General features: G+C 63.6%; 53 protein-coding genes (2 of these 53 cut by a window edge). 21 read left to right on the top strand and 32 right to left on the bottom strand.

The features are described from left to right. A protein-coding gene (locus QD208_RS12125; RefSeq protein ID WP_279836949.1) for a tripartite tricarboxylate transporter substrate-binding protein crosses the window boundary here: on the top strand, positions 1-734 show its 3' portion. The gene continues 334 nt to the left of window position 1, outside the view; the window shows 734 of its 1,068 coding nt (coding positions 335-1,068); the start codon falls outside the window, past its left edge; the stop codon is at positions 732-734. A gap of 149 nt (positions 735-883) precedes the next feature. Here QD208_RS12125 and QD208_RS12120 read toward each other — a convergent pair whose 3' ends face one another. Further along, complete coding sequence (locus QD208_RS12120) at positions 884-2,542, bottom strand: MFS transporter (RefSeq protein ID WP_279836948.1); 1,659 nt, start codon at positions 2,540-2,542, stop codon at positions 884-886. A 637-nt stretch (positions 2,543-3,179) separates the two neighbouring features. Here QD208_RS12120 and QD208_RS12115 point away from each other — a divergent pair. The 3 genes from QD208_RS12115 to QD208_RS12105 are packed head-to-tail and all read left to right on the top strand — an operon-like array spanning position 3,180 to position 6,111. Then, positions 3,180-4,154, top strand: a complete 975-nt coding sequence (locus QD208_RS12115) for a tripartite tricarboxylate transporter substrate-binding protein (RefSeq protein WP_240548726.1) — start codon at positions 3,180-3,182, stop codon at positions 4,152-4,154. After that, complete coding sequence (locus tag QD208_RS12110) at positions 4,154-4,591, top strand: tripartite tricarboxylate transporter TctB family protein (RefSeq protein WP_043335453.1); 438 nt, start codon at positions 4,154-4,156, stop codon at positions 4,589-4,591. Before QD208_RS12115 ends, QD208_RS12110 begins: the two co-directional genes overlap by 1 nt. Continuing rightward, positions 4,591-6,111, top strand: a complete 1,521-nt coding sequence (locus QD208_RS12105; protein ID WP_043335451.1) for a tripartite tricarboxylate transporter permease — start codon at positions 4,591-4,593, stop codon at positions 6,109-6,111. Before QD208_RS12110 ends, QD208_RS12105 begins: the two co-directional genes overlap by 1 nt. Before the next feature lie 155 nt (positions 6,112-6,266). Here QD208_RS12105 and QD208_RS12100 read toward each other — a convergent pair whose 3' ends face one another. Then, the gene (locus QD208_RS12100) at positions 6,267-6,932 is read right to left on the bottom strand and encodes a helix-turn-helix domain-containing protein (protein ID WP_279836947.1); all 666 of its coding nucleotides are present in this window, start codon (positions 6,930-6,932) and stop codon (positions 6,267-6,269) included. A 200-nt stretch (positions 6,933-7,132) separates the two neighbouring features. Here QD208_RS12100 and QD208_RS12095 point away from each other — a divergent pair, with 200 nt between their 5' ends. The 4 genes from QD208_RS12095 to putP all read left to right on the top strand — a co-directional run bounded on the left by QD208_RS12095 (position 7,133) and on the right by putP (position 13,892). Continuing rightward, the gene (locus tag QD208_RS12095) at positions 7,133-7,498 is read left to right on the top strand and encodes a hypothetical protein (RefSeq protein ID WP_043335450.1); all 366 of its coding nucleotides are present in this window, start codon (positions 7,133-7,135) and stop codon (positions 7,496-7,498) included. Beyond that, a complete protein-coding gene (locus QD208_RS12090) occupies positions 7,498-8,256 on the top strand; it encodes an AraC family transcriptional regulator (RefSeq protein WP_054556785.1) in 759 nt (252 codons plus the stop codon). Before QD208_RS12095 ends, QD208_RS12090 begins: the two co-directional genes overlap by 1 nt. A gap of 506 nt (positions 8,257-8,762) precedes the next feature. Further along, positions 8,763-11,942 (top strand): bifunctional proline dehydrogenase/L-glutamate gamma-semialdehyde dehydrogenase PutA, encoded by a 3,180-nt coding sequence (gene putA / locus QD208_RS12085; RefSeq protein WP_225348112.1) that lies wholly within the window; start codon positions 8,763-8,765, stop codon positions 11,940-11,942. Positions 11,943-12,410: 468 nt separating this feature from the next. Then, positions 12,411-13,892, top strand: coding sequence for a sodium/proline symporter PutP (putP, locus tag QD208_RS12080; protein ID WP_192837900.1), 1,482 nt, complete (start codon positions 12,411-12,413; stop codon positions 13,890-13,892). A 143-nt stretch (positions 13,893-14,035) separates the two neighbouring features. Here the strand turns inward: putP and QD208_RS12075 are convergent, their stop codons facing one another. From QD208_RS12075 to QD208_RS12030, 10 genes are all read right to left on the bottom strand, one after another. Next, a complete protein-coding gene (locus QD208_RS12075; RefSeq protein ID WP_279836945.1) occupies positions 14,036-15,895 on the bottom strand; it encodes a glucosyltransferase domain-containing protein in 1,860 nt (619 codons plus the stop codon). Positions 15,896-16,039: 144 nt separating this feature from the next. Continuing rightward, positions 16,040-16,879 carry a mechanosensitive ion channel domain-containing protein gene (locus QD208_RS12070; protein WP_279836944.1) on the bottom strand — a complete coding sequence of 280 codons (840 nt, stop codon included), beginning with the start codon at positions 16,877-16,879 and terminating at the stop codon, positions 16,040-16,042. 276 nt (positions 16,880-17,155) lie between these two features. Continuing rightward, positions 17,156-17,851: a hypothetical protein gene (locus QD208_RS12065; protein ID WP_279836943.1), complete on the bottom strand. Its 696-nt coding sequence runs from the start codon at positions 17,849-17,851 to the stop codon at positions 17,156-17,158. After that, complete coding sequence (locus tag QD208_RS12060; protein ID WP_279836941.1) at positions 17,826-19,025, bottom strand: hypothetical protein; 1,200 nt, start codon at positions 19,023-19,025, stop codon at positions 17,826-17,828. The genes QD208_RS12065 and QD208_RS12060 overlap by 26 nt, the downstream gene beginning before the upstream one ends. Then, entirely contained in the window at positions 19,022-19,456 is a 435-nt protein-coding gene (locus tag QD208_RS12055; protein WP_159055771.1) for a GtrA family protein, read from the bottom strand. The genes QD208_RS12060 and QD208_RS12055 overlap by 4 nt, the downstream gene beginning before the upstream one ends. Continuing rightward, complete coding sequence (locus QD208_RS12050) at positions 19,446-20,588, bottom strand: glycosyltransferase family 2 protein (RefSeq protein ID WP_279836938.1); 1,143 nt, start codon at positions 20,586-20,588, stop codon at positions 19,446-19,448. The genes QD208_RS12055 and QD208_RS12050 overlap by 11 nt, the downstream gene beginning before the upstream one ends. Before the next feature lie 519 nt (positions 20,589-21,107). Continuing rightward, positions 21,108-21,413 (bottom strand): cyd operon YbgE family protein, encoded by a 306-nt coding sequence (locus QD208_RS12045; protein ID WP_082388798.1) that lies wholly within the window; start codon positions 21,411-21,413, stop codon positions 21,108-21,110. 59 nt (positions 21,414-21,472) lie between these two features. Next, the gene (cydX, locus tag QD208_RS12040) at positions 21,473-21,574 is read right to left on the bottom strand and encodes a cytochrome bd-I oxidase subunit CydX (protein WP_024951692.1); all 102 of its coding nucleotides are present in this window, start codon (positions 21,572-21,574) and stop codon (positions 21,473-21,475) included. 80 nt (positions 21,575-21,654) lie between these two features. Continuing rightward, positions 21,655-22,788, bottom strand: coding sequence for a cytochrome d ubiquinol oxidase subunit II (cydB, locus tag QD208_RS12035; protein ID WP_279836936.1), 1,134 nt, complete (start codon positions 22,786-22,788; stop codon positions 21,655-21,657). A gap of 6 nt (positions 22,789-22,794) precedes the next feature. Continuing rightward, positions 22,795-24,411 (bottom strand): cytochrome ubiquinol oxidase subunit I, encoded by a 1,617-nt coding sequence (locus QD208_RS12030; RefSeq protein WP_153635381.1) that lies wholly within the window; start codon positions 24,409-24,411, stop codon positions 22,795-22,797. Between the two features lie 572 nt (positions 24,412-24,983). On the opposite strand from QD208_RS12030, the gene QD208_RS12025 reads away from it, so the two are divergent. From QD208_RS12025 to QD208_RS12015, 3 genes are all read left to right on the top strand, one after another. Next, positions 24,984-25,847: a lipopolysaccharide kinase InaA family protein gene (locus QD208_RS12025; protein WP_063124274.1), complete on the top strand. Its 864-nt coding sequence runs from the start codon at positions 24,984-24,986 to the stop codon at positions 25,845-25,847. 361 nt (positions 25,848-26,208) lie between these two features. Further along, entirely contained in the window at positions 26,209-26,802 is a 594-nt protein-coding gene (locus QD208_RS12020) for an OmpW family outer membrane protein (protein ID WP_279836933.1), read from the top strand. A 481-nt stretch (positions 26,803-27,283) separates the two neighbouring features. Further along, entirely contained in the window at positions 27,284-27,904 is a 621-nt protein-coding gene (locus QD208_RS12015; RefSeq protein WP_347881999.1) for an OmpW family outer membrane protein, read from the top strand. 131 nt (positions 27,905-28,035) lie between these two features. Here the strand turns inward: QD208_RS12015 and QD208_RS12010 are convergent, their stop codons facing one another. After that, positions 28,036-29,046: a DMT family transporter gene (locus QD208_RS12010; protein WP_279836928.1), complete on the bottom strand. Its 1,011-nt coding sequence runs from the start codon at positions 29,044-29,046 to the stop codon at positions 28,036-28,038. A gap of 156 nt (positions 29,047-29,202) precedes the next feature. Here QD208_RS12010 and QD208_RS12005 point away from each other — a divergent pair, with 156 nt between their 5' ends. Further along, the gene (locus QD208_RS12005; protein WP_279836926.1) at positions 29,203-30,921 is read left to right on the top strand and encodes a PLP-dependent aminotransferase family protein; all 1,719 of its coding nucleotides are present in this window, start codon (positions 29,203-29,205) and stop codon (positions 30,919-30,921) included. Between the two features lie 39 nt (positions 30,922-30,960). Here the strand turns inward: QD208_RS12005 and QD208_RS12000 are convergent, their stop codons facing one another. Further along, a complete protein-coding gene (locus QD208_RS12000) occupies positions 30,961-31,836 on the bottom strand; it encodes a DMT family transporter (RefSeq protein ID WP_279836925.1) in 876 nt (291 codons plus the stop codon). Between QD208_RS12000 and QD208_RS11995 the strand changes: the two genes are divergently transcribed. Further along, complete coding sequence (locus QD208_RS11995; protein ID WP_279836924.1) at positions 31,835-32,401, top strand: DUF6314 family protein; 567 nt, start codon at positions 31,835-31,837, stop codon at positions 32,399-32,401. The two genes, QD208_RS12000 and QD208_RS11995, sit on opposite strands and share 2 nt — an antisense overlap. Positions 32,402-32,513: 112 nt before the next feature. Here the strand turns inward: QD208_RS11995 and QD208_RS11990 are convergent, their stop codons facing one another. From QD208_RS11990 to QD208_RS11960, 7 genes are all read right to left on the bottom strand, one after another. Then, positions 32,514-33,197, bottom strand: coding sequence for a carboxylesterase (locus tag QD208_RS11990; RefSeq protein WP_279836923.1), 684 nt, complete (start codon positions 33,195-33,197; stop codon positions 32,514-32,516). Between the two features lie 211 nt (positions 33,198-33,408). After that, a complete protein-coding gene (locus QD208_RS11985) occupies positions 33,409-34,170 on the bottom strand; it encodes a haloacid dehalogenase type II (protein WP_279836922.1) in 762 nt (253 codons plus the stop codon). Positions 34,171-34,243: 73 nt separating this feature from the next. Beyond that, positions 34,244-34,531, bottom strand: coding sequence for a hypothetical protein (locus QD208_RS11980; protein ID WP_279836921.1), 288 nt, complete (start codon positions 34,529-34,531; stop codon positions 34,244-34,246). A 240-nt stretch (positions 34,532-34,771) separates the two neighbouring features. Next, positions 34,772-35,023, bottom strand: a complete 252-nt coding sequence (locus QD208_RS11975) for a hypothetical protein (protein ID WP_279836920.1) — start codon at positions 35,021-35,023, stop codon at positions 34,772-34,774. A gap of 549 nt (positions 35,024-35,572) precedes the next feature. Continuing rightward, on the bottom strand, positions 35,573-35,905 hold the full coding sequence (locus QD208_RS11970) for a hypothetical protein (protein WP_279836919.1): 333 nt from the start codon (positions 35,903-35,905) through the stop codon (positions 35,573-35,575). A 115-nt stretch (positions 35,906-36,020) separates the two neighbouring features. After that, complete coding sequence (locus tag QD208_RS11965) at positions 36,021-36,353, bottom strand: hypothetical protein (RefSeq protein WP_279836918.1); 333 nt, start codon at positions 36,351-36,353, stop codon at positions 36,021-36,023. 86 nt (positions 36,354-36,439) lie between these two features. Further along, positions 36,440-36,787 (bottom strand): hypothetical protein, encoded by a 348-nt coding sequence (locus tag QD208_RS11960; protein WP_279836917.1) that lies wholly within the window; start codon positions 36,785-36,787, stop codon positions 36,440-36,442. Positions 36,788-38,063: 1,276 nt separating this feature from the next. Here QD208_RS11960 and QD208_RS11955 point away from each other — a divergent pair. Together QD208_RS11955 and brnQ are read left to right on the top strand one after the other, a co-directional pair. Continuing rightward, a complete protein-coding gene (locus QD208_RS11955; protein ID WP_279836916.1) occupies positions 38,064-39,347 on the top strand; it encodes a DUF1853 family protein in 1,284 nt (427 codons plus the stop codon). Positions 39,348-39,616: 269 nt separating this feature from the next. Continuing rightward, positions 39,617-40,957, top strand: a complete 1,341-nt coding sequence (gene brnQ, locus QD208_RS11950; RefSeq protein ID WP_279836915.1) for a branched-chain amino acid transport system II carrier protein — start codon at positions 39,617-39,619, stop codon at positions 40,955-40,957. Positions 40,958-41,092: 135 nt separating this feature from the next. Here the strand turns inward: brnQ and QD208_RS11945 are convergent, their stop codons facing one another. After that, positions 41,093-41,593 carry a gamma-glutamylcyclotransferase family protein gene (locus tag QD208_RS11945; protein WP_248379153.1) on the bottom strand — a complete coding sequence of 167 codons (501 nt, stop codon included), beginning with the start codon at positions 41,591-41,593 and terminating at the stop codon, positions 41,093-41,095. Positions 41,594-41,708: 115 nt separating this feature from the next. Next, positions 41,709-42,074 (bottom strand): YqcC family protein, encoded by a 366-nt coding sequence (locus QD208_RS11940; protein ID WP_279836914.1) that lies wholly within the window; start codon positions 42,072-42,074, stop codon positions 41,709-41,711. 75 nt (positions 42,075-42,149) lie between these two features. Here QD208_RS11940 and QD208_RS11935 point away from each other — a divergent pair, with 75 nt between their 5' ends. Both QD208_RS11935 and QD208_RS11930 read left to right on the top strand, forming a co-directional pair. Next, positions 42,150-44,138 carry a cation:proton antiporter gene (locus tag QD208_RS11935; RefSeq protein WP_082388800.1) on the top strand — a complete coding sequence of 663 codons (1,989 nt, stop codon included), beginning with the start codon at positions 42,150-42,152 and terminating at the stop codon, positions 44,136-44,138. 200 nt (positions 44,139-44,338) lie between these two features. Next, entirely contained in the window at positions 44,339-44,605 is a 267-nt protein-coding gene (locus tag QD208_RS11930) for a late competence development ComFB family protein (RefSeq protein WP_054556810.1), read from the top strand. Positions 44,606-44,796: 191 nt separating this feature from the next. Here the strand turns inward: QD208_RS11930 and QD208_RS11925 are convergent, their stop codons facing one another. From QD208_RS11925 to QD208_RS11915, 3 genes are all read right to left on the bottom strand, one after another. Continuing rightward, complete coding sequence (locus QD208_RS11925; RefSeq protein WP_131431600.1) at positions 44,797-45,561, bottom strand: amino acid ABC transporter ATP-binding protein; 765 nt, start codon at positions 45,559-45,561, stop codon at positions 44,797-44,799. Then, on the bottom strand, positions 45,558-46,232 hold the full coding sequence (locus QD208_RS11920; RefSeq protein ID WP_043335389.1) for an amino acid ABC transporter permease: 675 nt from the start codon (positions 46,230-46,232) through the stop codon (positions 45,558-45,560). Before QD208_RS11920 ends, QD208_RS11925 begins: the two co-directional genes overlap by 4 nt. Positions 46,233-46,379: 147 nt before the next feature. Then, positions 46,380-47,114, bottom strand: coding sequence for an amino acid ABC transporter substrate-binding protein (locus tag QD208_RS11915; RefSeq protein ID WP_279836953.1), 735 nt, complete (start codon positions 47,112-47,114; stop codon positions 46,380-46,382). A gap of 780 nt (positions 47,115-47,894) precedes the next feature. On the opposite strand from QD208_RS11915, the gene QD208_RS11910 reads away from it, so the two are divergent. From QD208_RS11910 to QD208_RS11895, 4 genes are all read left to right on the top strand, one after another. After that, positions 47,895-49,019, top strand: a complete 1,125-nt coding sequence (locus QD208_RS11910) for a DUF3549 family protein (protein WP_279836913.1) — start codon at positions 47,895-47,897, stop codon at positions 49,017-49,019. 500 nt (positions 49,020-49,519) lie between these two features. Next, positions 49,520-50,029, top strand: coding sequence for a RimK/LysX family protein (locus QD208_RS11905; protein WP_082388802.1), 510 nt, complete (start codon positions 49,520-49,522; stop codon positions 50,027-50,029). A gap of 197 nt (positions 50,030-50,226) precedes the next feature. After that, on the top strand, positions 50,227-51,135 hold the full coding sequence (gene rimK, locus QD208_RS11900; RefSeq protein ID WP_043335225.1) for a 30S ribosomal protein S6--L-glutamate ligase: 909 nt from the start codon (positions 50,227-50,229) through the stop codon (positions 51,133-51,135). A 299-nt stretch (positions 51,136-51,434) separates the two neighbouring features. Continuing rightward, positions 51,435-51,893, top strand: coding sequence for a hypothetical protein (locus QD208_RS11895; RefSeq protein ID WP_043335223.1), 459 nt, complete (start codon positions 51,435-51,437; stop codon positions 51,891-51,893). Positions 51,894-51,998: 105 nt separating this feature from the next. On the opposite strand, the gene QD208_RS11890 is transcribed toward QD208_RS11895, so the two are convergent. The 6 genes from QD208_RS11890 to sufC form a co-directional block, all read right to left on the bottom strand. After that, positions 51,999-52,949 (bottom strand): ElyC/SanA/YdcF family protein, encoded by a 951-nt coding sequence (locus QD208_RS11890; RefSeq protein WP_279836912.1) that lies wholly within the window; start codon positions 52,947-52,949, stop codon positions 51,999-52,001. A 138-nt stretch (positions 52,950-53,087) separates the two neighbouring features. Then, the gene (locus QD208_RS11885; RefSeq protein WP_153635363.1) at positions 53,088-53,693 is read right to left on the bottom strand and encodes a YceI family protein; all 606 of its coding nucleotides are present in this window, start codon (positions 53,691-53,693) and stop codon (positions 53,088-53,090) included. A gap of 255 nt (positions 53,694-53,948) precedes the next feature. Further along, a complete protein-coding gene (gene sufT / locus QD208_RS11880) occupies positions 53,949-54,524 on the bottom strand; it encodes a putative Fe-S cluster assembly protein SufT (RefSeq protein ID WP_043335218.1) in 576 nt (191 codons plus the stop codon). A 166-nt stretch (positions 54,525-54,690) separates the two neighbouring features. Beyond that, positions 54,691-55,935: a cysteine desulfurase gene (locus QD208_RS11875; protein ID WP_175089755.1), complete on the bottom strand. Its 1,245-nt coding sequence runs from the start codon at positions 55,933-55,935 to the stop codon at positions 54,691-54,693. After that, the gene (sufD, locus tag QD208_RS11870) at positions 55,932-57,344 is read right to left on the bottom strand and encodes a Fe-S cluster assembly protein SufD (protein WP_052384761.1); all 1,413 of its coding nucleotides are present in this window, start codon (positions 57,342-57,344) and stop codon (positions 55,932-55,934) included. The genes QD208_RS11875 and sufD overlap by 4 nt, the downstream gene beginning before the upstream one ends. After that, a protein-coding gene (sufC, locus tag QD208_RS11865; protein ID WP_043335213.1) for a Fe-S cluster assembly ATPase SufC crosses the window boundary here: on the bottom strand, positions 57,344-57,671 show its 3' portion. It continues 422 nt past the right edge of the window; only the last 328 of its 750 coding nucleotides appear in the window; its start codon lies off the right edge, out of view — the gene reads right to left on this strand; the stop codon is at positions 57,344-57,346. The genes sufD and sufC overlap by 1 nt, the downstream gene beginning before the upstream one ends.

Below are 57,671 nucleotides of genomic sequence, written 5' to 3'. Positions count from 1 at the left end.
AGCGCCACGCCGATGAGCAGGTCATCGTCGCCGCTTCGAGCGCGACCACCACCCGTCTGGGCCAGCATGCTTATCAGGACGGCAAGGTCGACGACGTACGCTGGCTGATGACCCTCGGCGCCGACTACGGCGTGATTGCCGTGGCCGAGGACTCGCCCTATCAATCGCTGAACGAGCTGCTGGCCGCCATGCAGGCAGACCCCAAGGCGGTGCGCTTCGCCGGTGGCGATGTCGCGGGCGGCTTCGATCACCTCAAGGTGCTGATGGCGGCGCGTGAGGCGAGCATCGACAACCTGCGCGCCCTGCCGTACCTCGCCTACGACTCAGGCTCCGTCGCCATCACCCAGGTGATGGGCGGCCACTTGGAAGCCTTCACCGGCGACATGACCGAGGCCCGCGGCTTCGTCGAATCCGGCCACCTGCGCCTGCTGGCAGTGTTCAGTGAAGAGCGTCTGCCCGGCCAGTACAGCGACATTCCCACCGCACGTGAGCAAGGTATCGATGTGGTCGCCCCCAACTGGCGCGGCTTCTACCTGCCGGGTGGCGCATCGGATGCCGCCTTCAACTGGTGGGAGCAGACCCTCAACCGCATGGCCGAGACGCCCGAGTGGCAGCAGGTGATGCAGGACAACGGCCTGATGCCGTTCCACAAGTCCGGCAAGGCGTTGGATCGCTTCATCACCCAGCAGGTCAGCGATGTCGAGCAGATGTCGCAGGAGCTGGGCCTGCAGTGATCAACTGAAGCCCTGAGGTACTGGCTCCCTGAGACCCTTGAGCCCTGAGCGCCGCGCTCGCCCGGCAAACGCTCAAGGCTGCGAAAGCAAGACGCCACCCCGTCATTCGGGGTGGCGTCTTTTTTACTGGCTGGTTTGTCCCAGCGTTTTCAGGGCATGGAGGGCCAGGGCCCCTTGGGCGGCTGATGTTCGGAGTCGAATTGATAGGGCGATTGCGGGTCGCTCTCTTCGTGCGGCTCAGAATCTCTCTCTGACTCTGTCTGTGACCGAGGCTCTTTGTCCGATGCCGGCGCTGCTTCTGTCTCAGTTGTCAGCTCCGCTCCCGGCAACAGCTCGGACAACCGCTCCGTCTCGAACGCGATTTCCGTGTCAGCATCAGCCTCGAGCAGCGGCTCTGCCACGTACTCGTGGTCCGGCTCCACCAGTTCCGCCTCCTCCAGCGGCGCGACGTTGGCCTCGAACGCCTCATCCAGCGCCTCTTCCAATGCCTCCTCGAAGGCTTCTTCCAGTGCGACCTCGAAGGCCTCTTCCTGCGCCGCTGCCTCGGCGGCCTCGGCGGCCAACTGCTCATCCTCGGCGTGTTCATGTGCCCACTCGACCGCCACCTCGACCGCCATCGGTGACGCCGTCGGCAGGATGTTGAGGTAACTGTCGGTCTCCTCGAACGGCACCATCTCGCGCTGGGTGATCTGATAGAGCGCATACAGCGAGATGGCCACGAAGGTGGTCGCCAGCACCAGCCAGAAGGCGTAGGGGTCCATCACCTCCATCGCGCCACCTGCCGCCAGCGGCCCGACGATGGCGCCCAGCCCGAAGGCGAACACCAGCCCGCCGGAGGCGCCCGGCATCTCCTCGGCCGACAGCGAGTCATTGGTGAAGGCCAGCAGCAGCGCGTAAAGCGGTGTGGTCACGCCCCCGGCAAAGAAAGCCGAGGCGATCAACGGCCACAGCGCATCACCCGCCATCCAGCCGAACAGACACGAGCCTGCCCCGGCGGCGGACAGGCCGCAGATGAGCACGCGGCGGTCCATGCGGTCCGACAGCCAGCCGATCGGGGTCTGCAACACCAGCGCGCCGGCGAACAGCATGGCGATGAACAGAGCGATATGTGAGCCCGACAGGCCCACCTGGGTGCCGAAGACCGCGCCCATCCCCGACTGGGTCGCATAGACACTGCCGAGCAAGAAGATGCCGATGGCGCCCAGCGGTGACGCCTTGAACAGTTTCGCGAACGACATGGCCCGCGACACCTCGACCACCGGGGCCACGGCCGCCGACAGCAGAATCGGCCCGAAGGAGATCGACACCAGGATGGAGGCACAGATGAACAGCACCGAGGTCGCGGCATCGCCCAGCGTCAGCAGGCCCTGCGCGCCGATGATGCCCAGTGTCTGCGCCATCATGTAGGCCGACAGCACCTTGCCGCGCGTCTCGTTGCTGGCAGCCGCATTCAGCCAGCTTTCCGCCGTGACATAGATGCCCGACATGCAGAAGCCGATCAGCAGGCGCAGCAGCGTCCAGGCCCAGGGTTCGGTCAGCAGTGGCAAGGCGATCAAGGCCGCCGAGATGAAGCTGCCCAGCGCCGCGAACACCCGCACATGCCCGACCCGCTGGATCAGCACCGGCGTATAGCGCGCACCGGAGAGAAAGCCCACGAAGTAGCCCGAGGTGACGATCGCCAGCTCCGCCGAGGAGAAGCCCTCGATGCCGCCACGCAGACCGATCAGCGTGAAGTGCATGCCATTGCCGAGCATGATCAGCACGATACCCAGCAACAACGCCCACACACTGCCCAACACCTTGGCCATGAGTCTTCTCCCCTCCCCTGTCCCCTTGCACGATTGACGCTGGCACCTGGTCAGCACGCAGTCTGGCCACCGGCTACACGCTAGACCAAAGCCCAAGGACCACGCTTCTGCTGCAACGCCGCATAACGTTTCAAACACGACAAGCCAGCCAGGGCACCCGTGAACGCACAGCTCACGCAGGCGGCGCAAGCGCCCCGCTCGGGCCTGCTGGGAGAGGTGCGAGGGAGGCATGCAAGAGCAGCGAGAGAGCAGCGATAGAGAAGCGAGAGAAAAACAAGAGAGGAGTGAGAGAGGAACAAGAGAAAAGCAAGAGAGAAGCAAGAGAGAAGCAAGAGAGCGTCGGAAACCGCCAGATTCCGACACGACACCCAGCCGGATCATTCACAAAAATGCACCGCAAAGGTGCGCAAATATGCCTTTCGACCAAGGTCGGTGCGACGAATGGGTATCTTGCGAGCCATCGGGCGGCAGTCTAATTTCACCATACAGAATAAAGTTCCGCCTTACAGAATTGTAAGGTTGCTGTCAGGTTCGCGGCTGCAGGGCGAGTTTCTCGCTCAGCCGCTGCCAGCGCCTGACCCACGACATGTGCCGCTACCACAATCCAATAACACCAGAGGTCGCCATGACACGTCATATGACACTCAAACTCCTGACAGCCGCGGTGGTCACCGCCATGTCCGCCCAGGCCTTCGCCTTCGAACCGAAAGGCAAGGTTGACTGCATCGCTCCGGCTGATCCGGGCGGCGGCTGGGATTTCACCTGCCGCAGCGTCGGCAAGATCCTGTCTGAGCTCGATTTCGTGCCGGGCAACGTGCAGACCATCAACATGGCCGGTGCCGGTGGCGGCGTCGCCTTCGCGCATACCGTCTCCAAGCGTGCCGGTGACGAGCAGCTGCTGGTGGCCGCCTCCACCGCGACCACCACCCGCCTGGCACAGGGCCAGTTCCCGGGCATGAATCAGGACCAGGTCGAGTGGATCGGCGCACTGGGCGCGGACTACGGCGCCATCGCCGTCTCCAAGGATTCGCCGTACAACACCCTGAGCGAGGTAATGGACGCGCTGAAGAAAGACCCGAAATCCGTCAAGTTCGCCGGCGGCAGTGCCGCAGGTGGCTGGGATCACCTCAAGGTGCTGATCGCTGCCCAGGCAGCCGATGTCGAGAACCTGCCCAAGGTCTCCTACCTGTCCTACAACAACGGCGGCGAAGCCATCACCCAGGTCGTCGGCGGCCACGTGCAGGCCTTCACCGGTGATATCTCCGAGATTCAGGGCTTCATGGAATCCGGCGACCTGAAAGTGCTGGCCGTGCTCTCCGAAGAGCGCCTGCCGGGCAAGCTGGCTGAGGTGCCGACCGCTCGCGAACAGGGCATCGATGCCGTCGCCCCCAACTGGCGCGGCTTCTACATCCCGGCCGGTGTCAGCGACGATGCCGAGCAGTACTGGACCACCACGCTGGACAGCGTCTATGAAAGCGAAGAATGGAAAGACGTGATGACCAAGAGCGGCCTGATGCCGTTCCACAAATCGGGTGCCGAGTTTGATGCCTTCGTGAAGGCACAGATCCAGGACATCCAGACCCTTTCCAAGGACATTGGGCTGATTCGCTGATGAATGACCGCATCTTTGGTCTGCTGATGCTCACCCTGGCCGTCGCGTACGGCTGGGGTGCCCAGCAGTTCCCGGAACCCTTCGGCGGGGCCGAGTCCATCGGGCCCGAAACCTTCCCCACGGTACTCTCGATCGTGCTGGCGCTGAGCAGCCTGTATCTGATCGTGCGCCCCGACCCGGACCAGCAATGGCCGTGGAGCCGCACCGGCGCCGAGATGGTGCTGGCCATCGTCATCCTGTGCCTGTACACCGCACTGCTTGAGCCACTGGGCTTCATCGTCACGACCACCGCTGCGGTCGGCACCCTGTGCTGGCGCATGGGCTCCAAGCCGGTTCGCGCTTACGTGACAGGCCTGCTCGGCGGCATCGTCGTCTTCGCCCTGTTCAACTTCGTGCTTGAGCTACCACTGCCGCTGGGCATCCTGGAGGTGGCGTAATGGAAAGTCTTGGCTTCTTGATGCAGGGCTTCGGCATCGCCCTGCAGCCAGAGAATCTGATGTTCGCCGTGCTGGGGGCCTTCCTGGGCACCCTGATCGGCGCACTGCCGGGCCTGGGCCCGGCCAACGGTGTGGCCATCCTGATTCCGCTGGCCTTCACCCTGGGCCTGAGCCCGGAAACCTCGCTGATCCTGCTGACCTCGGTCTACGCCGGTGCCATGTACGGCGGGCGCATCTCCTCGATCCTGCTCAACATCCCGGGCGATGAGCCGGCGATGATGACCTGCCTCGATGGCTATCCGATGGCCCAGAAAGGCAAGGCCGCCGAAGCGATGGCCATCTCGGCGATCGCCTCCTTCATCGGCAGCCTGATCGCCACCATCGGCCTGATCGTGATGGCGCCGTGGCTGGCCAGCTTCGCGCTGACCTTCGGCCCGGCGGAATACTTCGCACTGTTCGTACTGGCCTTCGCTACCCTGGGCGGCATCACCGGCAAGAATCCGGTCAAGACGCTGATGGCCGCCGCCATCGGCCTGATGATCGCCACCGTCGGCATCGATGGTTCCACCGGCACCCAGCGCTACACCTTCGATGTGCTGGAGCTGTTCGAGGGCATCGACTTCATCATCGCCATCGTCGGTCTGTTCGCCATCTCGGAGCTGCTGTTCTTCATCGAACAGCACGCCGGTGAAGGCAAGCCGATGATCGCCATGAACAAGATGACCCTGAAGCTGAAGGACATCGTCGCCATCCTGCCGACCTCCTTCCGCGGCGGTGTGCTGGGCTTCATCTCCGGCGTGTTGCCGGGTGCCGGTGCGTCGCTGGGCAGCTTCATCAGCTACACGCTGGAGAAGAAGATCCTCGGCAAGAAAGGCAACTTCGGTGAAGGTGATCCGCGCGGCGTGGCCGCCCCGGAAGCCGGCAACAACGGTGCCGCCTCTGGTGCCCTGGTGCCGATGCTGACGCTGGGCGTGCCGGGTTCCGGTACCACCGCGGTGCTGCTGGCGATGCTGATCTCGCTCAACATCACCCCCGGCCCGCTGATGTTCACCCAGCACGGCGACATCGTGTGGGGCGTGATCGCGGCGCTGCTGATCGGTAACGTCATCCTGCTGCTGATGAACATCCCGATGGTCGGCATCTTCGTCAAGCTGCTGTCCGTGCCGCCCAAGTACCTGCTGCCGGTGGTGACCATGGTCGCCTTCGTGGGCATCTACTCCATCAGCCACTCGACCTTCGACCTGTACTTCATGGTCGCCTTCGGGGTCGCCGGCTACTTCCTGCGCAAGCTGGATATCCCGCTGGTGCCGGTCATTCTCGGCATGCTGCTGGGGCCGGAGATGGAGAAGAACCTGCGTCACGCCATGCAGCTGTCTGACGGCGACTGGACCATCCTGATCGGCAGCCCGCTGGCCGTGACCCTCTGGTGCATCGCCATCGCCGGTCTGCTGCTGCCGGTGATCGTCGGCCCCATCCTGCGTCGCCGCATGAGCGCCGCCAAGGCCGCCACCGACGCCTGATCCTGGCCAGGGTCCGCGCCTCTCATGAGGTGACACGCCCTGAACGACAACGCCCTGAATGACAGCGCTCTGAAATGACATCGCCCCCGCCGGTCTTGCCGGCGGGGGCGATGTCATTTCAGCACTTCAAGACTCCGGTCACTGGTGAGCGCGCTTCAGTCGCCCTGCTGCCACTGCGCGAGCAGGCGGTGGGCCTGGGCAGGCGTCAGGCGCGCCGTCGGGCCACTGAGCACGATGACTTCCGCCGGTGCCAGCCCCCCGTCGTGATGCTGGGCGACGCTGACCGCCAGCGCCGCCACCGACAGGCCGGCCGCCTCACCGGTCTCGATCTCGCCACTGTCGACACACTGCTGCAGCAAGGCGGACAGCGCCTCATCGACCAGCTCGCCCTCCTCCAGCTGATGACGCAGCGGCCACTGGCTGACATGCGCGTACTGGCACATCGCCTGACGCGGGCGTGTCACGCCCTCCACCGGGCGCGCCTCGGCCAGCGGGCCGTGCTCGACCAGCATCAGGCTGGCCGTCTCGCCACTGGCGGCATTCAGCGCCGCCAACCAGCCGCGCAGCTGAGCCTCGCGGGCCGGCAGCGCCGGCGCCAGCTGGGCAAAACGCCCCAGCGCCGCGCCGATGGAGTAGATGCCGTGGCTGTCACGCGCCACATAGCCGAAGTGCTCAAGCGAGCCCATCAGCCGCAGAATCGTGCTCTTGTAGAAACCACTGGCCTGCGCCAGCTCATTGAGCGTCAGGCGAGGGGTCGCGGGGGTAAAGGCTTCCAGCAGCGTCAAGGCACGCTCGACCGCTTCCACACGTTGATTGGCCATGCGGCGGGACTCCCACGGCAGGTGAAGAACGAGGCTGACAGGCAACGTGCGCCATGCCGTCTCAATGGACTTGAATCATGCCATAACGTTCTGACAGACAGAACATGACGCGCCTGCCGCACTGACGATACTGGCCGTGCAGCGTGATAGAATGGTGAGCTACCACACTATTTCCGGTTACGTCCGCACAAGGTTCGCTCATGTCCATCTTCATCATCACCTTCGTGGTCTGCCTGATCGTCACCGTCGGCACCGTGGCCATGCTGATGATGTCGCGTACGCCGCGCTTTCGCACCGACTACAGCGACATCGCCCGCGTGCTGGACCAGGCGATCAGCGGCGAGATCAACGAGAACGAGTGGCACAGCGTGATCGGCTACCCGATTCGCCATGATGAGTATCTGGAAAGTCTGCGGCGCCGCTGCCAGGGCATCTTCGACAACCATGCCCGGCCGTGGCAGCTGGCCCAGGGCGGTGCGCTGTTCTCGCGCGCCGGTCGTGAAGAGCTCAACGTGCTGCTGGGCCATCTGCGTGCCCGCACCGGTGTCGCGGAGACTCGCGCCTGATGGCCGCCAGCGAGATGCGCCTGATCCCGCTCTCCAACCTGCGTGAGCACCACGATCACAGCTACCACCAGCTGGTGATCGGCCTTGATGGTCTGGCCGAGTTCGAGATCGAGGGCCAGGGCGGCGAGATTCGCCCGCTGACCGGCTGCATCGTGCCGGCCGATCATGTCCACTACTACGCGGGCATCGGCGAGAATCGCCAGCTGATTCTCGACCTGCCCGATGATGCGCCCTACCTGACCGGCCATCATCGCGAGCTCAAGCGTCTGTTCGAGCGCCCACGCTTCTTCACGCTGGACACCCGCCTGCGCGGCTATCTCGAATTCATGCTCGCGGAAGTCAACGACTACCAGCAGGCGCCGGGCGACCTGCTCGCCGCCACCTTCCTCGCCTGCCTCAACACGCGCATCGAAGAGCCGATGAGCGCGCTGAGCACCAGTGGCCGTCAGCTGGATCTGGTCGCGCTCAACCGCTTCATCGACGCCAATCTCGGCCAGCGCCTCAGCGTGGCGGATCTTGCCCGCCAGTCGCATCTCTCCGAGCAGCATTTCAGCGAGCGCTTCCGCGTCCTGACCGGCCTCTCGCCCTATCAGTATCTGCTGCGCCGTCGGCTGGAAGAGGCACGCCAGCTGCTGGGCACCAGCGAGCTTTCCCTGTCCCAGATCGCGGATCGCTGCGGCTTTGCCAACCAGAGCGCCCTGTCCCACGCCTTCCGCAAGCATCTCGGCTTCCCGCCTTCGGCACTGCGCAAGTCCTGATCGAGCCGGCAGGAGCCGATGAGGCGTGCGTGTCAGATCCGCCCGTGTGCCTGGCACGCCGCTCTTCAATTCGCCCCTCAAGCCTCTACCACCTTGGTATAACAAGATCGCATCATTTCGCTGCACAGCCTTCGACAAAGGTCGGAGAAGCGTGTCACTTTTCTGACATGCCCGTGAATTTGACATGTGCAGCCGAGAAATTGGAAAGACCCGCCCCCCTGCGCCACCCTACATTCTCAGTCATACATCCAGACGTGCCGCTGTCGCGCTTTCTGATGCGTTCTGCATCACTCCCGGCGCTGTGACTCGGCAATCCCATTCGGCGCTTCGACGCCCAGCAGCAAGGGGTTCGCACCATGACCACCTCCACTTCCTCCGATCAGTCCAGTGCAGTGAATGCCGCGATCGCCTCAGCCACGTCCACAGCCGCCCAGTCATCGACAAACGACAAGCAAGGGGTGCTCAAGGGCAATGTGCTCAAGGACAACATCCTGCGCAGTGACCAGATGCTGGCCGCCAGCACCTGGCAGCAGTCTCCGGAGGCGCTGTTCGCGCGCTTAAGCGACCACTACCTGGTCGATGAAAGCGCCTACGTCAGCGAGCTGGTCGGGCTGCTGAACGCCGAAGACAAGGATGCCAAGCGCATCGGCGACAAGACGGCCGAGCTGGTTCGCGAGATCCGCACCATGGACACCGCCGTCGATTCCATCGACGAGCTGCTGCAGCAGTACAGCCTCGACACCCAGGAAGGCGTGCTGCTGATGTGCCTGGCCGAGGCGCTGCTGCGCATTCCGGACAAGGAAACCGCCGATGCGCTGATCGAGGACAAGCTCGGCGTGGCCGACTGGAAGTCCCACCTGGGCCAGAGCGAGTCCTGGTTCGTCAACGCCTCCACCTGGGGCCTTCTGATGACCGGCAACGTCATCAAGATGGATCTGCCCAAGGGTGACGGCAAGCCGGCCACCTTCATCAACCGCATGGTCAATCGTCTCGGCGAGCCGGTCATCCGCCGCGCCATGTACCAGGCGATGAAGGTGATGGGCAAGCAGTTCGTGCTGGGCCGCGACATCAAGGAAGCGCTCAAGCGCTCCCAGCCGCTGTTCGACAAGGGCTACACCTATTCCTACGACATGCTGGGTGAAGCGGCCTGTACCCGCGACGACGCCAAGGGCTACTTCGACGACTACGCGCGTGCCATCCGCACCGTCGGCGAAACCTCGCGCAAGCTGAAGGAAGGCACCCCGTCGCCGTCCGTGTCCATCAAGCTGTCCGCCCTGCATCCGCGCTATGAATTCGGCCGTCGTGAGCAGGTGCTGGAAGAGCTGGTGGCAAGCGTGCGTGAACTGGCCGGCATCGCCCGCGAGCTGAACGTCGCCATCACCATCGATGCCGAGGAAGTCGATCGCCTCGAGATCTCGCTGGAAGTGTTCCGCGCCGTCTACGAGAGCGACACTTGCCGCGGCTGGGGCAAGTTCGGCCTCGTCGTGCAGGCCTACTCGACGCGTGCCCTGCCGACCCTGCAGTACCTGAACCGCATCGCCGACCTGCAAGGCGACGAGATCCCGCTGCGTCTGGTCAAGGGCGCCTACTGGGACAGCGAGATCAAGGAATCCCAGGAGCTGGGTGTCGAAGGCTATCCGGTGTTCACCCGCAAGGCCTCCACCGACGTCAGCTACCTGGTCTGCGTGCGCTTCCTGCTGTCCGAGAACACTCGCGGACGCATCTACCCGCAGTTCGCCACCCACAATGCCCACACCATCAGCACCATTCTGGATGTGGCCAACGCCGGCGAGACACGTCAGTTCGAATTCCAGCGTCTGCACGGCATGGGCGAAGCCTTGTATGAAGCCGCGCTCAAGCGTGCCCCCAAGGGGACCTGGTGCCGTATCTATGCGCCGGTCGGCGCGCACAAGGACCTGCTCCCGTACCTGGTGCGTCGTCTGCTGGAGAACGGGGCCAACTCCTCGTTCGTTCACCAGCTGGTCGACCCGCGCGTGCCGGTCGAGAGCCTGTGCACCCACCCGGTGGTCACGCTCAATCAGTACAAGACCTACCACAACCCACGCATCGCGCTGCCGCCGAATATCTATGGCGCAGACCGCCTGAATTCACGGGGCATCAATCTGAACATCAATAGCCAGTACCAGCCGCTGATCGACGAGATGGCCACGCACATGGACACCACCTACGACGTGCGTCCGCAGCTGGCCTTCGATGTCGAGGTCAATGCCGAGCGTCGTCAGGCCGTCACCTGCCCGTTCGACCGTCGTGACACCCTGGGCCACGTGCAGTGGACCAGCGCCGAGGAAGCCTCCAAGGCCATCGACGCCGCCTGGGCTGCCTTCCCGCGCTGGGAGCAGACACCGGTCGAGGAACGCGCCGCGATTCTCGAGCGCTTCGGTGACCTGATGGAAACCCACACCGCCGAGCTGATGACCCTGTGCTCCCGCGAGGGTGGCAAGCTGCTCACCGACGGCATCGCCGAGATCCGTGAAGCGGTCGACTTCTGCCGCTACTACGCCAACCGTGCGCGTGCCGACTTCGCCGAGCCGACCGAGCTGCAGGGCCCGACCGGCGAGCACAACCAGATCATGCTCGGCGGCAAGGGCGTCTTCGCCTGCATCAGCCCGTGGAACTTCCCGGTCGCGATCTTCTGCGGCCAGATGGTCGCCGCCGCCGTCACCGGCAACACCGTGGTCGCCAAGCCCGCCGAGCAGACCTCGCTGGTCGCTCACCGCGTGGTCGAGCTGCTGCGCGAAGCCGGCATGCCGCACGATGTCGTCCAGCTGCTGCCGGGCGATGGCCCGACCGTGGGTAGCGTGCTGTCCAGCGACCCGCGCATCACTGGCGTGTGCTTCACCGGCTCCACCCAGACCGCGCAGATCATCAACCGCTCGCTGGCCGCGCGTGAGAACGCTCCGCTGCCGACGCTGATCGCCGAGACCGGTGGCCTCAACGCCATGATCGTCGACTCCACCGCCCTGCCGGAGCAGGTCGTCAATGACGTGGTGCAGTCCGCCTTCCAGAGTGCCGGTCAGCGCTGTTCCGCCCTGCGTGTGCTCTACGTGCAGGAAGACGTCGCCGAGCGCGTCATCGGCCTGCTCAAGGGCGCGATGGACGAGCTGAAGATCGGTGACCCGCGCGATCTGGGCACCGACGTCGGCCCGGTCATCGACGAGGAAGCGCGTGCCGGTCTGCTCAAGCACATCGAGGAATATCGCAGCCAGGGCCGCGTGATCGCCGAAGCCGCCGTCGACAAGACCATCACCGAGCACGGCACCTTCGTTGCGCCGGTCGCCCTGCGCATCGATGGCATCGATAGCCTGGAAAGCGAGCAGTTCGGTCCGGTACTGCACATCGCGACCTGGAAAGGCGGCGAAGTGGACAAGGTCATCGATACCATCAATGGCCTCGGCTACGGCCTGACCTTCGGTGTGCATTCGCGAAACGAAAGTTTTGCTAATGCCGTTGCACAGAAAATTCGTGTTGGTAATGTCTACGTCAACAGGAATATCATCGGTGCTGTGGTAGGTGTACAGCCGTTTGGTGGTCAGGGCTTCTCTGGTACTGGCCCGAAAGCCGGCGGCCCGCACTACCTGCACCGCTTCGCTACCGAGAAGACCCGTACCGTCAACACCACGGCTCTCGGCGGCAACGCGTCTCTTCTCGCCATGGGCGACGAATGACCGACGCTGCCTGCTCTCGCGGCAGCAGCAGAGGTCATGCCTGGCGGAAGACTGCATGCTGGACGTGCATGAGGTAGCCAGGTGACAGGGCATCAGGACGATGCCCAGTGGATGACGGCGAGCACGCCAGGCCGTCATCTGCCCCGGACACCGACAGGGACGCCCACGGACATGAATCGCCAGCGACTGGCCCCTCATGCTCGTGCCCTGCGGTGTCCGTTGCCGTTTCCCCTTTTGACTCGACGGCAATATGCGGGGACGGACGAACGTCAGAAGATTCGTTTATGCGCTAGTCTGAACGTACAAGATTGGCAGGAACTTGCGAGAGCCACCGCGACAAGGCCCTCGAAGGACGTTCGATGCATGACGCAGGACTCCCGGCGACGGTCTGACAGGAACCGTCACTGGCAGTGAATCATCACGACGCTCGCCGTCCGACAACAATAAATGCAAAGGATTTACTCCACGATGGTCGATAACAGCCCCACCATACTCATCACGTTCGCTATCTATCTGGCGGTGATGCTCGGCATTGGCCTGCTGGCCTACAAGCGCACCTCCAACATGTCGGATTACATCCTGGGTGGCCGCTCATTGGGCCCCTGGACATCCGCCATTTCCGCCGGTGCGTCTGACATGTCCGGCTGGCTGCTGCTGGGCCTGCCCGGCGCTGCCTACCTCAGCGGCCTGTCCGCTGCCTGGATCGGCATCGGTCTGCTGGCCGGTACCTGGCTCAACTGGCTGATCGTCGCCAAGCGCCTGCGTATCTACAGCTTCGTCGCCAGCGACTCGCTGACCCTGCCGGATTACTTCGAGAAGCGCTTCCGCGACAACTCCAAGATGTTGCGCGTCATCTCGGCCGTCTTCATCCTGCTGTTCTTCCTCTTCTACACCAGCTCCGGTCTGGTGGCAGGTGGCAAGCTGTTCGAGACCGTCTTCGGCCTCGACTACACCATCGCCGTGACCGTCGGTACCATCGCCATCGTGTCCTACACCTTCTTCGGCGGCTTCCTCGCCGTGTCGTGGACTGACCTCATCCAGGGTCTGATGATGGCCGCTGCCCTGATCGTGGTGCCCATCGTGGCACTCACCGACATGGGTGGCGTGGCAGAAGCGACCTCGCGCATCACTGCCGAGAACCCGCTGCTGCTGGAATGGTTCCGTGACGCCTCCACCGGCGAAGCGCTGACCCTGGTCGGCATCGTCTCCTCACTGGCGTGGGGCCTGGGCTACTTCGGTCAGCCGCATATCCTGGCGCGTTTCGCGGCCATCCGCAGCGAGAAGGACATCGGCGCGGCCCGTACCATCGCCGTCGTCTGGTCTGCGCTGGGTCTGTTCGCGGCCATCTGCATCGGCCTGCTGGGTCTCGTCTACGTGCCGAAGGACCTGGCCGACAGCGAGAAGATCTTCATGGTCATGGTGAACTTCATCTTCCACCCGGCGGTTGCCGGCGTGCTGCTGGCCGCCATCCTGGCTGCAGTGATGTCCACCGCTGACTCCCAGCTGCTGGTGTCGTCCTCTGCTCTGGCCGATGACTTCTACAAGGCGCTGTTCAAGAAGGATGCGACCCAGTCCGAGCTGGTGTGGGTCGGTCGCTTCGCGGTGGTCGGTATCGCCATCATCGCCTGGATCCTGGCGCTGGACCCGAACTCCAGCGTGCTGGGTCTGGTGTCCTACGCCTGGGCCGGCTTCGGTGCCGCCTTCGGTCCGGCTCTGATCATGTCGCTGTACTGGCGTCGCATGAACCGCTTCGGTGCCCTGGCCGGCATCATCGTCGGTGGCGTGACCGTGGTGGTCTGGAAGCAGCTTTCCGGTGGCATCTTCGATCTCTACGAGATCGTGCCGGGCGTCATCTTCGCCTACATCGCCATCTACGTGGTCAGCATCATGAGCGCAGCACCGGCTGATGAAATCACCACGGAATTCGACAAGGTCGAGAACCACGCCTGATCGAGGTGTGACAAGACACTGTTGAAGCCTGTACCTATTGCCGTTCACATCGGCAATACGACAACGCCGCCCCTCGGGGCGGCGTTGTCGTTCATGGCAACTTGTCCTCACTGACTCACGCTGTCACGGCTTTCTCGCATGGCCTAATCACATTGGCGAGGCTTGCGGAAATCGATCACCCAGACTCCCTCTTGCAGTGACAGCACTGGTGATGGCACTTGCGACTTCACTTGCGACAGAACTTGAGATTGAGCGGATGAAGGGGCTGAGAGCTGGCTGGTGGGCTGATCGGAGGCCTGACTGGCAGCATCGCCCGGCGCACAGGGCGACCGCGCTTGCAGGCGCGCCTTGAGCGCCTCATCGCGCAGCAAGGTCACCGCGCTGGCGCCCGCCAGGCGTAGCCGCACCACGGCCCAGTAGTTGTCGGGCGTGAAGGCGGCGACCAGATTCTGGCCCACGGCCGCCACCTGCTGGCGAGCGATCCGCGCCAGTGGCGCCACTGGCGCCTCACCCAGCACCAGTACCGGCAAGGCATCGCGCGGCTGGTAGCGCTCGGCGTCGCGGGGCGAGTCCAGCGGCAGGCCCTGCTCCCGCGCCTGAGCCACCAGAGTGCGCGCCAGCTGTGTCTCATGGGTCTGCTGGGCGGCCAGCGCATTGCTCCAGGCGGCGAAGATCACCCCATGGCGCACCAGCAACAGGCCGGCGACGATCAACAGACACTGCTTCAAAGGGCACTGCCTCAGCCGCCGCCAGACAGATGTCTTGCGCTGCGTGTTGGCCGTTTCCGTCATGCTCGGCGTTGCGCTTGCCTCCGCGCTCGATCTAACGCTCTCTCTTGCTCTCACGCTCAGTGCCAGCATCAGGGCGCCACCCAGCAGCGGCCCCCAGGCGATCAGGGTGCGCGAATGAAATACCGGCTCGGCCAGCAACAGCATCGGCCCCCACAGGGCGGGAACCAGCAGCAGCGCCCACAGGGCCCAGCTCATGCGCTGCAGCGATAGCTGGCGCGCCGAGCGAGACCTGCCCTCGGGCGCGCCAGTGGCGGCTTCCTGTCGCACAGGCGCGCCGCGAGGCAGGAGTCGCAACAGCGCCGCCCCGGCCAGCAGTGCCAGACTGAGCCACAACGTGATCTGCCCCAGCCCCTCACGCAGTGCGCCCAGCGCCACGCTCAGGTTGTACTCCAGTCCCGCCAGCAAGGCCTGAGGGTCGGCGAAGGGCAGCATCTGGCCATGCTGCTGACTGTACTCCCCCGCCACCAGCAGCCGGGTGATGGGCAGATAGAGCAGCAAGGCGACGGCGGCCAGTGCCCCACGCTGCAACAGCATCCGCCAACGCGACCACAGTGAGGTGCTGGCAGCGCCCGCGAACATGGCCTCGAGCAGGCTCAGCACCAGAAAGGCATTCAGGGCCGGTTGATAGCTGCACAGCGCCAGCAACAACAGCAGCAAGGCGCTCAGCGGTGGCTGCCAGGCCTGCCACAGCCCTTCGCTTATCCCTCCGCCTTGCTCTCCCTCTGCCCTGCTTTTCCCGCCAGCACGCAGCACCAGACTGGCCAGTATGGCGCTAGCCAGCGCCACGCTCATCGGCAGGCTGTCGAAGGCGTAACTGAAATTCTGCAGGGTGAAGGGCGTCAGCCAGATCAGCGCATTGCCCACTACGCAGCCCACCAGCGAAAGCCCCGGCAGCCATCGCCACCAGGCCAGCGCCATGCCCGCCGCCAGCCCCCAGGCCGCCAGTTGCGGCAAGGGCGCGACATTGACCAGCACGTCGCCGAAGCCCAGCAGACGCATGATGCCCTCGGCGGCCGGGCGCGCATTGAGCATCCAGCCGTAATAGCCATCCAGCGCACGGCTCATGTCATCCAGATACAGCGCGCGCGTGGCGATCAGCGGCACAAGCCCGAGGCCGATCACTACAAGACTGGCAAGCAGAATGCGCCATGCCTGACGCCGTCTGGCATCAGCGGCATCACACGCTTGGGACAACAACTGCGACCTTGTCATGCACTGGACTCCCGATCAGAACGATACCCAGGACGGATGACGTCGAGAGTACCTGACTCGGGGCGCGATGGAATGCCCCGACGAAAGCCCATCAAAAACGCCACCCGAGGGTGGCGTTGTCGACATGCCTACGTGATGCGGAAGTTACTCGGCCGGCGTGCTGGCCTGATGGAAGTGCACATCGCGCTGCGGATAGGGAATGCTGATGCCGCGCTCATCAAAGGTCAGCTTGATGCGTTCGGTCATGTCCCACTTCAGCGCCCAGTAATCGGAGGCCTGGCACCACATGCGGAAGTTGAAGTTGACCGAGCTGTCGGCCAGCTCTGACACGGCGATCAGGTGGGACGGCTCCTTCATGATGCGCTCGTCACCGGCGACCAGCTCCTCGAGCACCGCCTTGACCTGACGGATGTCGTCGTCATAGCTGACACCGACGACCAGATCCAGACGCCGCGTCGGCAGCGCCGAGTAGTTGGTGATGGTGTTGGACATGACGCTGGAGTTCGGCACGGTGACCTTGCGGTTGTCCGGCGTCACCAGGCGGGTCTGCAGCATGGTGATCTGATCGACGCTACCGGAGGTGCCGGCGGCTTCGACGTAATCGCCCTTCTTGAACGGACGCAGCGTGACCAGCAGGAAGCCGGAGGCCAGATTGGACAGCGAGCTCTGCAGCGCCAGACCGATCGCCAGACCCGCCGCACCCAGCGCGGCGATCATGGAGGTGGTATCGACGCCGAGCTGGTCCAGAGCGGTCAGCAGCACCATGACCACCAGGATGGCGTAGGCGATCTGGCCGACGAAACCGGCCGCCGCCTCGTCCATGCTCTTGCGGTGCAGCAGCGAGGTCGCCCACTGGGTCAGGCGCTTGGCGACCCACATGCCGAAGACCAGCACGGCCAGCGCCGACAACAGGGTTCCGCCCCATTGCAGCCCTATCTCGAACAGCCGACTGGTATCCATGGGAATGGCATTCAAAAATTCCACGACAACTCCTTGAGCATCCCTTGCGTGGCAGTCAGCAGACCACCGGGTGCTTTATCGTTATAGGGCACGAGGCGCGCGCCGGGGACGCACCGACACTCGGCCGAACGGATCATTGGGTATTCACGCGCGCACAATTTACCTGACTATCGGCGTCACGTCAGTGCTCTTGCGCTCGGGACCGCGTGCCCTGCTCTGCGCTCATCACGCCATTCATCACGCAATTCCTCAATTCAGGGCGCACTTAAATTCAAGGCACCCTTCAATTCAGGGCGTAGGTCAGGGCTGCGCCCGAGCGGGCGTCAGTCCCAGCGGTGAGCGCAGCGTCAGCGCGTCCAGACGCAGGCCCACGGGAAACTTGTTGGCATCCAGGCCCGCATCACGCGGCGCGATGGGCGGCGGCCCCTTGAGAGTCAGGCTGAAGCTGCCGTCGCTCGCGATCAGCGCGGCGGGCACCTCGACCTCGAAGCGCTCATAACGGCCGCCCACCGGCCAGCGCGTGACGGTCTGCTCCCCGATCATGACTTCCACCGGCAGCGCGGTGGCCGAATCCGGGAAACGTGACAGCTCTAGCGCCACGACCACCGCCTGCGAGCCTGCCGGCGAGACCTCGGGCGCGACCCGCAGGCGCAAGGTGACCTCCGCCAGCCGCGCACTGACCGGCACGTCTGGCTGGGGCGAGTAGAAACCGGCCCACAGCACGCCGCAATTGCCCAGCGGCTCGCCCTTGCGGATGGGGTAGCGCTCACCGGGCGTCAGTACCGGCACCTCGCCCATCGGCCGGTAGCAGGTGGTGGCATGCTCGATGAAGTAGCGCCGGTAGTGATCATCGACCCTGGGCGTGCGCGCCAGCCACAGCAGGGTGAGTTCGAAGGCCAACACCACCACGGTGGCCAGCAGCCACCAGACCCGCTGGCTGCGCCGTGGCCGTGGCGCGCCATACAGGGCATCAGACGAGCCAGAAGACGGTGTCATACCAGTTCTCCACCAGCCAGAGATTAGCGAGCGCGCCCAGCATGACCAGGCCCCAGGCCAGCATGCGTGGCAGACGAGTGAGCAGGTCATGCAGGGCCAGCACGAACACCGGCATGCCGATCATGTAGCGCGGAATAGCGTCCAGCCCGGTCGCCAGCGGTACGAACAGCGTGAAGCCCGCCAGCCCCATCTCCAGCCAGCGCCGCTGCACGCCCAGCCAGCCGATCAGGCCGACACCGACCAGCGCCATGCTCGCCTGCCACGCCGGGCGCAGCGTCTCCGGCGCGCTCTGCCAGTAGCTCAGCCCTTCAATGAGGTTGGTGATGGGATTGCCCATCTCACGGCCCCAGGAAATCTGCACATGACTGAAGGCCAGCGCGTCACCCGTCCGGTGATAGAGCAGCGCCATGAACAGGAACAGCCCCAAGGGCCCCACCACGCCGATCAGCAGCCAATCGGGCCGCCGCCACAGCTCGGCGAAAGCCCGCAGGCGCAGGCGCGCCACAAGCTCGATTCCCATCGCGATGACCCAGAACACCCCGGTGGCGCGGGTCATCGACAACAGCAGCGTCCAGAGCATCACGCGGCCGGTACGCTGACAGCGCCAGTCGATCAATGACGCCAGACACAGCAGCCAGAACAGTGACTCGGAATAGAGCGCGCTGAAATAGAAGCTGTACGGCATGCTGGCCGCCAGCCACACGAACAGCAGCAACGGCGCGCCGGGGCGCGTGATGGCCAGATAGCGACAGCCCAGCCCCAGCGCGACGGCCAGCAAGGCATTGCTCAGGAGCACGCCCATCAGCTCGGGGTCCAGCTGACCGCCCAGCGTCACCAGCCACAGTAGCGCCGGATAGAGCGGGAAGAAGGCCCAGTTGGCGGCGTCGCCATCGCTCATGCCGCGCGCCTCGACATCGTAGCCGCGCGTCATGATGCCCTTGAACCAGCTGCCGTCGAACTGCGCCATGGCGTGCAGATAACTGTGATCGCCCCACAGCGCGATGGCGAGCCAGACGGCGCGCGTCACCAGCAGCGCCAGCAGGATATGCCCCCAGGGAATGCGCACGGCCTGCGCCCGCGCGAGTGCCTCGGCAGGGGGCGGCGTCTCGGCTGCCAATGTCTTGAGGCGCTCCCCCAGCGTCGAGCGCGGTCCTGCGGTGACGCTGTCATTCATGCATGGTCTTCCTTGAAGGCCCACAGCCGTGAGGCCAGATAGGTCACGATCGGCACCGAGAGCGTGGCGATCGCGATGGCGACGAAGCCCGACAGATCCAGCCCCTGCATCAGCAGTGCCAACAGGCCATTGTTGAGCGCAAAGCCGCCCGCCGCGACCAGCCCGAAACGCCAGGCACTGCCCTGGCGCTTGAAGGTCAGCCGGCGATGGCCGACCAGCGAGACCTGAAAGGCGACGCAGAAGGCAATGATGTTGGCGATGAACTCATTGAGCTGCGGCCACAGGAACAGCAGCAAGGCGGCGACGCCCAGGTGCACGCCCGTCGCGGCCAGCCCGACCAGCCCGAAGCGGGTCGCGGTGCCCGCCTCCTCCCTGGCGCGCGCAGTGACTGGCCTGTCGGACTCGCTGACGCCCTCACGATCAGCGCTCAAGTGATTCTCCTCGCGCCGCATCGCGTGACGCGCCGCGCACGACTCGCGCAGTGCTCAGGCCGCTGTCGAGGCCCCTGTCCGGTGACACGCTGCCCGGCGGGCTGTCGTGCAGGCTGTCATGGTCGATCAGGTAAAGCGGACGCTGCTTGGTTTCCATGAACAGACGACCGAGGTATTCGCCCAGCACGCCGATCGAGATCAGCTGCATGCCGCCGAAGAACAGGATCGCGACCATCAGTGAGGCATAGCCCGGTGCATCGGCGCCGAACAGCACCGTCTTGCTGATGATCACCAGGATATAGAGGAAGGACAGAGCGGCGACGACACTGCCGATATAGGTCCAGACCCGCAGCGGCCAGGTCGAGAAGCTCACCACGCCATCGAGGGCGAAGTTCCACAGCTTCCAGTAGTTGAACTTGGTGGTGCCGGCCGTGCGCGACGGGCGCTGGTAGGTGACGCCCACCGAGCGATAGCCGGGCCACGAGAACAGGCCCTTCATGAAGCGATTGCGCTCGGGCAGGCGCCGCAGCGCCTCGACGACGCGGCGGTCCAGCAGGCGAAAGTCACCCGCATCGCGCGGTATCTCGGTGAAGGTCAGGCGGTTGAAGACGCGGTAGAACCAGCCTGCTGTCTTGCGCTTGGTGGCGGTGTCTTCATTACGCGCGGCGCGCACGCCATAGACCATGTCGTAGCCGGCCTGCCATTGGCTGATGAACTCGAGGATCACCTCCGGCGGGTCCTGCAGATCGACATCCATCGGCACGACGGCATCGCCACGCGCCTGCTCGATGCCGGCGGACATGGCAGCTTCCTTGCCGAAGTTGCGTGTCAGACTCAGGTAGCGCACGCGGGCATCGCCGGCCGCCGCGGCCTCCAGACACGCCAGGGTGCCGTCGGTTGAGCCATCATCGACGAACAGCACTTCAAGATGTGGCACCTGCGAGCCCAGGGTCTTCTCGATGGCCTCCAGAAAGAGGCCGATGGTCTCCTCCTCGTTCATCACCGGCACCACCAATGACAAGACCCAGTCACCGGAAAGGCGGCGCGACATGTCGCGGGGGATATGCCCCGACGAGGTCGAGGACTGCCTGCCAGACGCCTGGCCGCAGGATGCATCAGCTGAGGACCGCATGGTATTTCCTCCATCGAGAGCCCCGTCATTCATGCACGCCAGGGCATCATCATCTGACAAGGTGAGAGTGAAGAGGACACAGGTGCTGCATCAGCGCTTTACCAGACACTCTCCCATTCTCGATCAGCGCCTCTCCTCCCTCCGCTCCATTACCTCTTGGGGCCGAGGGCGACGAATACAACGCAGCGTCAATGCTGACGGTGACCAGCGCGAACCGGTCTGCCAGCTGCAAGAATCCGTGAAAAGCCCCGCACAGCGCCAGCCATCGGCAAGGGCTTGCGAGAGCCTGTGAGGGTTTACGACGGTCTGCGAGGGCTTGCGAGAGCGGTCTGCGCGGGTCAATGAGCGCGACGCCACCTCGCTGCGTTATAGAGCCTGCGGCCTCAACAAGTAAAGCCTGAATCACTCAAGGGCTCGCAAGCCATGCCCTTGAGCCATGCCCTTAGCCCTAAACAAACACGGCCGCTCCAGGGAGCGGCCGTGTTTGTTGATGTAATGAATAGAGCCTGCGCAATCGCGTTACTGGCTGGACGCGAGGGTCACCAGCGTGATGAGCAAAAGACACCAGCTCAGTGGCGCCCCCAGCAGCCAGGCGCGGGTCGCATGGCGCGGCACCAGGCCGACGCCATGCGTGAAGCCGGCTCCCAGCCCCCACAGCGCGACCAGCAACATCAGATAGCGCGGCCCTGTCTGCATCGAGGCAATCGCATCCGGCCCCAGCAGCATCCAGATGGCCACCATGGCAGACAGCAGCAGCGAGGCCAGGTGGGCAGGTCGAGTTCGGCACCAGGCCGGTGGTCGTGAGGCGTACCAGGGTCGTGACATCGAGCTCTCCTTGATCGGAACGGTCAGCGGCGCAGAAGTAACGTTGGGGGCCGCCTCACTCAATCATCGTCAAAGGTGTGGGTCTGCTCAAGCCACAATGCATTGATGATGCCCGCGAAGCAGGCCAGCAACACACCGAGAATCCAGGCGAAATACCACATGGTGTCGTCTCCTGGCGAGGGCAGTGCCCTCGCCTGTTGATAGCAAATGGAAGCAATTGGCTCAGCTAGCTCAACTCAACTCAATACAGGCTGTGACCGTCCTGCTCGATATGCGCGACGGTGACGCGACGCCACATCTTCACGTAGCACCAGGTGGTGTAGAGGATGATGGTCGGCACCATCACCAGACCCGCCACGGTGACGATGGAGAGCGTCAGCTCGCTGGAAACGGAATCCCACAGCGTCAGGCTGGCCTCGCTCATGCGCGAGGACGGCACGATGAACGGGAACATGCTGATGCCCGCGGTGGCGACCACGCCCCCCACCCCGACGGAGCTTGCCGTGAAGGCCGCGCCGCCCTTGCGCCGGGCCGACAGCACCATCGCGGCCAGCACACCGACCACCGCGCTGAGCGGTGCCAGCAGCGTCAGCGGCTCACGTGCGTAGACATCCAGCCAGCTGCCCGGCCCGACCTGCTTGTCGAGCAGCTTCAAGGCCGAGGCGGTATCGCCCATCTGATCGATGCTGTAACCCATGCCGGACAGCCACACCCACAGGCCGCCCAGCGCGAACAGCCCCAGCGTCAAAAGGCCCAGCGGCTGCACCAGACGCGCGCTGCGTGCGGCGACGGTCTCATCGGCACGCGCCACCAGCCAGGTACCGCCATGCAGCATCACCATCACCACGGACAGCGCGGCGCACAGCAGCGCGAAGGGGTTGAACAGGCCCAGGTAGCTACCGGCGTAGCTGGCACGCATGAACTGATCGACTTCCAGCGGCACGCCCTGCAGCAGGTTGCCGAAGATCAGCCCGAAGAAGGCGGTGGGAATCAGGCTGCCGGCGACGATGCCGCGGTCCCACCAGCCACGCCACTGGGTGTTCTCGAGCTTGGAGCGATAGTCAAAGCCCAGCGGGCGGAAGAACAGCGAGAACAGGATGGTCAGCATCGCGAAATAGAAACTGGAGAACACGGCGCCGTAGACCACCGGCCACACCGCGAACACCGCGCCGATGGCGGTGACCAGCCATACCTGATTGCCATCCCAGTGCGGGGCCAGGGTATTGATCACCACACGGCGCTCGCTGTCATTGCGGCTGACCAGCGGCATCAGCATCGCCGCGCCCATGTCCATGCCATCGGTGATGACGAAGCCGATCAGCAGCAGCCCTACCGCCACCCACCAGAACAGCTTGAGGATCTCGTAATCCCACATGATCCGTTACTCCTTGAATGACAGCGAAGGATTGAGTGACATGCCGTCATCTTCGGACATGGCGCCATGGTGGATGCCGCTGCGCTCGAAGTGATAGCGACCGGTGTGCAGGGAAGACGGCCCCTTGCGCGCGAAGTGGAACATCAGCCACATCTCGATGACGAAGAACAGGCTGTAGAAGGCCAGGAAGCCACCGATGGACCACCACAGGTCGGACTCATCCAGACTCGAGGCCGCCATGAAGGTCGGCAGGATCTCCCCCACCGCCCACGGCTGACGCCCGAATTCGGCCACGAACCAGCCGGTTTCCACGGCGATGAACGGCAGCGGGATCGACAGCAGGCAGATCCACAGGAAGGGCCGCACGTCGAAGCGCTGCTTGGCGGTCATCCACACCGCCGCGATGAAGATCACCAGCATCGCCATGCCGCAGGCGACCATGATGCGGAACGAGAAGAACATCGGCGCGACCGGCGGAATCGAGTCGGCGGCGGCCTTGTCGATCATCTCCGGCGTGGCATCTGACGGAGTCTCGACGTAGCGCTTGAGCAGCATGCCGTAACCGAGATCATCCTTGACCGCATCGAAGGCCTTGCGGGTCGCGATGTCGTCCTGGCCATCACGCAGCTGCTGGAGCAGGTCATAGGCCTGCATGCCATTGAGGATGCGTCCGCGGTGCTCCTCGGTCAGCTCCTTGATGCCGGGAATCTCGGTATCCAGCGAGCGCGTGCCGATCAGGCCCATCACATAGGGAATATGGATGCCGTAATCGGTGTGCTGGGTCTCCTCGTTGGGCAGACCGATCAGCGTGAAGGACGCCGGCGCCGGCTCGGTTTCCCACATCGCCTCGATGGCGGCCATCTTGGCCTTCTGGACATCCCCGACTTCATAACCGGACTCATCGCCCAGCACGATCACCGAAGCCACCGAGAACAGACCGAAGGCGGCGGCGATGGCGAAGCTGCGCTTGGCAAAGCCCAGGTCACGCCCCTTGAGCAGGTAGAAGGCGCTGATGCCGAGCACGAACATGGCGCCGGTCACATAGCCTGCCGACACGGTATGCACGAACTTGGCCTGGGCGACCGGGTTGAAGATGACATCCGCGAAGCTGGTCAGCTCCATGCGCATGGTCTCGAAATTGAAGGCCGCACCGACCGGATTCTGCATCCAGCCGTTGGCGATCAGGATCCACAGCGCCGAGAAGTTGGAGCCGAAGGCCACAAGCCAGGTCACCATCAGGTGCTGACGCTTGGTCAGGCGGTCCCAGCCGAAGAAGAACAGGCCGACGAAGGTGGACTCGAGGAAGAAGGCCACCAGGCCCTCGATGGCCAGCGGCGCACCGAAGATGTCGCCGACGTAATGCGAGTAGTAGGCCCAGTTGGTGCCGAACTGGAATTCCATCGTCAGGCCAGTGGCCACGCCAAGAGCGAAGTTGATACCGAACAGCTTGCCCCAGAACCTGGTCATGTCCTGGTAGACCTGCTTGCCGGTCATGACATACAGGGATTCCATGATGGCCAGCAGGAAGGCCATGCCGATGGTCAATGGTACGAACAGGAAGTGGTAGAGCGCGGTCATGCCGAACTGGAACCGCGACAGCTCCACGACGGTATCGGAGATCATGTCTTAACCCCTTTGCGATAAGGCGGACGGTCAGGCTGCCGTCCCTGCATGCGCTTGCCACCGACGTCGGACGGACACATCAGGCCGACTCTCGCCGGCAAGCACACAGGCACTGAGACCTTGGTCGACATTGTCTACCCTCCCGCGCCAGTCTCCAGATGTCAGGTTGTCGCACTCACCGGGCGAATGTCGCACCCCCCACCTCCGTCAAGTGCCTGTTGTCACTGGACAACTCCGCTGCAAGCCGCATGGATGCTGGAGCGACGGGCCTCGCTGCCCTGGCGCCATCTCAACGCTGACTCTGCGCACCCCTGCGCGCGCTGCGACCATCGACCACACTGCGACGTTGCACCACGCTGCGACCGACTGGCGCACCCAAGCGCCGCCAGCCGCCGCACAGAAAGCCATCACGGCCCCGCGCCATTGACGCGGTGGGATGGAGAGTTTTGTGCCGCAGGCCTGTCACTTCCCCAGCAGGCTAACTATCATGGCCAGTCATCGCAGCGCTCACCGACAAGGATTGCCAGTGAACGCTTACCGCCTATCACCCGAGACCGTGATTCCTACCTGACATGACGCATCGCTCCCCCATTCATCCCTCTGCTGGTCACACCGCCACCACCAGCCCCAGCGCCACGGCGCCGCGCGGCCACGGCGATTACTGCGAAGCCGGGCTTGCCCGCCTGCTGGAGCAGCACGACCTCAATAGCTTCGATGCCCTGTGGCAAGTGGCAGCCCACGACGTCGACGCGCCGAATCGTGAACGCGGCGGCGTCTCGACGGTCTCACTGCTGACGCTCGAGGATGAGGACGGCAACAGCCATCGCCTCTATCTCAAGCGCCAGACCAACCACCTGGGCCGCAGCCTGGCGCGCCCGCTGGGCGAACCGACCTTCTCTCGCGAATGGCGTGCCATCCGCCACTATCACGCGCTGGGAATACCGGCAGTGGACGCCGGCTGGTACGGCGAGCGGCGTGCTGGCCGGGAATGGCGCGCCATCCTGATCACTTTCGATCTCGCCGGGCGCGATGATCTGGATCACTGGCATGAACGCTGGGCGGAACTCGATGCCGGCATGCGCTCTCAGGTCATCACCGCCAGCGCCCGCCTCGTGCGCGAGATTCATCAGGCTGGCCTGATGCATGGCTGTCTGTTCCCCAAGCACCTCTTCCTGAGTCGCCCGCCGAGTGAGTCGCCGGCCAGCACCTGGCAGATGGACGCCGTCATCATCGACCTCGAGAAGACGCGCCGCTTCGTGCTGCGCCGCCACGAGTGCCTGCGCGATCTCTACGTGCTGTGGCGCCGCCTGAAGGGCTGGCAGCACGATGAATGGCGACAATTTCTTGCCGTCTATCGCGATGCGGATGCGCAGAGCGCCGAGGTCAGTCAGTGGCTGAAAGAGCTGGAAGCACGCGCCGCACGCAAGCGTCGCTGAGCCTGCAGAGGCCGGTGACGGCCTTTGGCGTAGTGAGTACTAACCTCGCGCACGGCATGCGACCAAGGTCTTGGTCACCTTGCGCGAGGATGAATGGGGATGTCGCTCAAATGCGTCAGCACAAGTCTCACTCGTGAGACATTAAACTTCCCTGAAATAATCGGTAACATCCGCTAACAGGACGCCTAACAAGTTTTCAAACAACGTTCTAAAAAAATGCTTGCCAAACAGAACGCTGTTTTTTATAGTTTGCAGCGTCCCCTGATCGACGCAGCCACGCAGAGCACACGGCCCAAGCCGTAGGGTAGCGAGGCACTGCTGACAGGCAGCTCACGAAGCCAAGCTTCAAGGAGAACTACACATGAAAGCTATCAAGATCCTGACCGCTACTGTTATCGCCGGCACCATGGCAATGGGCGCACAATCCGCCATGGCATATGGCAAGGGTGATATCTTCCTGCGCGGTGGCGTTGCCAAGGTCGACGGCAAGAGCAACAACGGCAACGGTCTGATCGCCAAGGACGAGTCTGGCTTCGCCGGTTCCATGGGCTACATGTTCCACGACAACCTGGCCATCGCCCTGCAGTCCACTGAAGAATTCAGCACTGACTGGGAAAACAGCGCCGGTGGTTTCGATCAGATGCCGATCAACCTGATGCTGCAGTACTACCCGCTGGGCGGTACTGAAGCCCGCGTCCAGCCGTACGCTGGTGTCGGCCTGAACTACACCCACTTCTCCGGTGAGTCTGCCGGTGGCCAGAGCATGGACATCGACGACAGCTACGGCGCCGCTGCCGAGCTGGGTGTGGACCTCAAGATCACCGAAGCCTGGGCCGTCAACGGCTTCGCTCGTTACGCCGACGTCAAGGCCGATACCAAGATCGCCGGTCAGGACGTGAACGACACCGAGCTGGACCCGGTCACTGTCGGTGCCGGTGTCACCTACCGCTTCTAAGTTCTTGCACGAGGCGTGAACATGCCTCCAGCGAGTACCTGGCAAGCCGTGTGATGCCGCGTCATGAAAACGTCAGCGATGGAGCTCGGCAACGCCGAGCCGTCCAGGCGCCAGATGGGCATCACACACAAACGCCGCAGACCTTCGGGTCTGCGGCGTTTTCGTTGTGGGCAGCCAACGGCCACATGGCCGATCTTCGCCGGCGCGGCGCAGAAATTGACCTGGATCAACCACGTCCCTGACCAAGCAAGAACGCCCGTAAACTCTTGCCCCAGATCAAATTTCTCGAAATTCGGCTACCTAGAATGGGGGCATTGTTTCCCGCCATCCTTCAGGAGCCATCATGTCCGACGTCGTCACTCGCTCAGCCTCCCTCCCCGCGCACCTGACTTCGCGTAGCCCGCGCTCTGCAGCACGCCCGTGGCAGCTTCTGGCACTGGCAGGCCTCACCGGCCTCGCGACTCTCGGCGCCGCACCGGCCATGGCCGCCGACTCGCTGAATGCCAGCTCTCACAGCTCTCACAGCTCTCACAGCTCGCTCAGCTCTCTCAACTACGGCGCCGGGCAGTTCTGGACGCGTGCGGGGGTCGCCAAGGTCTCGCCGAAGAGTGACAACGGTCGCATCGATGCCATCGGTGCCGACGTGGATGTCGATGATGACAGCGCCTTTGCCTTCACTCTCGGCTATCGCTTCACCGACACCTTCGGTATCGAGCTGCTGGCGGCGCAGGATTTCGACCACGACATCTCGCTCAATGGCCAGAAAGCCGGTTCCGTCGATCACCTGCCGCCGACCCTGACACTGCAGTACTACCCGCTTGGCGGACGTGAATCGCGCATCCAGCCGTACATCGGCGCGGGGGTCAATTACACCCACTTCTCCGATGAAACCCTCGACGATGGCACCAAACTCGAGATGGATGACAGCTGGGGCGCGGCCGCACAGATCGGCGTCGATCTGGTGATCAACGAGCACTGGGCGGCCAACGTCGCCGCCTGGTATCTGGATATCGATTCCGATGTCACCGTGGCGGGCAGCGTCAACGACAAGGTCGAGATCGACCCCATCGTGACCATGGCCGGGATCAGCTACCGCTTCTGATCAGCCACTTCCTGGCTAGCGCTTCTGACTGGCCAGAAACGACAACGCCCCGCCAGCCCATCTCGGGCCGGCGGGGCGTTGTGCTTTGTACCTGGTGCGCTGTGCATTGTGAGTTGTGCGCTCGGCACGTATCAGCGCGAGGCGGCTTGCCCACTGTTCGTCGTTGCCGAAGCCTTGGAAGTTGCTGAAGCTCTTGAGGTTGAGGGCGCTGAGGGCGTTGAGGGAATTGAAGGCGAAGGCGGCGTGGCGTCCTCTGCCGGCGCCTTGCTCACCTTGCCCGGACGCGGGCGGTCCAGCACCAGTCCCAGCACCACCAGTGCCGCGCCCGCCACCATCAGCGCGGTCCACTGCTCATCGAACAGCCACCATGCCATCAGCGCGGCACACGGCGGCACCAGGAAGAAAGTGCGCGCGACCTGATGGGCCTCGCCCCGTTCCAGCATCAGCATCAGCAGCCAGATGGCACCGACCGAGATGGCGATCACCAGCCAGGCCATGGTCAGCAGCAGACGCGGCGTGGGGTCAAAGACAAAGCTGCCGACACTGGTCGCGGCGACGACGAACACCGCGCCCGCACCGAGATACTGGAACATCAGCCCCTCGACCAGCCCCATGCGCCCGGAGACCCGCTTCTGCCACAGCGTCGAGCTGGACACGCCGATCAGCGCCACCAGGCACCAGACGAGCCCGATCAGCGGCCACTCCAGAGTGCCCGCGCCGTCCTTGGCAAGCCCTGCCCCCAGCACCAGGCTGACGCCGATGGCGCCACAGCCAAGCCCCGCCCACTGCTTGGCGCCCAGCCGCACGCCGAACAGCGGCAGTGACAGGGCCGCCGTCACCAGCGGATGCAGACTGACCAGCAGCGCCGTCAGGCCCGCCGGCAGCCCCGCCTTGACCGCCGCGAACACGCCGCCCAGGTAGGCGCCATGCAACAGCATGCCGATGCCCATCTGCGCCAGACGGTCATTGCGCCGGCCCCACTGACGCGGCTTGCGGCGCAGCCACAGAATCAACCCCAGCACCGGCAGCACCAGCAGGCTGCGCACTAGCAGCAAGGTGAAGGGTTCAGCGTCCAGGGTACCGAAGCGTGCGGCGATGAAGCCGCTGGCGAACAGAAACACGAAGCAAAGTGGCATCCACATCACGCAGACTCCAGCGAGAGAAATGACAAGCGGTCGGCCCATAGGCAGGTGCAGGACGTGCGTCGCCGGGACCACGACATGAGCCTTCAGCTTGCCGCGAACCCTCAAGGGGGCACAAGATACAGATAATCACCAATTCAAGGGGTACAGACAGACATGTCATCCGCCGAGCACGCTTCGTCCGCCAGCCGCCCTTCGCTTGCCGGCGATGCCAGCAACTCAACCACCAGTTCAGGCGCCAGCTCAGGCGCCACATCCGCGACGCTGCCGCGCTATCAGCAGCTGGTCGAGCGGCTCAAGACCCAGATGGCGACGGGTAAACTGAGCGCGGGACAGCGCCTGCCTTCGCTCAGACGGCAGGCGGCGCAGGCGGGGCTCGGCCTCAACAGCGTGATTCGTGCCTATGGCGAGCTGGAGGCGGCGGGCCTGATCATCGCCGAACCGCGTGCCGGCTATCGGGTCGCGCCATCGACGCAGGCTGCTCACGACACGGATGCCCTGAATGGCGCCCTGAATGCCGGCTCACAGACCAGCCCGGCTTCATCACGCCACTTCGGCGAGTCGCAGCACGGGCAACAAGAGTCACATCACAGGCCGCGTGCCATCACCACGCTCACCATCAGTGACCCGGCCTGGCAGGCGATGGCGAATGCCAGTGATCCGCGCCTGGCGCCGTTGGGTGCCGCTCATCCGGAGCTGGACGCCCCCGCCGTGCGACGCCTGTATCGTCTGGCGCGCACTCAGCTCGGGGCGCATGCCCAGCATCCCAGCGCCTATGCCCTGCCACCGGGCTCGAGCGCGCTGCGCACCGCCATCGCCCAGCACCTCAGCCACCACGGTCATCCCTGCGACAGCGATGCCCTATTGATCAGTCAAGGGGCGCAGCATGGCATGTCACTGCTGCTCGGCCAGCTGCGTGCCGCCAAGGGCCGCTGTCGGGTCGGCGTCGAAGCGCCGGGCTATTTCGGCATCGTGGCCGCCATCGAAGCCCAGGGCCATCAGGCGATCGCCATCCCTGCCCGCGCGCACCAGGGACTGGATGTCGCGGCGCTCGAGCGTCTGCTCGAACGTCATGATGACAAGACGCCCGCCCTGACGCTGGATGCGCTGATCGTGACCGCGGATGGCCACAATCCCCTGGGCGGACAGCTGAGCACGCCAGATCGCCACCGCCTGCTGGCACTGGCGGCACGCCACGCCATCCTGCTGGTCGAGAACGCCACCTTTGCCGAGCTGAGCTTCGATACCCGCCAGCCGTGGCTGGCCGACCTCGCCCATCGCCATGCCGACAGGCCGATGCCTGCGCTGATCAGTCTCGGATCATTTTCCAAGACGCTGGACCCCCGCACCCGCTGCGGCTGGCTGTGGCTGTCACGCCCCGAGCAGGAGTCACCACTGGGGCTGCAGGCGATGATTCGGGCGCGCTGGGCCAATGGCATGGGCGACATGCCGTGGATGCATGCTGCCCTGAGCGAACTGATCACCAGCGGGGATTACGGCCGCCATGTGCAGCGCATGCGACGCTGCTATGCGAGGCGCCTGGAGCGCCTGCGTGCGCACCTGAGCGCAGCGCTGGGTGACAGCGTCTGGCTGCCGCCGCCGAGCGGCGGCTATCTGCAATGGTGTGGTCTGCCCAGCCTTGAGGCACACCAGCTTGAGCAGTTGCATCAGGACCTGCTGAATGCAGGCATCGCCACCCTGCCCGGCAGCCTGTTCAATGCCGAACAGTCCGGCCTGCGTCTGAATGCGGCCCAGCTTGGCGAGGAAGTGACGCAGAACGCTGCGCGGCCCTCTGACACGGCTCCCCGCCAGCAGGACATACTGGCGCGCCTCACCGCTCACCTGCAAAAAGCCCTCGCACAGGGCGAGGGCTGATTGAGATGCGATGTCTGGATTTTCTTATGGCACTGACTTTCAGGCCATGCGCAGCGCCTGCTCGCGGCGACGCGCCCACACCTGATTGATCACCAGTGCCGCCACGATGACCGCCCCACCCAGCGCCAGACGCGCCAGGTCGGCGTCGCGGTTCCAGATCAGCAGATTGACCAGCAGGCCCGCCGGCACCAGTGCATTGTTCATGATCGCCAGCGTGCCGGCATCGACCCGGGTCGCGCCCTTGTTCCACAGGAAGTAGCCCAGCCCCGAGGCCACGATGCCCAGCCAGCCCAGCACCACGAAGTGCACCGGCTGCGACGGCAGCTTGTCGGTACTGCCGAACAGCAGGAACATCACGATCACCAGCGCCAGTGCGCCGAGATAGAACCAGCCGAACACATGGCGATGGGCGACATCCGCCGGCAGCTGCGGAGCGACCTGACGATAGGCCACCTGCCCGATGGCAAAGCACAGGTTGGCGCCCTGCACGACCGCAAAGCCGAGCCAGAAGCCGTCACTGACCCCGTTGTAGCGAATGATCGCCGCACCCAACACCGCAATCGCGGCGGTCAGCAGGTAGAATGGCGACAGGCGCTTATTCATCAGGTCATCGAGCAAGGTGATGTAGATAGGCGTGAAGATGGTGAACAGCAGCACTTCCGGCACGGGCAGCAGCAGGAAGGAGCGATAGAAGAAGATGTACATCAGGCCGAGCTGGATCGCGCCGATGGCCATCAACTGGAAGCGCAGACGACCGCTGATCGCCCGCAGGCGCATGAACGGCGCAAAGATCAGGCACGCCAGCACGATACGCGTCAGTACGGCCAGATAGCTATCGACCTGACCGGACAGATAGACGCCGATCAGGGAAAACGAGAAGGCCCAGAGGGCCGTGACACCAATCAGGTAGGACATGACGAGTAAACCCGGTAGCCAGAAGAAGTTGACACCAATTGTAACCCTCTATGCGCTGCTCGCGCAGATCCACCGGCTGGATTTTTCGTCACGCTCCGGCCCGGCCTCGCGCAATGCCTGGTCTGGCCAGGGAAGCGGCGAGGTGACGGTCACCCGCGAAGCCACTGCTCCCCCTCACGACGGGGCACGGCAGGCGGCTCAGCAAGAGGCGGAAAGCGTGGTATTTCTCGAGCAGGGCCAGTTCCAGCTCGAGGGCCAGTCATCCAGCGTCAACTTCCACAACCGCTATCGCTGGCAGCTGGCCGCGGATGGCGAGGCGCTGTCGCTCAGTCATGAGCGTCGTGGACGCGATGCCGCCGTCTTCCTGTTCGATCTGGTGGCCGACAGCGCTCGAGGCGAAGACCACTTCGTCAGTCGTGAAGCGCATCTGTGCATCGATGACCTCTACGCCGCCACGCTGGTCATCGTGCGCGATGAGGCGGGCAATGCCCTGGGCTTTGATCTCGACTGGCGCATCACCGGCCCGCGCAAGGATGAACACCTCGCCTACCGCTATCGCTGCTGAGCGCGACCAGCATCTGACATGAGGACTGTCGGCGCATGACGGGGCCGCTGGCAGCACACGAAAACGCCGCTGACGGATCACTCCGTCAGCGGCGTTTTTGCCTAGCGGCCGATCAGGCCAGCAGACGCACCTTGAACCACTCACCGATCGCCTCGATTTCCTCGAGACACACGGCGTGCGCCATCGGCCAGGTCTGCCATTCCAGCGGATGACCCAGTGCACGCGCACTCTCGGCGCCCGCCTCACCCAGTGCCAGCGGTACGATATCGTCGTGGGTACCGTGATGGACACTGATGGCCAGGCCCTGATTGGCGGCGCTCGGCGCAATGGTCGCGCTGGTCGCGAAATAGGTCGAGAGCGCCAGCAAGCCGCCCAGCGGACGCTCGCAGCTCAACGCCGCCTCATAGGCCACCGCGCCGCCCTGGGAGAAGCCGGCCAGAATGATGCGCTCACTGGCGATGCCCTGAGCGATCTGCTCCTCGATCAAGGCATGCACGTAGGCCGCGGATTCACGCAGCTGCACCTCATCGACGCGCCGCCCGAGATTCATCTCGAGAATGTCGTACCAGGCCGGCATGCGCATGCCGCCATTGACGGTCACGGCCAGCTCCTGTGCATGCGGGAAGACGAAACGCACGCCGTGATTCTCAGGCAGACCCAACGCAGGCACCACGGGCACGAAATCACTGCCGTCAGCACCCAGGCCGTGCAGCCAGATCACGCAGGCATCCGCCTGAGCGCTCGGCTCGATGATCTGAGGGGCACGGTGGCCATGCTGCTGTGATGCGTCACTCATATTCAGCTCCGGTCGGTAAGAAGGGGAATGCCGCCCAGCCTACCATTGACGCCGTCATCTGCCATGCGATGAGGCCGGCAATCTCACCATGAACAGGCAAATTGCCCTGTCACTCGACGACCGCCAGCCTCACCAATGCCATAAACGCCATGATGACAGGATATCTTCAGCACCCGTCAATCAAGGGTTCTGTCAATCAAGGGTTCTGGTGCTATTGCAGAATGTCGGCCAGTTCGTTCACATCCTTCACGACATGATCGGGCTTCTTTGACAGCGGGAACAATGCCTTGCCCGGGCGGGCGATGAACGTGGTCTGCAAGCCCGCGTCCTTGGCGCCCGCGACATCCCAGCCATGTGCCGCGACCATCATGGCTTCCTCGGGTTCGACATCAAGCTTGTCCAGCACCCATTCATAGGAACGCAGGTCCGGCTTGTAGATCTGGATATCTTCAATGCTGTAGCGCGCATCGAAATACGGCAGCAATCCCGCGTTTTCGAACTGCGCCTGGACGCCCTTGTTGGACGAGTTGGTCAGACTGACGATCTTGTAGCCTTCAGCCTTCAGCCTGGCCAGACCTTCCTTGACATCAGGATGAGGCGGGAGTGTCAGCAACGGGGTGATGATGGCCTTCTTCGCCTGCTCAACCGTCAGTTCGACACCGTTGTTCTGCGCGACCACCCGCAACGAGGCGACACCGATCTGCCCGAAATCGTGGTAATCCCGAGTCACGGTAGACACCAGAGAATAATGCAGCATGGTCGAGAACCACAGGGGCAGCAGGTCTTCTCTTCCCCCCAGTGCCTCGCCGACGGAACTGCGCATCGAGGCAAGATCCAGCAGCGTTTCATTGACATCGAAGATCAGCACCTTGGGCTTTTCGACGACATCACCCGCCATCACACTCCCTGACATCAGACCAACGCCCAACACCAATGAACCCGCCACTTTCTTGAGTTTTCCGCGCACCATCATGGGCCTCCACTTGATTGATATCATGGCATCCTGCCTCGGGATATCCGACATGCAGGCCGGCAATCAACAACGTTTAATCACCGTGATGCATCATGACATCCACACAGTGAACTGCCGATGAATCTTTACGAATTCTCTGGATAACCCTCAGCATATTGCGGGCATCAAGCAAGGTGCCATGTACAGAGTCGACCAACCACTTGCTGCGCCCTTCTGGAATCCGGGCATAAAAAAACCCGCCATGGTGGCGGGCAATGAATGTCGGGACAGCGACACCCAGGACAGGAAAGCGTTTGAGAAAGGGTTTTGCCACCGGGTCGCTCAAGGCAGGCTGGTGGAGGGGCCCAAAGCCCTTGCTCAAGCGTTCTGCTCACTATCCAAGTGTCTCTACGTCTGGGATATTTCCTTTCGCTCTCCCTGAATTTCGGTAGTCACTTGCTTGCGCATCAGTGCCTACGCCTTCAATCGTCGCTGCGCGGTGATTCAAGCAGCGGCAATCAAATCACAGCGCTTCAATTGTTTCGCAATGACAACTTGCGGCATGAAGTCATGTGAAGCGTGTCATGTGAACCGAGTCGTGTGAACCATCAGCATCGAAAGCTCAGCGATGATCGGCGTCGATATCGACTGCACCATGCACATCACTATCGGCAAACACATTGCCACGGCTGGTGATCAGAATGTCAGGATTTGCGGCGTAGCGCTTTTCGCTCTTCTGATAATCACGCACTTCGCTGTGAATGCCGTGAGATTGAGCGCTATTGAATCGCGCGTTACTGCTGTCACCAGTGCTGATATCGGCACTGGCCAGACCGCTGGTGGCGAGGGCAAACGCTGCCAGGCCGTGAGTCATGAATGACTTGATCATCTTTCTATCCTCCGTTCATTTTCACTATCGAGTTGCCATGGAGTGACACATCATCGATCACTTCATGTACTGCGTATATCCAGGCGGGATATCTATCAGAGTTGATACCTGACATCACCCACATGAACAATTATCAAAGACCATCAACAAGCACTACCCACAAGGATGCGGCTTACGATGGCGCGCTGTTCAGGCTTGCCCATGGCGGGGCCCTTCTACGACATCGTATGAGGCACGGGGCGTCGCTGCGCGGGATGACTCCCGACAGATACCGGCCATTTCAGGAAGGGTCAGACTGTCGTTTCACTTCGCTACGAGGTATCACCTGGCGATCAGTGTCAGTGACACTGCTTTACGACTGGCTTGTTCACGCTTTTAGGACTTCGAGCTATTGCTACTTCTGTTCAGGCCTGACTGCTGCTCATGACGACACTTGCTGCGGGGACACTTGAGTCAGTTGCTGCTATGCGTAGTCACGAATCAGAGCGGGGCTCAGACAACCTGAATCGGACAATCTGGCTCAGACAACCTGGCTCAGACGCTTTCGCTCAGAGCATGCTGGACGCGAGTCGCGGAAACGCTCTTGCCAGCATCGTTGACGAATTGCTGGGAGTCGGATGCCAGTGTCTCGCGCTGACCTTCGATCGCAGCATCGTTCAAGGAGCTTTCGACACGGCCCGCGGCAACGCTCATGCCAGTATCGGCAAAGGTGGCTTGCTCGGCGGCGGCGGACTGGGCCTGGCCGTGGATGCCGGATTCGCTGAGCGTAGAGCGCACCTGAAGGTCAGCGACGCTGTCTGCAAAGGCAGCACCGGTGGCAGCAACGGAAAGCGCGGTGGCGGCGATGAGGGTATTGAGCATTTTCATGAAATATCTCCAGTGAAATCTTTTATCGGGTCAACCGGGCCAACCGGGTCAAAAAGGTCAGCCAGGTCGCAAGCAGAGTCCTTGTTCGCTGCCGTCAGCGTGACGACGCGACGCATCAGGCGTTGTCGTTCAGGGCATGTTCGACACGTGACGCGGCAACGCTCTTGCCGGAATCATTGACGAACTGCTGGGTGTCGCGAGTGACCTGCGCCTGCTGGCCCTTGATGGTCTGGCTGTTGAGCGCCTGCTCGACACGGCTGGCCGCAACGCTCTTGCCTGCATCGGTGATGGCCTGCTGCTGAGTGGCTGCCTGCTGGGCCTGACCGTGGATCACGGATTCACTGATGTTGGCGCGAACCTGCTGGTCGGCAACGCTATCGGCATTGGCGACGCCAGTGGCCGTCACGGACAGGGCAACGGCGGCGATCAGGGAAGTCAGGGTTTTCATGATGATTCTCCAGAAATGGGCAAGGTCGAATGTCAGGTGAAGCGATGTTCGGGGGTCACCGAGTTGTCAGAGTGACCCACTCTGCTTCAGGCGTTGTCGCTGATGTGCTGCTGAACGCGGCTAGCGGCGACGCTCTTGCCCTGATCATTGACGGTGGCGTTTGCCTGGGATACGGCAGCGGTATCGACGCCGCGGATGTGGTCAGCATTGAGCGCCTGCTCAACGCGACCGGCAGCAACGCTCATGCCCGTTTCGGAGAAGCTCTGCTGGCTGGTGGCAGCCGGCTGAGTCTGGCCCATGATCTGCTGGCTGCTGATGGCGTTCTGGACGCGCACGGCGGCAGGGCTATCATCGGCTGCGAACACGGAGGTGCTGGCAGTGGCGATGGCGATGGCGACGGTACCGATCAGAGTCTTGAGGGAAATGTTTTTCATGGTGTATCTCCTGGTCCTGGTGCGGATGCTTCCGCTTTGAGTCGTTGTCAGTCAGTGAAGGAGTGGTTTGCTGACCCCTGTCCGGGTCCTGGCCTTCACTGACTGTGGTGCGTGCTGCGTTTCGATGATTAACAGACTAATGGTTATGCTGCGTTCAAACTAGCCGTGCAACTGGAAGCTCACTGTTTCTCTTTGAGCAACGCCACTGGAAATGAACGGCCTTTCCCAGCGCTTGACCCTCCTGCCCCTCTCATCACTCATAAAGGTATTGCAGCGGTTCTGAAAAAGACTTGTACAACATGGAGAGTGCAAGAATTCCTTGTTTGCGTGCTGGCCCATCCCCTTGAGCGGCGCTTCGGCCTGGCAGATCACTATCGACTTTGGTTGAGGAAGACAGTGTCTCGCCCACCACCTTGGTCGAACATGCTGCACACTGCAGGGTGTGTCTTGCTGTGCTGATGAGTTATACGTCGCCACAGCAGAACTGGATGCCACAAAAACAAGAAAATGCGTATTTTTCTTTTTGCTTTGGCTGAGACGCCTGAAAACAGCGTCCAACAGCAAGAAATTGTGCACATCAATCTTTACGAATATTCATTGACCGATTGTTCAGGGCGTGGTTCCTGCCCCTCACACTGTCAATCGGTGACGCCTTGCCCACTGATGTCGAGAAGATTCATGTCGCTCGACAACCAAGAGCTCGAGGTCAATACCGCCTCATCAGCCCTGCATATTTGCTGCAACGTTGATGGAGTGCATTGTGAACCTCGCGAGCCGCGGGATATATCCCCGCACCGGAACAGGATTGATTCCCCCAGCGAATCAATTCAGCGCTCTTCCAACCCGGACTGAAGCACCCTCACTCACCCACGCGAAGTAATCCCAACGTTTTCAATCGCTTAGGCGACCCACGCAACGATGTCAAAATGATGACAGCCTGGGGACGGCCGTCGCATTACCGGCGGCGGACAGCAGAACGTGTTGGAAGAGCGTCAAGAAAGCGGCGAGAAAGTGTCGCGTGAGCAGCGCAAGACTGGCGCAAAGGGTCGGGTAAGAGTGGCGAGTGAGGAAAAGGAGCGAAAAGACAGAGGGGGCAGACAGAGGGAGCAGAGAGTGGGAGTGGAGGAAGGGAAAGGAGAAGGGAGTAGATAGAGGGAGGAAAGGAGCAGCAGGACACCACGGCCGGCAAGCAGCACTCGGCTCGGTTCACACAGAGCCAGCCCCGAACGACGTCGCGCATTATCGACCGTCATCCGACGTGGGATACACTGGCGTCATGCCTATCGAGCCCGAAGCCCCGTCCCATGCATCGCCCGGTGCAGCCGAGTCAACGCCCCCTTTTGCCCAATGGGCCGACTCCCCCTGTGCGACCGGCTGCGACCTGCGCCGCGACTGCGCGCCCTACAGTCACCCGCGCGTCAGGGATATCGCCTGGCTTCTGAGTGCCCCGGATCTCTTGCAGCTTGCGCGTTACCCACGCCCGTCCCTGGCGGCACTCGGGCTAAAGGATGACCGCGTCCGCCACCACTGGCTGATGACGCTGGAGCAGGCGCCCCACGCGCTCGAGGCCGCCGTGAATGAGCGCCGCCACTATCGCCTGGGCCACTACCATGAGCTGCTCTGGCAATTCGTGCTGGCACACGCGCCTGGCAGTCGCCTGCTGGTCAACAACCTCAGGATTTCCCAGGGCAAGATCACGCTGGGCGAGCTGGACATGCTCTATCTGGCGGCGCAGGACACGGCGCCCACGCACCTGGAGGTCGCGATCAAGTTCTATCTCGGCCTGCCCGAAGGCCCCGAAGCGGCTGACAGCCCGGCACGCTGGATAGGCCCCGGTGGCGCCGATAGCCTCGCCATCAAGTATCAGCGCAGCCTTGAGCATCAATTGCCCCTCGCCTATACCGAGCGCGGGCAGCAGACGATTCGCCAGGCACTGACCAGACAAGCACTGGCCAGACAGGCAGACGCGAGCGAGACGAACCCACCGTCGGTAGAAGATCCGTCTGCCCCGCTGCTTGCAGGCCAGCTACTGGCATTGCCCGGTTGCCTGTTTCGCCCCTGGCAGCCAGACCAGGCGCCCGCCGACTGGCTGCCCCCGCCCCGCCATTGCCATCCCGAGAGTGCGCGCCAAGCCGGCTGGTGGATGAGCGTCAGCCAGTTTGCCGCCTTCTGTCAGATCCTCGAGGCCTCCCCGATGCATGGCGGCCCGCTGCTGGGCTGCGTCAGGGAAAAGCCTGCCTGGCTGGCCGCCCCGCCCGTGGCGTCGCTACAACCATGGCATGAACTGGACCGCTGGCTGCGCGATCACTTCGCGCCCCCCGGCGCCGCTGACGACCTCAGGCCGGACGAACCAGTTCTGCAAGTCACGGCGGCGCAGCAGCACAGCCGCCAGCGCACGCATCAACACCCCCGCCAGCTGTGGCTGGAGCGCAGCGTGGCGGCGCCTGACGGCGAGCCGACCACCGCCAGCTCGCCTCGCCAGCAATGGCGGATCTTCGTGGTGCCAGATGACTGGCCGAGCTTCATTCCACTACCGCCCTCGGCGCCTGCCGCGCAGTGAGCCTGGCGCGTGGCTTGCTGGTGGCTTTGTCTTGCTACGTGAAATCAACGATAATGCGCCGCGTCAGATCAGGGTGGCGACAATCCGTCAGCCTGATCTCGCCATTCGGCCCGCGCGCAACACTACCCCGCTGCTCCCGGGTCTGCTGGTGACCCACCCCTGTCGCTAGCCAACGGCTTCTCGGCACGTCTTCTTGCCTGACCGACCACCTCATCGGTCACCTGATGACGCCTGCTGCAACGCATCTGCTGAATCCGTAGGACGTCATAGTGAAAACACGACTTTCCAGCCTCGATATCGTGGCGCTGGGCTTCATGACCTTTGCCCTCTTTCTGGGCGCAGGCAATATCATCTTCCCGCCTCAGGTGGGTCAGGGCGCGGGTGCCGAATTCTGGCCGGCGGCACTGGGCTTTCTGGCCACCGGTGTCGGCATGCCGCTGGCCGGTATCGTCGCGGTGGCCGTGATCGGCGGCGGCCTCGACAAGATCACCTCGCCGTTGCCCAAGTGGGCGGCCGCGGCCTTCGGCGTCGCCATCTACCTGTCCATCGGGCCGATGTTCGCGATTCCGCGCACCGGCACCGTGGCCTTCGAGATGGGCATGCGCCCCTTCATCGACATGTCAGCACAGAGCGGCCTGGCCCTGCATTCGGTGGTGTTCTTCGGCATCGCCACGCTGATCGCGCTGAGCCCGGGCAAGTTGATGGATGTGGTCGGCAAGTGGCTGACGCCGCTGCTGATCGCGCTGCTGGCGCTGATCGCGCTGTTCACCATCATCGACCCACAGGGACCGCTGGGGCCGGTGAGTCCCGAATGGGCCGAGGCGCCGTTCATGACCGGCTTCCAGCAGGGCTACCTGACCATGGATGCGCTGGCCTCGATGGTGTTCGGCATCCTGATCGTCTCGGCGATCAAGGCACGCGGCATCACCGCGACCGCTGACGTGACCCGCTACACCCTGTGGGCAGGCGCCATCGCCGCCATCTGTCTGGCCGCCGTCTACCTGCCGCTGACCTACATGGGCGCTACCAGCCATGCACTGGTCAGCGAAGCGGCCAAGGGCGAACTGATCCCGGTCTACGTCGAGGCGCTGTTCGGCGATGCCGGCAAGCTGATCCTGGCGCTGGTCATCACCCTGGCGTGCCTGACCACCGCGGTGGGCCTGTTGACCTCCTGCGGCGAGTTCTTCCATCGCCTGCTGCCGAGCGTGCCCTACCGCCTGCTGGTGATCGTGATGGCCGTGGCCTCGGCGTTGATCGCCAACCTGGGCCTCTCGACCCTGATCAGCGTCTCGATTCCGGTGCTGGTGACGCTCTATCCGCTGGTGCTGGTGCTGACGCTGCTGTCCTACCTGCGTCCGCGCCTGCACGATGCGCCGCGCGTGTTCGCCTGGACCCTGGGCCTGACGCTGCTGGTCAGCCTGCTGGATGGCTTCGAAGCCAGTGGCATCGACTCGCTGATGGCCATCTCGCACCGCATCGAGCCGCTGCTGCCGCTGGCCTCGATGAATCTGGGCTGGCTGGCGCCGGCGCTGGCGGGGCTGATCATCGGCATGCTGGCCAGCCGTCGTGACCAGACGAACCTGGACCCGGCATTGGCCGCACAGGACTGAGGCTCACGCCAATCAGTCACGCAGCGTGACCAGAAACACGAAAGCCCGCCTCTCCAACGAGAGGCGGGCTTTTTGTTGCCACACGACAGCTGACAGAAAACAGATGACAGGCACCCGTCCGCTAGCAGGCGACCGTCAGCGCGGCGTACTACGCGACAGGCCCAGCTGAGCCAGGGTGGCGTCATCCAGCGCATGCACGGCCTCGACGCCGCTCAGCGCCGTGAAGTAGTCCGGCGTCAGGAAGTCACGCCCGCCAAGCAGATGCTCCAGGTATTCGCGTGCCGGCTTGAGGCCCTCGGCGGTGCGCTCGGGCAGCGCCACATACACCCAGGCGTCGATCACGCCTTCACGGGTGACGATGGGATGTAGGAAACGCTCATATTCATGCGGGCGGCCTTCGAAGGGGTCCATCAGCGTGATCTGCTCGGCCTCGAGCAGCTCGTACAGCACGCCTTCGACGCGCTCGCCCGGCGCAGGCTGCACGTTGGCATGCGCGATACCATCGACCCGAGAGGCCTTGTCGAAACTCAGGCGATGCTCTTGCAGCCAACCATGCACGGCCCGTCGCGTCTCGCCGATGCGTGCCACGACACGCGCCGGATTCATGTTGCTGCCGTAGGCGAAGTAATAGGCCATGCAAGCTCCTGACAGTTGTCTCGAGGCGCAATGCGAGGGCATCACGCGCGAAGGGCTCAGTGGGAGGTGTCGGGTAAGAGGATGCTCAGTGCGAGGTGAGATGCCTGCCCGACAATCAGTGCGTCGTGATCAGCGTGTCGATCTCGCGGATCACTTCCGTCATCGCCACGCGGCGCTCGGGGCGGGCATCCTTCAACCAGGCCTCGATGGCCGGGGCCACTTCACACTTGGCGGGGAACGGCGCGCGGGCATCGCACAGCGCTTGCAGGCGGGCGATGAACACGAAGCGCAGCCACTGGCCCATGTCCATGCGATCGACACAGAATGGCTCCACACTCATGAAGGCCTGCGGGGATGGCGTGTCCATGCGCCACAGGTCTGCTGCCTTCATGGTCGCTTCCAGACGTGCCAGCAGCGCGCGCAGCTCGTCGTAGGGATTGCCGGCGATCTCGCCGTCCTGGGGTTGTTCAGTCAGATTCATGCGACCTCCGTCAAATCATGCATGGTTCGTTCACGCTATTATCCCGATGATGCTCACGGAAGGCCAGGAGGCCGCATGGCAGACACGCTGTTCAATGATGTGATGATACTGCTGGGAGCCTCGGTAGTGGCCGCGGCGCTGTTCCGCCGCCTGCATCTGCCGCCGGTGCTGGCCTATCTGGCGGTCGGCTTTCTGGTCGGCCCTCATCTGGCGGGCTGGATCGGTCGCCCGGAAGAACTCGCCTTCCTGTCGGAATTCGGACTGGTATTTCTGCTCTTCTCGCTCGGCCTCGAATTCTCGGTGCCGCGCATGCGCGCGCTCAAGACCACGGTATTCGGGCTGGGCGCCTGTCAGGTGGCGGTATGCAGCGGCCTGTTCTGGGCACTGGGCTCGGCGCTGGGCCTGTCACCGGCGGCGGCGCTGGTCGCAGCCGGCGCGCTGGGGCTTTCCTCCACCGCCATCGTCACGCGGGAACTGGCGCGCTGGAATGAACTGGACAGCCCCCACGGCCACGCCGCCGTGGGCGTGCTGCTGTTCCAGGATCTCGCCGCCCTGCTGTTCCTGATCCTGATTCCGGCCATGGCCGGTGATGGCAGCCAGCTGCTCAGTGACCTGGGCCTGATGCTCATCAAGGGGCTCGGGCTGGTGGCGGTGATGCTGATGATCGGCAAGTGGGTGCTGCCGTTCGTGTTTCAGGAAATCTCGCGCGCGCGCTCGGAAGAGCTGTTCGTCCTCACCGTGCTGCTGGTGGCGCTGTTCTCCGCCTGGCTGACCCACAGCCTGCATCTGTCGATGGCGCTGGGCGCCTTCCTGGCCGGGATGATGCTCGGCGAGAGCCATTTCCGCCATCAGATCGAGGCCGATATCCGGCCCTTCCGCGACATCCTGCTGGGGCTGTTCTTCGTCTCGGTGGGCATGTTGCTGGACCCGCAGGTGTTGCTGGCCCAGTGGTATTGGGTCGTCATCGGCGTGGCCTGCCTGCTGGCGACCAAGGCACTGCTGATCACCGGGCTGGCGCGCCTCTCCGGCCGCCCGCTGGACAGCGCGCTGCGCACTGGCCTGGTGCTGTCCCAGGGTGGCGAATTCGGCTTCGCGCTGCTGGCCCTGGCCAGTCAGCAACGCCTGATGGACAACGAGACCGTGGGCCTGGTGGTGGCGATCATCATCGGCTCGCTGGTGGTCACGCCAAGCCTGATTCGCCACAACCAGCAACTGACGCGCCGCCTGTGTCGCTCCACTACGCCCACCCAGGAGAACCCGCACACCACCGCGGAGCTGAGCGCCGCCACCGCCCCGCTCAGTGGCCATGTCATCGTGTGCGGCTTCGGGCGTGTCGGCCAGACAGTGGGGCGATTTCTCACTCAGGAAAAGCTTGAGTGGATCGCCATCGATGCCGACCCCATCCGCGTCCACGAGGCCGCCAGCGCCGGTGAGCCGGTGGTGTTCGGCGATGCGCAGCGTCTGGAAATCCTGCGCGCACTCGGTATCGAGCGCGCCCGTCAGGTGGTGATCACCGTCAATCAGCTCTCGCACGCGCTGGCCATACTGCGCGCCATCCAGCCGCTGGAACTCGAGAACCTCAAGGTGCTGGTGCGCACCCAGGATGACGCGGACCTCGAGACCTACAAGGCCGCCGGGGCCACCGAGGTGATTCCCGAGGTGCTCGAGGGCTCGCTGATGCTGGTCTCGCATGTACTGGTCAATCTCGAGGTGCCCTTCCGCCGCGTGGCGCGCTCGATCCAGAATGCGCGCGAGGCGCGCTACAGCATGCTGCATGGCTATTTCCATGGTCAGCAGTCCCAGCTGACCGACAAACGCGGCAACCCGCTGCTGCGGCGTCATCCGCTGACGCTGACCGCCGATGCCTGGGCCTGTGGCCGGCGACTGGACGACATCGCCCTGCCGGAAGTGTGCGGCATTCTCGTCTCACGCGTGGTGCGCGCCAGTGGCGAGAACCTGGAAGAACCCACCGGCGACCTGACGCTGGCGTGTGGCGATACACTGGTATTATCGGGATTGGCTGATCATATTGAAGAGGCGGAAACCCGCCTGCTGACCGGCTGAAAGACCTTGAGCGGCAGGCGACACCCAAAGACTCCGCCGCCTGCTGTCCTGCCGCCAGCAACCGAGCTGGCGGCAGGGAGGGAGAGCGTCACAGAGAGTCAGCTCGGATGAACATACTGATGAGCACACTGAAGGGATCGACATGTCAGGGGGCACGGCCCTGCATGGGAGATAGCACCCATCACCAGGAGGCAATACACATGGAAAGCGCAGGCGTACACAACTACATGGAGCAGCTGGTGCTCGACCAGCTGCGCTTGCATCCCGATAGCCACGCCATGGATGTCGACAGCCGCGAAGACGTGGCCTGCATCGCGCTCAATCAGCTGGCGCCCCGCTATATCCGCCACGACGTCGACATGGCGTTCTACATGGCGCCCGCCGAGCAGGAGCTGCTGGAAGAGCGCGTCTCGATGGCGCTTCAGGAAGCCTTCGACAAGGTGCGCTCGATGCCCCGCCACGGCTAGCTACACGCTGCGGCCCCATGAAGCGTCGCCCTGAACGCGCCCTGCAACACCAGAAACGGATCAATGATCACCGCCAGCGAAACGACAACGGCCACCGCGATGGATATCGCGGTGGCCGTTGTGTCTGTCGCAGGTACTGCCCGAGGCTTTACCTCAGGTGGCCTGAGGGGCATTACCTCAACCGGGCAGTATCAGATGCCCTCGGCGCACTGCGGCGGCACTTCATCCAGCACCTTGCGCAGGAAGGCGCGCGTGCGGTCATCCTTCGGCGCGCTGAACAGCTGACTCGGCGGCCCCTGCTCGACGATACGCCCGCCTTCCATGAAGATGACGCGGTCGGCGACTTCCCGAGCGAACTGCATCTCGTGGGTGACCACGATCATGGTCTGGCGCTCGACCGCCAGCTGCTTCATCAGCTCCAGCACCTCATCGACCCATTCCGGGTCCAGTGCCGAGGTCGGCTCATCGAACAGGATCACCTCGGCCTGGGCGGCCATGGCGCGCCCGATGCCGATACGCTGCTGCTGACCGCCTGACAGAGCCGCCGGGAAGGCGTCCGCCTTCTCGCTCATGCCGATACGCTCGAGAATCTCGCGCGCTCGCTGGTGCGCCTTGGCCTTGGGCCAGCCGTTGACGACGATCAGGCCCTCGGCAATGTTCTCCAGCGCCGTCTTGTTGGCGAACAGCGCATAGTTCTGGAACACGAAGGCACTGCTGCGACGCAGACCGAGAATGTCGTGACGGCTGGCGCGTGTAGCCTCGACCTTGCGCTCGCCGATCTGGATCTCGCCACCATCGGGCTGCTCGAGGAAGTTGATGCAGCGCAGCAGCGTGGACTTGCCGGTGCCTGACGGGCCGATGACGACGATGATCTCACCCTGCTTCACTTCCAGAGTGATGCCATCGAGTACGGCCTGCCCGCCGAATTTCTTGACCAGGTTTCTGACTGCAATCATCGCTGATAGGCCTTGTTGAGACGTTTCTCCATCCAGCGCTGCACGAAGGACAGCCCTTCCACCATCACCCAGTAGACGATGGCCACCATGATGAAGGATTCAAAGTACAGGAAGCTGCTGGCCGCTTCCTTCTGGGTCGCGCCCATCAACTCGGTCACCCCCAGCGTGAAGGCCAGCGACGTGGACTTGATCATGTCCACGAAGTAGTTCATCAGCGTGGGGGCCGCCACGCGGGCCGCCTGTGGCAGCACGATGCGCCGCATCAGCTGGACATTGGTCATGCCGATGGAGAGCGCCGCTTCGGTCTGGCTGCGATCGACCCCGACGATGGCAGCGCGGATGGATTCGGCCATGTAGGCCGAGAAGTGCAGCGTCAGGCCGAGAATCGTCGCGGTGACGCCATCGATCTGGGTCAGGAACGCCATCACCTGCGGCAGGCCGTAGTAGAACAGGAACAACTGCACCAGCAGCGGCGTGCCGCGGAAGAAGGAGATGAACACGATGGTCAGCGCATTCAGCACCGGCACCTTGAGCACCCGCACTACCGCCAACAGCGAGGCCAGCACCAGCGCGGCCACCATGCCGATACAGGCCATCTTGAGTGTCAGTGGCAGGTATTTGAGCATGACCGGCAACAGGCCAAGCATGTAATCGATATTGAGAGTATCCATTCGTTATCCGGACAGGCTGGGGGCTTGGCTGAGGGTCTGGAAAGACACCCGTCGACATGACGACAACGGGGCGACGGTCAAGCCGTCACCCCGTTTGCACATGACATCCTGGCATGCGCCCTTGTATCAGGGCGCAGCGGGCAATGTTCAAGGCGTGGTGATGTCGTTGCCGAACCACTTGTTGGAAATCTCGGCCAGGCGGCCATTTTCCTTGAGCTCGGTCAGCGCGGCATCCACCTCGTCACGCTTGGCCTCGCCTTCGGCGTCCTTGCGGAACGGCAGTGCGTTCTCCAGGCGCGAGAACGGCTTGCCAGCCAGTTCCAGCGGCAGCGGCGTCTTCTGGATCACTTGACTTGCGCTGACGCGGTCCATCACGAAGGCATCGACACGGCCCAGGGCGGTGTCCTGCTCGATGTTGGACTCATAGGTCTTGATGTCGATCTGGTCGGCGTAGGGCAGCTCTTTCATCAGCGCTTCGTAGTTGGAGCCCAGGTTGACCGCCACGCTGTGGCCCTTGAGGGACTCGACGCCGGTGATCTCGTCATTGCCGCGACGCTTGACCACCTGGGCCCCGTCATAGACGTAGGGCTGGGTGAAGGCGAACTTGGCCTGGCGTGCATCGGTGATGGTGATCTGGTTGGCCACGGTGTCGATGCGGCCGGTTTCCAGTGAGCCGATCAGGCCGGAGAAGCTCATGGTCACGAATTCGATGTCGTCGCCGGTGATCTCGCCGACGGCGTTGAGGACATCCACTTCAAAGCCCTGCAGCTTGTCCTGCTTGACGAAGGTGAACGGGAAGTAGCCGCCCGACATGCCGACCTTGAGGGTGTCAGCCTGTGCCGCCAGGCTGCCCAGGGTGGTCGCGCCCAGCGCGGCAGCCATCACGGCGCCCTTGAGAGCGGTAGAAGAGAAGACAGCTGCGAGCGAACGTGATTGGCGCATCGGGATTCCTCGTGGATCGCAAGACTGGGCCATTGGCGCTGGACGGTCGCTGACATTCGGCTGATCGCGGATGTCGAGCCAACAGAACAGGTATAAGCACAGCCTTTTATATGTGATTTGGTTGTATAGGATAACGGGACTGCCCCGCATTCCCAATCATTTCATCCCTTAAGGTCATAACCAGAAGGAATAAGACAGCATTCCTGTCAATGAGCGCGATTCTAGCATGCCTGTCATGGCGGGCCAGTGACGCCGTCTGGGCTACCTGCAGCGTTAGATGTCAGCCTGACGACAAGTGGATGACAGTTATTCACGCCATCCGTGGACGATGCTGTGGATAACCCGTCTCGGTCACGCTGCAAGCCGCGCCAGCCGTGGGATGACGAAAATTGATCAAAAAATCATCAACCTGCAAAACGCTCATCGGGACTTGAGGTGCCGCGTCATCTGTCAAGCCATCACGGGCCGAAAGAGCGGCCATAATAGGATCAGGTCGCCCTCTTCCCTCTGGCCGCCATCACACGCCAGCGGGTGGCATGACAGCCGGTGAATCGCTAAAGTCGCTGCCATTCCAGACATGCTCAGGCACATGTCACGCGCCGGCAGCTGTCACTCAACGACACATGCCACGCCTGGCAATGATGCTCGACAAGACTCTTTTCTTCCGTTCTTCCGCACGCCAAGCCAAGGCGTGGCGGAGACACAGCCGTGGTGAGCCTCATGACCCCTCTCTCTTCCTTGAGCAACTTCTTCACACGCACCGGCGCCGAGCTGCACCTTTATCACCTGGGTCGCACCCTGGCGCCGCTCAGTCTTGAGCAACTCGAGGCCTTCGAGACCGAACAGCAGCCGTGGGAGCAGCCCTTCAAGGGTCAGGCGCGCCTGGCATGCGTGTTCCGTCCGGCCGGGCTCGACGATCCGCTGGTGTGGTTTCTGGCCCTGCCGCTGGATGAGGAAGGCCGTCTGTCTCCCGCGCAACGCGACGCCTTCCTCGAACGCCTGATCACGACGCTGGGTCAGACGGCGCTGACCGTCGGCCGGCCTGATCTCCAGCAGGCCGAGGCAGGCAAGATCGACAACCTGATGCAGGACAACCCGCTGGCCTTCACGCCGGACGACAGCCTGCGCGCCATGCTGCACGCCCGCGCCAGTCTCGATTGCGACCGCCCTGCCAGCCAGTACTACGAGCTCGCCGAGCAGTATCTCACCGCCCAGCTACCGCTGGATGACTGGCCGTCACTGGGCCTGCAGGGCATTGCCGACGTGCTGACACGACGCGGCGAGTTGTCCGGCGAGCTTGCCGCCGCCTTCGTGCAGCGTCTGGCTGACCTGCCGGATACGCCGCTGCGCGCCATCGCGCTGTGTCTGGAGCAGGCGCCGCCCGCCCATGCCCAGCTGGCTGGCCAGCTGCCGGAGGAATACGAGACCGAGCTGCTCACCGCCCTGATCGCGCGTGGTCAGGCTGCACGTGACCTGGGGGATCTGGAGACGCTGTGCGCCTGCCTGCGGGCTGCCGGTGCCAGCCCACGCCCTGCGGCGGCGGAGTGGATCGATGCCCTGCTGGCCGACGACGAGGCCGTCAATGTCGACGTGCTGGTCGCGATCGCCGCGCGCGGCTACGCCCACCTGGAAGATGCCGAACGTCTGCCGGCCTTCCTGACCCGCCTGGCCAGCTGCCCGCAGGCCAACTTCGCTGCCCTGGCCCGCGACCTCGCCCTGATTCCGCGTCTGCGTCTGCCGGTGCTGATGACGCTGCGCAATGCAAGCGCGGACAGCCCGCTGGGTCAGGCGCTCGCCGCCCTGACTCGCCAGGCCGATACCGGCAATCCTGCCCCGCGTCATTGACGCCGGGCATGCCCACAGGTGACAGTGCTTGAGATCATGCGCATAACCCACGACACTTGATCGGACACTTGAACAGACACTCGATCGGACACTTGCTCAAGGCATGGAATCGGGGCTGATCGGCACCGGTGAACAGGGCGCGCGGCAACGCGCCACCGGCACGACGTCACCCGCGCCTGTGGCCGTGGGTGACTTGCCCAGCGCCCGCAAGCGAGGCGTCCGGCGGCGATGAAAGCGCGCCATGACCGCGTGCCATGACCGCGTGCCCGGGGCGGTTTTGCCGGGCGTTGTCACCGCCACCGTCATCCCCGATTCGTGACGCGAAAAAAGAGGCTTCAGCAAGGATTGCTGTCAGTACGTTAAGTGACTATGCTGCGCGCCCGCCTGGCCATTACCCCGCCATGCCGGCAACGCACATTATGCTGTGCCGCGCCTGCCCGGTGTCTTCATGCCGTGAGCCGCTGCCCGCTTCGCTCACGCCCTCTGATTCAGGATGAAACATGTCGCATCACAAGAACACTTCGCGTCATCACATCGACAAGGCACCGCCCCTCGATCTCAAGACACTGAATCATGACCTGCTGGGCTTTCGTCCGCGCGGCGTGGTGGGTCGGCGTGAACTGATCGAGCTGCCGGAGCTCAAGCTGCACCTCAATGCCAAGATCGACACCGGTGCGCATTCCAGTGCGCTGCATGCCGAGAGCATCGAGGTCTTCGAACACAACGATGATCTGTGGGTTCGCTTCATCACCCGGACCGGCGGTAGCGACTCCCCGCCGCATACGGTCGAGACGCCGGTGCATGATCGCCGCCGCGTGCGCTCATCCAATGGTCAGGCCGAATGGCGCTACGCGATTCGCTCGCGCATGAAGCTGGCCGGGCTCGACTACGATATCGACATGACGCTGGTGGACCGCTCCCAGATGCGTCACCCCATTCTGCTGGGGCGCCGTGCCCTGCGTCGTCTGCTGGTCGCACCGGGCGCCGCCTATCTGCACGGTGAACCCTGACGGCACCAGCCAGGCGCGCGGCGGCATGCCTCGGCATCTCGCCTCAAGACGCTGGCCCCGCTGCCATCTGCATCACGTGACGCCTCGATTCGACAAAGGCTTCACCGGCGAATACCACGCCTCATGACGGGCATCACGTCAGTCTTCTTCTGATTCATTCCTATCTCTGTCTGGCCCATTCGGCTCCGGAGGATTTCATGCATATCGGTATCCTGTCGCGTAACTCACGCCTCTACTCCACCCGTCGCCTGATCGAGGCCGCCGAGGCACGTGGCCACACCGCGCGCGTGGTGGACACGCTGCGTTGCTACATGAACATCGCCTCGCACCGCCCCTCCATCCATTACAAGGGTGCCGAGATCGAGCACTTCGATGCCGTCGTGCCGCGCATCGGTGCCTCCGTCACCTTCTATGGCTGCGCCGTGCTGCGTCAGTTCGAGATGATGGGCACCTACGTGGTCAATGATTCCGTGGCCATCTCCCGCTCACGCGACAAACTGCGCTCCCTGCAGCTGCTGTCGCGCAAGGGGCTGGGCCTGCCGGTCACCGGCTTCGCGCATTCGCCGGATGACATCCCCGACCTGATCACCATGGTCAAGGGCGCGCCGCTGGTCATCAAGCTGCTGGAAGGCACCCAGGGCATCGGCGTGGTACTCGCCGAGACCAACCAGGCCGCCGAGAGCGTGATCCAGGCCTTCATGGGCATGAAAGCCAACATCATGGTGCAGGAATACATCAAGGAAGCGCGTGGCGCCGACATCCGCTGCCTGGTGGTGGGTGACAAGGTGGTGGCGTCAATGAAGCGTCAGGCGGCCGATGGCGAGTTCCGCTCCAACCTGCACCGTGGCGGCACCGCGAGCGAGATCCGCATCACGCCGGAAGAGCGCTCCACCGCCATCCGCGCCGCCAAGGCCATGGGCCTGTCCGTCGCCGGTGTCGACCTGCTGCGCGCCAATCATGGCCCGGTGATCATGGAAGTGAACTCCTCGCCGGGCCTGCAGGGCATCGAGACGGCCACCGGCAAGGACATCGCCGGCCTGATCATCGATCACATCGCCAAGTCCGCCGCGCCGGCCAAGAAGATTCCGCCCAAGCCCAAGGGCTGAGGGCTGAGGGCTGAGGGCTGAGGCTACTGCGCAACGCTTGATCAAGGGTGCAGGTCGTCATGACTGCACCCTTGGCGTTTCTGGGTCAGATGGCCGCGCGTGTACAAGCGTGAGCGATGGAAACAGGGCAAGGACAGCGCCTGAAAGGCAACGATGATCGTCACCAGAACGTCATTGTATTGTCGTAAACTGCAGGGATTGACAGTGCGGGAATAAATATCCTGACTTTCTGCCCTTCAGGGGTAGAAAAACACTGTTTTCACCCGCACAATCTCTTCTGACGGAGGAGGTGACCGCCCATGTTTCTCGACAATCGCCAGGTGGCGATGGATAGCGTCCAGGAAGCCCTGGCAGACAGTCTTGATTATTTCGAGGATAACGCCGAACGGCTGCGTCCCGCGCTCCTGAAGGCCTTCGAGCCCTTCTATGCGAGCCGTGTCGAGCTCAAACAGGCCCTGGAAGTCGAGACACGCAAGCATCTGAGCCTGATGCCGCGCGACGCCGATGTCGAGCGCGATGACTACATGTGGCTGTGGAGTCGCCTGAAGAGCATCGTCGGCAATGACAATCAGGTGCTGATCAACGAGTTGCTCGAACAGGAACGCGTCCTGATGCAGGCCTGCTCGACCGCCTTTACGCATCCGCTGCCTGACAGCATGGAAAAGGTACTGGAAGGCATCTTCCACAACTGCCGCCATCTGATTCGCGAGCTGTACCGTCACCAGACAGGTCAGGCCGCCCGCCGCCGCGCCGGCTAGCCACCTGCCCGCCGCCAGGCCGTGAACGCAAGACGCCCCGCCTTCCAAAGGAAGTGCGGGGCGTCTTCGTATTGACCCTGTGCGTCTGGCGAGACCAGTGCGCGGCTAGTTCGTATCAGACCTGACAGGCAGCCACTGGAGCAATGCCTGCTTCACCCTGGGCAGACTGGCCAGCAGGCTTGCCTGCGCCTGACGCGCGAGGGCATGCGGGTCCGGCGTGTCGGCAGCGTTCTCTTCATCCGTCACATCCACTCCATTCGCCACTTCCACTCCATCCGCCATATCACGACTGACAGCGGCCTGCTGCCCTGCTCCGGCTGTCACGGAGCCCTCCGCCGGCGACATCACGTGCTTGTCTGAGGAGTGAGATGCTGAGGGCTGCGAAGATGAGTGCGATGACAACACCGGCGTCGGCAGCGACTCCTGCGGTCCGAGGAAGCGCGGCTTGCGCCCCCACAGGTAGAGATCACCCACTGTCGCCGCACGGGCCAGCCACTCGCGCAGCATCAGCTTGAGCCCCGGCGGCTGGCGCTCGGAGATGGCCGGACAGCCCACCGCCTCCAGGCCCAGCGCATCGGCGATGAACAGCGCACGTGGCAAATGCCACGGCTGGGTGACCAGCACCGCCTCGTCGACACCGAAGACCTTGTGCGCTCGTACGAGGGTATCGAAGGTGGAGAAGCCCGCGTAATCGAGCGTCATGAACTCCTGCGGCACGTTGCGCGCTCGCAGATCACGCCACATGGTCATCGGCTCATTGTAGTAACGCGTGCGGTTGTCTCCCGAGAGCAGCAGGTTGGAGACGCGGCGCAGGCGGTAGAGCTGGGCGGCGGTATCGAGGCGCGCCTGATAGTGCGGATTGCTGCCCCCGCCCACCAGGCCGTGGGAGGTGCCGAACACGATCCCCACCTCACGGCTCTGACAGGTCAGCGGTGACGTGGCAATGCGATCGTGCGTTGCCATCACGACCCAGAGGTTGAGCCCGACCACCGTCATTGCACCGGCGGCCAGCAGACCGACGATGGTCCAGCCAGCCCGCATGATCACTCGCTGCATCTCTTCCTCACGCCCATCCCTGCCTGTCTTTCCTGCCGTTACCGTCACATCGTGCAGGCATGAGCGCCCAGCCTACCCAAGCGGCCGAGGCTCTGCCAGCACTGACTGTTCCCCGGCCACGCATGCGGGTGACTCCGCTCAGTCTTCCTGCACCATCACGGCCTTGACGTTGACCGGCACCTGGGTCGCGATGTTGCCAAGCCCGGCCAGGTCACGCAGGGTGCGAATGCCATCGACCAGCGCGAACTGCTCAGCGTCGACCATCACAGGCGTGAGGGTCTGCACCAGCCAGCGATCGCCGCGCAGGCGCGTCACCTGCAGGCTCATCGGCAGGTTCTGGGTGTTGTCGTGCAGCGTCAGCTGGCCTTCGACATCCACTTTCTGAGTATCACCCGGCTCCATCACCTTGAGGGTCGGCATGTCGAGACTGGCGGTCATCACGGCCAACGGATAGGTGCCGGACTCGAACAGCTTCTCGCTGACGCGCTGGTCACGAATGTCGATGCCGGTACTGGCGGAGTCGAGGTCGATCTCCACCGACAGCTGGCCGGCGTCATTGACGCGCGCCCGCCAGGAGGTGAAAGCATCCGTCTCGACGGTGCTGGCGCCCGACTTGGCCATCTTGGTGGTCTGGAAGCTCAGCTGTGAGACGTCGCCATCCAGCTTCCAGGCGGCCTGCGCGCTGGCAGCGGTACTCAGGATCAGGGTGGCGGTCAGGGTGCGCAGCGCAGTCTGGAATCGCATTGGGGAGTCTTCCTTGAGGCAGGTGATACGGGAAACCGTCAAACGGACGTGCCGACGCGGCCCGAGGCAGCAACTTGCCCGGACGCTCAGCAACGTGAATTGGATAGCCGGATGGACGAGAGGTTCCCGCCCATCCGGTTGCGTTTGCTGCATCTCACCCAAGTGATACTGCGACTGACGGCCATGCAAGGCCTCCAGGGGGCCGCAGACAATAAAGGGCGACAACAGCAGACGACTAAGGGGCGCTGATGATGTTCAGAACATGCCCAGTTCCAGGCGGGCATCCTCACTCATCATCTCGCGCGACCAGGCAGGCGAGAACACGATCTCGACGTGGACCTTGGAGACATCCTCGGCGCCGAGAATCTTGCGCTTGGCATCCTCGGCGATGACGTTGCCCATGCCGCAGCCCGGCGCGGTCAACGTCATCTTGAGATTGACCATCTTCTCGCCGCTGATCAGGGTGTCGATACGACAGCCATAGACCAGCCCCAGCTCGACGATGTCGACCGGGATCTCGGGGTCGAAGCAGGTGCGCAGCTGGGCCCAGACGAAGGCCTCGATATCGGCATCGCTCTGGCCGGCCGGCAGATGCGGACGCGGCACGGCGTCCAGCCCCAGCGCATCGAGGCTGAAGCTCTCGATCAGGTACATGCGACCCTCGAAGGCAACGCTGACGGTGCCGCCCTTGGCCTGCATGACTTCGACCACCGAGTCCTCGTGCAGGGTCACCGACTTGCCGAACGGTACCGAGATGCCCTCCACGTCCCGCTGCAACGGCATCTTCTGGCCCTTGCCGAGGCTGGCCAGCTGGTCTTCAGTGTGGCTCATGCCCTCTCCTTGCCGAGCCGCATGACAGGCATGCGGATCGTGAATTCTGTTGGTTCACTCAAGACGTGCGGGTGACAACATCCCCTGGCAAGTGCCGATACCAATGAGGCCCGCCATGCGCGAGCCTCATTGATCAGCGCCCGTCAGGGCCACCGCAGGGTGGTGCTCAGCGCACCATGGTCAGCACACGCTGCAGGGCATCGACGAACATGTCGATCTCTTCCGGCGTGTTGTAGGCCGCGAAGGAGGCCCGACAGGTGGCGTCGACACCGAAGCGACGCAGCACCGGCTGCGCGCAGTGGTGGCCGGTACGGATGGCGACCCCCAGCTGGTCGATCAGCAGACCGATATCCTGGGCGTGGGCACCATCGACCACGAAGGAGATCGCGCCCGCCTTGTCGGGCGAGTTGCCGATGATGCGCAGGCCGTCCACTTCGCGCATGCGCTCGCTGGCATGGCGCATCAGCTGCTGTTCCCAGCGCGTGATCAGCGCCATGTGGGTGCAGCCCAGCCAGTCGATGGCCTTGCCCAGTCCGATGACCTCGGCGATGGGCGGCGTGCCGGCCTCGAACTTGTGCGGCAGGTCCGCGAACAGGGTGCCATTCTCGAACGACACCGTGCGGATCATCTCACCGCCACCCTGCCACGGCGGCATCGCCTCCAGCAGCGCTTCCTTGCCGTAGAGCACACCGATGCCGGTCGGGCCGTACATCTTGTGGCCCGAGAAGACATAGAAGTCAGCATCGATCTCGCGCACATCGACCTGCTGATGCGGTACCGCCTGGGCGCCATCGACCAGAATCAGCGCGTCGTGAGCGTGCGCCAGCTTCGCCATCTCGGCCACCGGGTTGATGCTGCCCAGGGCGTTGGAGACCTGATTGACGCAGACCAGACGCGTCTTCTCGCCCAGCAGGTCGCGGTAGGCCGCCATGTCGAGCACGCCATCGTCGTCACACGGGATGACCTTGATGACGATATCGAGACGCTCGGCCAGAAGCTGCCACGGCACGATGTTGGCGTGATGCTCCATCACCGAGATCAGCACTTCATCGCCGGCATTCAGCCAGTTGGCCCCCCAGCTGTTGGCGACCAGATTGATCGCCTCGGTGGTGCCACGCGTGAAGATAACTTCCCGCGTCAGACGCGCATTGATGAAGCTGCGCACCTTCTCACGCGTACCTTCGAAGGCCGCCGTCGCCTCATCCGCCAGGGTATGCAGGCCGCGGTGGATGTTGGCATTGGTCTTGCGATAATAGTCGCTCATCGCGTCGATGACGGCGGTCGGCGTCTGGCTGGTGGCGGCGCTGTCCAGATAGATCAGCGGCACATCACCATGCACGCGACGCTCGAGGATCGGAAAATCCTCGCGTACCCGCACGACGTCGAGCATCAGGTTGTCGAGTGCGCTCATGCAAAGTCCTCATCACGTGCCACCGCCACGGCGCCACCGCCCAGCTCGACGCTGAGATCGACCAGCTCATCGAGGTGGAAGCGTGACGGCAGGCGTCCCGCGACACTGCGCTCGATGCGCTCGGCGATGGCGTCGATGCCCAGACCGGTCATGACTTCGTTGGCGAAGGCCAGGGTCAAAAGGCCACGGGCGGTCTGCTCATCGATGCCACGGGCGCGCAGCGCGAACACGGCGGTCTCGTCGAGCTGACCGGTCGTGGTGCCGTGGGAGCACTTGACGTCGTCGGCGTAGATCTCGAGTTCCGGCTTGGTGTTGATCTCGGCGCGGTCCGACAGCAGCAGGTTGGCGTTGTTCTGATGCGCCTCGATCTGCTGGCTGTCGCGCTTGACCAGCACGCGGCCATTGAAGACGCCGCGGGCGCGGTCGGCCAGGATGCCCTTGTAGTTCTCGTCGGAGAACGTCAGTGCCTCGTTGTGATTGACCAGCGAGTGGGTGTCCACGTGCTGGCGATCACGACCGAAGAACAGGCCATCGAGACGTGCATGGGCGTTGTTGCCGTTCAGGTCGCAGACGATGTCGTTGCGCACCAGACCACCACCGGTGTTCAGGTTGATGGAGCGATACTGGCTGTCACGCGGCTGCTCGACCTGCAGCGAGGCGATATGCGTCTCGCCGGTGGCGGCTTCGCCCAGCTTGTAATGATTGAGCACGGCGCCGCGCTCCAGCATCACTTCGCTGACCATGTTGGTGAAGTTGGTCGCGCCGCTTTCACCGATGTGATGCTCGATCACGCTGGCTTCGGCGCGGCTGCCCAGCTGCACCAGCAGACGCGGGTGGCTCATGGTCACGGGCTGGCCTTCGACGGCGGCACGCGACAGGAACAGCACGTAGACCGGCTTGTCGAGCACCGTGCGCGGGCCGACCTGAATCACCGCACCCTCTTCGGTGAAGGCGGAGTTCAGCGCCACGAAGGGCGTGAAATCGATGCCGGTCAGGCGGTTCAGCGAGCCACCGATGACTTCCGGCTGATTGACGATGGCGTCAGACAGCGGCACGACACGCACGGTGTCGGGCAGGCCTGCCACATCGGACAGCTCGGCATTGTAGAGGCCATCGACGAACACCAGACGGTAGGCGTCGACGTCGAGAGCCAGCGCATCCTTCACGGCCGGCGCGAGGCTTGCATCGTCGGCGAGACGATATTGCTGACGCCCCAGTGCCTGGGTGTCGGTGTACTTCCAGGCCTCGACCTTGCGGGTCGGCAGGCCGAGGGCTTCAAAGCGGGCGATGCCGGCCTGACGGCGGGCGGCCATCCAGCTCGGATCAGCCGCAAAGCGAGCCTTGCGGGCAGCGAATTCGCTGGCGAAGGCTTCGCTGCCGGGGACGGACGCGGTAGCAAGTGCTGTCATTACGCGGTTTCCTCCTGCAGCCAGTCATAGCCCTGGGCTTCGAGTTCGAGTGCCAGCGACTTGTCGCCGGACTTGACGATGCGGCCATCCATCAGCACGTGGATCTGGTCCGGCACGATGTGCTCGAGCAGACGCTGGTAGTGGGTGACCATCAGCACGGCGCGGTCTTCGTTGCGCAGCGAGTTGACACCCTTGGCGACGACCTTGAGAGCATCGATGTCGAGGCCGGAGTCGATCTCGTCGAGCATGGCGAGCTTCGGTTCCAGCACCAGCATCTGCAGGATCTCGTTGCGCTTCTTCTCACCGCCGGAGAAGCCTTCGTTGACG

The organism is Cobetia sp. 29-18-1, assembly GCF_029846405.1.
Lineage (GTDB): Bacteria > Pseudomonadota > Gammaproteobacteria > Pseudomonadales > Halomonadaceae > Cobetia > Cobetia amphilecti.
The sequence above is the reverse complement of the archived record's forward strand: the minus strand, read 5'-3'. Positions and strand labels throughout refer to the sequence as shown.

Coding starts and splice junctions, on each gene's coding strand:
- QD208_RS12120 (WP_279836948.1), bottom strand. CDS start 2,542: ATGGCCAAGGTGTTGGGCAGTGTGTGGGCGTTGTTGCTGGGTATCGTG.
- QD208_RS12115 (WP_240548726.1), top strand. CDS start 3,180: ATGACACTCAAACTCCTGACAGCCGCGGTGGTCACCGCCATGTCCGCC.
- QD208_RS12110 (WP_043335453.1), top strand. CDS start 4,154: ATGAATGACCGCATCTTTGGTCTGCTGATGCTCACCCTGGCCGTCGCG.
- QD208_RS12105 (WP_043335451.1), top strand. CDS start 4,591: ATGGAAAGTCTTGGCTTCTTGATGCAGGGCTTCGGCATCGCCCTGCAG.
- QD208_RS12100 (WP_279836947.1), bottom strand. CDS start 6,932: ATGGCCAATCAACGTGTGGAAGCGGTCGAGCGTGCCTTGACGCTGCTG.
- QD208_RS12095 (WP_043335450.1), top strand. CDS start 7,133: ATGTCCATCTTCATCATCACCTTCGTGGTCTGCCTGATCGTCACCGTC.
- QD208_RS12090 (WP_054556785.1), top strand. CDS start 7,498: ATGGCCGCCAGCGAGATGCGCCTGATCCCGCTCTCCAACCTGCGTGAG.
- putA (WP_225348112.1), top strand. CDS start 8,763: ATGCTGGCCGCCAGCACCTGGCAGCAGTCTCCGGAGGCGCTGTTCGCG.
- putP (WP_192837900.1), top strand. CDS start 12,411: ATGGTCGATAACAGCCCCACCATACTCATCACGTTCGCTATCTATCTG.
- QD208_RS12075 (WP_279836945.1), bottom strand. CDS start 15,895: ATGACAAGGTCGCAGTTGTTGTCCCAAGCGTGTGATGCCGCTGATGCC.
- QD208_RS12065 (WP_279836943.1), bottom strand. CDS start 17,851: ATGACACCGTCTTCTGGCTCGTCTGATGCCCTGTATGGCGCGCCACGG.
- QD208_RS12060 (WP_279836941.1), bottom strand. CDS start 19,025: ATGAATGACAGCGTCACCGCAGGACCGCGCTCGACGCTGGGGGAGCGC.
- QD208_RS12050 (WP_279836938.1), bottom strand. CDS start 20,588: ATGCGGTCCTCAGCTGATGCATCCTGCGGCCAGGCGTCTGGCAGGCAG.
- QD208_RS12045 (WP_082388798.1), bottom strand. CDS start 21,413: ATGTCACGACCCTGGTACGCCTCACGACCACCGGCCTGGTGCCGAACT.
- cydX (WP_024951692.1), bottom strand. CDS start 21,574: ATGTGGTATTTCGCCTGGATTCTCGGTGTGTTGCTGGCCTGCTTCGCG.
- cydB (WP_279836936.1), bottom strand. CDS start 22,788: ATGTGGGATTACGAGATCCTCAAGCTGTTCTGGTGGGTGGCGGTAGGG.
- QD208_RS12030 (WP_153635381.1), bottom strand. CDS start 24,411: ATGATCTCCGATACCGTCGTGGAGCTGTCGCGGTTCCAGTTCGGCATG.
- QD208_RS12025 (WP_063124274.1), top strand. CDS start 24,984: ATGACGCATCGCTCCCCCATTCATCCCTCTGCTGGTCACACCGCCACC.
- QD208_RS12020 (WP_279836933.1), top strand. CDS start 26,209: ATGAAAGCTATCAAGATCCTGACCGCTACTGTTATCGCCGGCACCATG.
- QD208_RS12015 (WP_347881999.1), top strand. CDS start 27,284: ATGGCCGCCGACTCGCTGAATGCCAGCTCTCACAGCTCTCACAGCTCT.
- QD208_RS12010 (WP_279836928.1), bottom strand. CDS start 29,046: ATGTGGATGCCACTTTGCTTCGTGTTTCTGTTCGCCAGCGGCTTCATC.
- QD208_RS12005 (WP_279836926.1), top strand. CDS start 29,203: ATGTCATCCGCCGAGCACGCTTCGTCCGCCAGCCGCCCTTCGCTTGCC.
- QD208_RS11995 (WP_279836924.1), top strand. CDS start 31,835: ATGACGAGTAAACCCGGTAGCCAGAAGAAGTTGACACCAATTGTAACC.
- QD208_RS12000 (WP_279836925.1), bottom strand. CDS start 31,836: ATGTCCTACCTGATTGGTGTCACGGCCCTCTGGGCCTTCTCGTTTTCC.
- QD208_RS11990 (WP_279836923.1), bottom strand. CDS start 33,197: ATGAGTGACGCATCACAGCAGCATGGCCACCGTGCCCCTCAGATCATC.
- QD208_RS11985 (WP_279836922.1), bottom strand. CDS start 34,170: ATGATGGTGCGCGGAAAACTCAAGAAAGTGGCGGGTTCATTGGTGTTG.
- QD208_RS11975 (WP_279836920.1), bottom strand. CDS start 35,023: ATGACTCACGGCCTGGCAGCGTTTGCCCTCGCCACCAGCGGTCTGGCC.
- QD208_RS11970 (WP_279836919.1), bottom strand. CDS start 35,905: ATGAAAATGCTCAATACCCTCATCGCCGCCACCGCGCTTTCCGTTGCT.
- QD208_RS11965 (WP_279836918.1), bottom strand. CDS start 36,353: ATGAAAACCCTGACTTCCCTGATCGCCGCCGTTGCCCTGTCCGTGACG.
- QD208_RS11960 (WP_279836917.1), bottom strand. CDS start 36,787: ATGAAAAACATTTCCCTCAAGACTCTGATCGGTACCGTCGCCATCGCC.
- QD208_RS11955 (WP_279836916.1), top strand. CDS start 38,064: ATGCCTATCGAGCCCGAAGCCCCGTCCCATGCATCGCCCGGTGCAGCC.
- QD208_RS11945 (WP_248379153.1), bottom strand. CDS start 41,593: ATGGCCTATTACTTCGCCTACGGCAGCAACATGAATCCGGCGCGTGTC.
- QD208_RS11940 (WP_279836914.1), bottom strand. CDS start 42,074: ATGAATCTGACTGAACAACCCCAGGACGGCGAGATCGCCGGCAATCCC.
- QD208_RS11935 (WP_082388800.1), top strand. CDS start 42,150: ATGGCAGACACGCTGTTCAATGATGTGATGATACTGCTGGGAGCCTCG.
- QD208_RS11930 (WP_054556810.1), top strand. CDS start 44,339: ATGGAAAGCGCAGGCGTACACAACTACATGGAGCAGCTGGTGCTCGAC.
- QD208_RS11925 (WP_131431600.1), bottom strand. CDS start 45,561: ATGATTGCAGTCAGAAACCTGGTCAAGAAATTCGGCGGGCAGGCCGTA.
- QD208_RS11920 (WP_043335389.1), bottom strand. CDS start 46,232: ATGGATACTCTCAATATCGATTACATGCTTGGCCTGTTGCCGGTCATG.
- QD208_RS11915 (WP_279836953.1), bottom strand. CDS start 47,114: ATGGCTGCCGCGCTGGGCGCGACCACCCTGGGCAGCCTGGCGGCACAG.
- QD208_RS11910 (WP_279836913.1), top strand. CDS start 47,895: ATGACCCCTCTCTCTTCCTTGAGCAACTTCTTCACACGCACCGGCGCC.
- QD208_RS11905 (WP_082388802.1), top strand. CDS start 49,520: ATGTCGCATCACAAGAACACTTCGCGTCATCACATCGACAAGGCACCG.
- rimK (WP_043335225.1), top strand. CDS start 50,227: ATGCATATCGGTATCCTGTCGCGTAACTCACGCCTCTACTCCACCCGT.
- QD208_RS11895 (WP_043335223.1), top strand. CDS start 51,435: ATGTTTCTCGACAATCGCCAGGTGGCGATGGATAGCGTCCAGGAAGCC.
- QD208_RS11890 (WP_279836912.1), bottom strand. CDS start 52,949: ATGCAGCGAGTGATCATGCGGGCTGGCTGGACCATCGTCGGTCTGCTG.
- QD208_RS11885 (WP_153635363.1), bottom strand. CDS start 53,693: ATGCGATTCCAGACTGCGCTGCGCACCCTGACCGCCACCCTGATCCTG.
- sufT (WP_043335218.1), bottom strand. CDS start 54,524: ATGAGCCACACTGAAGACCAGCTGGCCAGCCTCGGCAAGGGCCAGAAG.
- QD208_RS11875 (WP_175089755.1), bottom strand. CDS start 55,935: ATGAGCGCACTCGACAACCTGATGCTCGACGTCGTGCGGGTACGCGAG.
- sufD (WP_052384761.1), bottom strand. CDS start 57,344: ATGACAGCACTTGCTACCGCGTCCGTCCCCGGCAGCGAAGCCTTCGCC.